Below are 54498 nucleotides of genomic sequence, written 5' to 3'. Positions count from 1 at the left end.
GCGCTCTGAGCGGCGCATCGCCCTGGTCGACGTGAACTCGTTCTACGTCTCCTGCGAGCGGCTGTTCGATCCGAGGCTCGCGGGCCGGCCGGTCGTCGTCCTCTCGAACAACGACGGCTGCGTGGTCGCCCGCTCCGACGAGGTGAAGAGGCTCGGGATCGAGAACGGCACGCCCTGGTTCCAGATCGAGCCGCTCATCCGCTCCGGTCGCCTCCCGGAGGTGATCGCCCGATCGAGCAACTACGAGCTGTACGGCGAGCTGTCCGCGCGCGTGATGGAGCTGCTGGGCCGCTACTCCGCCTGGCAGGAGGTGTACTCGATCGACGAGTCCTTCCTCGGCGTCGACGGCGACGTGGCGGAGCGGGCGAAGATCGGCCGGGCGATGCGGGCGGCCGTCGCGAAGAACGTCGGCCTGCCCGTCTGCGTCGGATTCGGGCCGAGCAAGACTCTCGCGAAGTTCGTCAACAAGGGCGGAGCGAAGAAGCACCCGCGCCTGGGGGGCGTCTGCGACACCGACTGGTACACGCCCGAGCAGCTCGACGCGCTCATGGCCTCGCAGCACGTCACCGAGCTGTGGGGAGTCGCCGGCCGCACAGGGAAGCGCCTCGCGGAGCTGTCCATCCACACCGTCCGCGACCTCCGCGACGCGGACCCCGTGCTTATCCGCAAGAAGTTCTCGGTCGTCCTGCAGCGCTCCGTCTACGAGCTGCGCGGCGTCGACTGCATCCCCCTCGAGGCCGCCCGCACCGTCCGCGACCAGCTGATCTTCTCCCGGTCGTTCGCCACTCCCGTGACGACGATCTCCGACATGGAGCAGGTGCTCTCCGTCTACGCGCAGCGCGCCGCCCACCGCCTCCGCGCTCAGGAGTCGGTCACCAGGACGATGAGCGTGTTCGCGTCGACGTCGCCGTTCGCGGACGCGCCGTACGAGTCCGCCGGCGGCCTGGCCGGCTTCCCCGTCCCCACGGACGACCCGGTGGCGATGGTGAGGGCCGCGATCGGCACCCTGCGCCCGCGGCTGCGGGAGGGCGCGCGCTACGTGCGGGCCGGCGTCATCCTCACGAACCTGTCGCCGCGGCACTCCCACGCGCTGCTCGAGATCTTCCACACCGCCTTCGACACGAAGGGCCTCGGCGCCACCATCGACGCCGTGACGAAGCGCCACGGCCGGTCCGCGGTCGGCCTCGGGCTGGCGGGCATCCGCACGGGGCCGGTGTGGACGATGAAGCGCGACGCCCTCTCGCTCCGGGCGACGACGCACTGGGGCGAGCTGGCGACGGCCCACGCGCGGTGAGCCCGCCGGCGGGGAGATCGGGTCATCCGACGCGTAGGCGCCCGGGGCGCTCTCGGGCAGGCTCGTCGCCATCGACGAGTGTCGGTGCGGGGACGGCGGGAGGACCCATGGCCGAGAGCTGGCAGGACGCATCGGTGCGGGGCGTCGCGATGATCGAGAACGAGCTGGTCGTGCGCGACTTCCTCGAGGTGTGGAGCGCTCGCGACAGCCGCCAGCTCGTCCCGTTCCTGCATCCGGAGGTCGTCTACAGCGCGTCGAGCTCGCAGGAGATCGCGGGGCGGGCGCGGGTCCTCGAGATGTGCGACGAGGTCCACCGGGCGTTCACCGAGATCCGGATCGCCCTCGTCACGATCGCCGTCGCCGGCAGCGTCGTCCTCACCGAGCACGCCCTGCACCTCCGCTCGGACACGGGGGAGGGCCACTGGCTCCGCTGCTTCGGGAGCTACGAGCTCCGCGGAGAGCAGATCGTCACCTGGCGGCAGCTCCATGGGTGAGGGCCGCGCGTGACGGCGGTGACCGGCCCCGCGCGCCTCAGGCTCGCCCTGGTGCTGCTGGCCATCGCCTCGGGCGCGACCGACGCGTTCGCGTTCCTCCTGCTCGGCGGCATCTTCACCGCGAACATGACGGGCAACCTGGTGCTGCTGGGGCTGTACCCCCGCTCCGCCTGGCTGACGACCGCGGCCGGAGCGGTCACAGCGATCGTCTTCTTCGCCGGAGCGGTCTACGCCGGGTTCCGCACGACCCGGGCGCGCACGCCGTCGACCGGCGACGGGAGACGTCCGCTCCGCGCGATCGCGCTCGTGGGGGTCGTCCTGCAGCTCGCCGTCGCGGTCGCCTGGCCGACGGTGCAGGGGGGCACGTCGCTGCTCGTGGAGTGCGCGTTCATCGCGACCAGCGCGGCGGCGCTGGGGCTGCAGACCGTGCTCGCGAAGCGGATCTCCGGCGCCGCAGGCCTGACGACCACGTTCGTCACGGGCACGCTCACGAGCCTGATGCAGGAGCTCGCCGAGCGCTCGTCCGGGTCGAGGACCGTCCAGGCGCTCATCGTCGCGAGCCTCGCGGTCGGGGCCGTCGTCGGAGCGGCGACCGTGACGCTCGCTCCGGCCTGGGCCCCGACGCCGGCCCTGGTGCTCTCGGCGGTCGCCGTCGTGCTTCTCTTCGCGCACCGCGCGCGAGCCGTGCCCGCGGGAGCGGAGCCCGGGGCCCCGCGTCCCGCGTGACCGGGATCAGGCGTCGAGCGCCCACTTCGGCCGGACCCAGTGGCAGGTGTAGCCGCCGGGGTGCTTGCGCAGGTAGTCCTGGTGCTCCTCCTCGGCGTCCCAGAACTCGCCGGCGGGCTCGACCTCGGTGACGACCGGTCCGGGCCAGCGGCCCGACGCGTCGATGTCGGTGATCGTCTGACGCGCGACCCTCTCCTGCTCAGGCGAGAGGAAGAGGATCACGGAGCGGTAGGCCGTGCCGATGTCGTTGCCCTGACGGTTCTTCGTCGTCGGGTCGTGCACCTGGAAGAAGAACTCGAGCAGGTCGCGGTAGGAGAGCTGCTCGGGATCGAACTCGATCTCGACCGCCTCCGCGTGGTCGCCGTGGTGGCGGTAGGTCGCGTTCGGCGTGCTGCCGCCGGCGTACCCGGCGCGGGTGCTGAAGACGCCCGGCATGTCGCGGATGAGCTCCTGGAGCCCCCAGAAGCATCCGCCCGCGAGGATCGCGCGCTCCTCGGCCATCAGACGCCTGCCTTCATGTCGTGCGCGGACTCGCGCGGAGAGATCATCATGCGGGCAAGTCCATCACGGCCGGGGACGTCGCGGCGAGCGTCGGACGACTCTCGGAGCAGACCGTCGGCGGGGGAGCGGGGCGTGTCCCGCCCGAGCGCTCCGTCACTGCGATCGGTACGCCGCCGGAGATGCACCGGTGGGAACGAGTCATCTGACCGGGTCGCTCCGGGTGCCCCCGTTCCTACGCTCGTCGGTACAACCGAGGAGAGAGCGGAGCGGACCATGGAGCAGCCGAACGTCGAGACGCGCAGTGCACGGCGGGTGATCGAGACCCTGACCGCCAACGGCGTGAAGTACGTCTTCGGGATCCCGGGAGCGAAGATCGATGCGGTCTTCGACGTCCTCGCCGACGAGGGGCCGGAGCTGATCGTCTGCCGGCACGAGCAGAACGCCGCCTTCATGGCCGCCGCGGTGGGGCGGCTCACGGGCAGCCCGGGCGTCGTCCTGGTGACCTCCGGCCCCGGCACGACCAACCTCGCCACCGGCCTGCTCACGGCCAACACGGAGCAGGACCCGGTCGTCGCGCTCGCCGGGGCCGTGCAGCTCTCCGACCGCCTCAAGCGCACGCACCAGTCGATGGACGCGGCCGCCTTCCTCACCACCGTGACGAAGTACACGGTCGAGTCGACGGATCCGGACGACGTCTCGGAGGCGGTCAGCAACGCCTTCCGCGCCGCGGTCACCGAGCCCCGCGGCGCCGCGGCGGTCGTCCTGTCGGCCAGCGTGATGGCCGCGCCGACCTCGCAGGTCATCACCCGGGCGGCCACGGGGCCGACGAGCGGTCCGGCGCGCGCCGAGGACCTCGCCCACGCCGCCGACCTGATCAACACGGCGGAGCGGCCCGTCCTCCTCGTGGGACTCCGCGCGTCGGAGCCGGCGACCGTGGCGGCACTGCGGGTCCTGATCAGCGAGACGGAGCTGCCGGTGATCGAGACGTTCCAGGCGGCCGGCCTCGTCTCCCGCGAGCTCGAGGACCACTACCTGGGCCGCGTCGGCCTCTTCAAGAACCAGCCCGCCGACCTCGCCCTCGCCGAGTCCGATCTCGTCGTCGCGATCGGCTACGACGCCGTCGAGTACGACCCGGTGATCTGGAACAGCGACGTCGACCGCCGGATCGTCCACATCGACTCCGTCGACGCCCCGCTGGACAACCACTACCTGCCGGCGCTGGAGCTGAAGGGCGATCTCGCGCAGACGGTCGCGGCCCTCACGCCCCTCGTCTCCGGCCTGCAGCTCGACGAGGACGCGGCCGACCGGGTCGCCCGGCACCGGAGCGAGCTGGAGCGGATCGACGACGCGGCGCGGACGGCCGAGGCGGCTCCCGGGACCGTCGATCCCGCCCGCCTCGTGCTCCTGATGCGCGACCTGCTCTCGGACGACGCCACCGTGGCCTGCGACATCGGCTCGAACTACATCTTCATGGCCCGGCACTTCCGCGTGTACGAGCCCAAGCACCTGCTCTTCTCGAACGGGCAGCAGACCCTCGGCGTCTCCTTCCCGTGGGGCATGGCGGCGAGCCTCCTGCGCCCCGGGACCCCGGTGGTCTCCGTCTCGGGCGACGGAGGTTTCCTGTTCTCCGCGACGGAGATCGAGACGGCGACGCGGCTCGGCCTCTCGTTCACGCACGTGATCATGCGGGACGACACCTACGACATGGTCGGCTTCCAGCAGCTGCTGAAGTACGGCCGCAAATCCGGGGTCCAGCTCGGCGACTACGACATCGAGAAGTTCGCGGCGGCGTTCGGCGCCACGGGCAGGCGGGTGAGCGGCCTCGCCGAGTTCGAGGAGGCGTTCCGCGCCTCTCTCGCCGAGCCGGGCGTCTCGATCATCGACGTCGCGGTGGACTACAGCCGCAACGTCGACATCGCCGCCCACCTGGTCGAGGACGCCTTCGAATGAGCACGCACACGGTCGACTCGACCGACGACTACGCGATCTACCAGAGCTCGACCATGGCCGCGCTGCTGGCCGGGGTCTACGACGGGGACCTGACGATCCGCGAGCTGCTCACCCACGGCGACCTCGGGCTGGGCACCTTCAACCACCTGGACGGCGAGATGGTGATCGTCGACGGCGTCTGCTACCACCTGCGCAGCGACGGCTCCGTCCAGGTCGCGGACGGCGACGACCGGACGCCCTTCGCCGCCGTGCTGCCCTTCCACGCGACCACGACGTTCACGGTGGAGGAGCCGACCGGTCTCGCCGGCCTCACCCGGCTGATCGGCGACGCGGTCGACGGCGGGAACATCCCCGTCGCCCTGCGGATCGACGGCCGGTTCACCGAGGTCCGAACCCGGACCGTGGGCGCGCAGACCGAGCCGTACCCGCCCCTGATCGAGGCGACCGCCCACCAGAGCGTCACCGGCATCGCCGACACCCGCGGCACGATCGCGGGCTTCCGCACTCCGCAGTTCGAGCAGGCCGTGTCGGTCCCCGGGTACCACCTGCACTACGTCGACGACGCCCGCGAGAAGGGCGGGCACGTCCTCGACGTGACCGTGGCCGAGGTGACGGTCTCGCTCACGACCGTCGCCGGACTGCACCTCGCGCTTCCGGAGACGGACCAGTTCCGCCGGGCGGACCTGGCGATGAAGGACATCGCGGCGCAGGAGGCGCGAGCGGAGGGGTGAGGCGGGCGGGACCTCCGGGGAGACGGGCCGGCCGCGACACGTCTCCCCGGAGGCCCGTCAGGGCGCGAGCTCCTCGCGGACGATCGCCGCTCCCGCGCTCAGCGCGCTGAGCTTCCCCCAGGCGAGGTCGCGGGGCAGCGGTGCCATGCCGCAGTTCGTGCTGGGGAGGAGCAGGTCCGCGTCGACGAACCGGAGGGCGCGGCGCAGGGTGTCGGCGACCTCCTCGGGCGTCTCGACGGTCCCGCTCGCCACGTCGATCGCTCCGAGCATGACCTTCTTGCCGCGGACGAGCTCGATCAGCTCCATCGGCACGTGGGAGTGGTGGCTCTCCAGCGAGACGATGTCGAGCGAGGACTGCTGGAGGAGCGGCAACGACTCCTCGTACTGCCGCCACTCCGACCCGAGGGTCGCCTTCCAGTCGGTGTTCGCCTTGATCCCGTAGCCGTAGCAGATGTGCACCGCGGTCTCGATGCGGAGTCCCTCCGCCGCCCTCTCCAGCGCGGCCACACCCCAGTCGTGCACCTCGTCGAAGAAGACGGTGAAGGCGGGCTCGTCGAACTGGACGATGTCGACTCCGGCGTCCTGGAGGGCCCGCGCCTCCTCGTTGAGGATGCTCGCGAACTCCCACGCCAGCTTCTCGCGGCTCCCGTAGTGCCGGTCGGAGAGGGTGTCGATCATCGTCATCGGGCCGGGCAGCGCCCACTTGATCGGCTGATCGGTCTGCTCGCGCAGGAACCGGGCGTCGTCGGCGAACACGGGCATCTCGAGGCCCACGGCGCCGACGACCGTCGGCACGCTCGCGTCGTACCGGTCGCGGATGCGCACCGTCTCGCGCCGCTCGAAGTCGACGCCCGTGAGGTGCTCGATGAACGTCGTGACGAAGTGCTGCCGGGTCTGCTCCCCGTCACTGACGATGTCCAGGCCCCGGTGGTGCTGCTCGTGGACAGCGGCGCGCAGGGCGTCCTGCTTGCCCTCGGCCAGGGCGTCGCCGGTCAGGCGCCACGGGGACCACAGGGTCTCCGGCTGCGCGAGCCACGACGGCTTCGGCAGGCTGCCGGCGATCGAGGTGGGCAGGAGCGGGAGGGACGTCGAGGATCCGCGGGCGCTCATCGGACCGCTCCCGCGTACCCGGCGGCCCACTGCCGCAGCCGCTCCCCGTGCGGCTTCATGAGGTGCTCCTCCGCGAACCGCCCCTGCTCGACCGCGAGCCGGCCGCGCTCCTCGCGGTCGTAGGAGACCGCGGGCCGCACGTAGTCCTGCTGCTCCAGGTCCGGCCGGTAGACGTCGGCGGCGGCCGAGCGCGCGCCGTAGATCTCGGGCCGGTAGATCCTCTGGAACGTCTCCATCGTGCTGATGGTGGCGATGAGCTGGGGGTCCGAGTAGTCCTCCAGCAGGTCGCCGCCGCAGTAGAACGCGAGCGGCGCCGTGCTGCCGGGCGGCATGAAGAAGCGGACCCCGAGGCCCATCTCCGCGAAGTACCGGTCGGTCAGCGAGAGCTCGTCCTGCCGGTACTCGACGCCGAGGACCGGATGGAGGGTCCCGGTGCGCCGGTACGTCCTGCTCGTCGAGACGCTGATGCAGATGACGGGCGGCGCCGACGAGAGCTCCGCGTACTGCGCGGAGTCCCGGAAGTGCTGGAAGAGCGCGCCGTGCAGGACGCCGAAGTCGTCGGGGACGGTGAAGCCGGCCTGCGAGGCGTTGACCGCCGGCAGCCGCACGCTGAAGTCGTGGTCGCGGAGGTAGGAGGAGAAGTTGTTCCCCAGTGTCCCCGGCTGACATCGGCCGGTGCGGCGGTCGAGGATCCGGGTGCGCAGGACCTCCAGCAGGGGGAACTCCCGGTCCTCGCCGTCCGTGGTGAGCCGCAGCCCGACGGAGACGATGTCGAGCCCGACCGTGTAGCGGCCGCGGCTCGGATCGTCGCCCGGCACGAGATCGTTCAACCGGTCGTCGATCATCCGCAGCGCGGTCCGGAGGTTCTCCCGGCGGCGCTCGCCGCGGGCCAGATTCGCGAAGTTGGTGGTGATCCGGGAGCTCTGGGCCGGCGAGTAGTCCTCGTCGAAGGGGGTGAGGGTGATGCTGAAGGCGGGTTCGTTCGTCATGATCGGCCGATCGGTAGGAGGGACTGGGGCGGGGGCACGATCAGTGCGGGTGGTCCTCGGTCAGCTTGAAGCCGAGTCGGCCGTGCGCGAAGGCGGCTCCGGCTCCGATGGCGGCCGCGACCCAGGCTGATTCGGCGAGCTCGGTCTCGGTCGCACCGGCGCGCACGGCGTTCTGGCCGTGGCCGTCGATGCAGTAGACGCACTGCTTGCTGATGCCCACGGCGTAGGCGATGAGCTCGCGGTACTTGAGCGGGATCTCGCGACCCTGCGGAGCGAAGACGGCGGTGTCGAAGGCGGTGAACGCCGCAAGGACGTCGGGGGTCTCCTTCTTGTAGGCGGCGGTGTAGCGGCGGTCGGCTGCGCGGTCGTAGTAGGCGTCGGTCATGGTCTTCCTTCGGAGGTCGGAGAGGGGGCGGAGGGGATGAGGTCACGGCCGGGCGGGGATCTCCAGGCCGAGGTTCTCCCGCAGGGTCGTGCCCTCGTACTCGGTGCGCAGCGAACCGCGCTCCTGCAGCAGCGGCACGACGCGGTCGACGAACTCGTCCAGACCACCCGGGTGCAGGTGCGATCCGAGGACGACCCCGTCGCCGCCTCCGCTCTGCACGAACTCGTCGAGACGGTCGGCGACCTGCTCAGCCGTGCCCACGTACTCCGTGCGGTCGAAGACGGTCTCGGCGAGACCGCGGAGGGTGAGGTCGCGCTCCTGAGCGAGCGCACGCCAGGCGCGCACGGTCCCCGCGCGATCACCGTGGATCAGTGCGCGGCCCTCGATCAGCGGCGGCGCCTCGAGGTCGGGCTCGAGATCGGGTACCGGCCCGTCGACGTCGAAGCCCGACAGGTCCCGGTTCCAGACCTGCTCGAAGAGCACCTGGATCGTGCGCGGTGTGAGTTGCTGATCGCGGATCCACCGCGCTCTCTCCTCCGCCTCCGCAGCGGTGCCGCCGAGGACGACGGCGGCTGACGGGAGGATCCGCACGGAGCCGGCCGGGCGACCCGCCGCCGCGACCCGGGCCGCGATGTCGCGCGCGAACTCGTGCGCCTCAGGTCCCCGGTGGTAGGGGGAGAAGATCACGTCGGCGCTCGACGCCGCGAAGTCGCGACCCTGCGGAGAGACGCCCGCCTGCACGATCACCGGGCGGCCCTGCGGGCTGCGCGGCACGGTGAAACGGCCGGAGACGTCGAACTGGCTGCTCGAGACGGCGAACGACCCCGTCGACGAGTCGGCGAGGAACTCGCCGGAGGGGGCATCGGCTCGCACGGCGTCGGAGGTCCAGGTGTCCCAGAGCGTCGTCACCGCGCGGACGGCCTCCTCGGCACGGGCGTAGCGGTCGGCGCGGTCGAGGAAGCCGCCGCGGCGGAAGTTCGCGCCCGTGAAGGCGTCGAAGGACGTGACCACGTTCCACCCCGCTCGTCCGCCTGAGAGGTGGTCGAGGGTCGCGATCTGACGGGCGAGCTCGAAGGGCTCGTTGAACGTCGCGTTGAGCGTGCCGACCAGGCCGATGTGCTCCGTGACCGCGGCCAGCGCGGCGAGGAGCGGCAGAGTGTCCGGTCGTCCGGCGATGTCATGGTCGAACGGGCGCCCCGCGCGCTCCCGCAGGGCCAGACCCTCGGCGAGGAAGAAGTAGTCGAACCGCCCGCGCTCCGCGGTCTCTGCGACGCGGCGGAACGTCGAGAAGTCGACCTGGCTGCCGGCGTCGGGGTGCTCCCACAGGGTGTGCTCGTTCACCCCGCCCACGTAGGCGGCGAGGACGATCTGCTTCGGTCGCCGCGTCATGACTGCTCCTCGGAGGCGTAGCGGTTCGGGATCGACGTGGGCAGGCCCAGGGCTGAGCGGAGGGTGCGGCCCTCCTCCGTCCCGACGAGCAGACCGCGTCGGCGCAGCTCGGGCACGAGGTCGTCGGCGATCAGCGGCAGATCGGTGGCGAGAACCGCGGGTCGGAGGCGGACGCCGTCGTAGCCGAGCCGTGAGAGCTCGGCGATGCGGTCGGCGACGGACGCGGCCGACCCGGCGGCGACGGCGGCGTCGCCGGTGAGCGGTCGGCCGAGAGCGTCGAGGCGCGAGAGTCTGGCCGCGGCGGACTCCGCCGGGGTGTCGATGACGACGACGAGGTCGGCGAGGACCCGCAGGCGCTCGCCCGTGCGCCCCGCCCCGCGCTCCGCCTCGGCGATCTCCTGGAGGATCCTCTCGGCGTCCGCTGCGTTCTGAGGCGTCGCGAACACGACGTCGGCCGAGCGCGCGGCGAAACGGTACGGGATGTCGGCGTGTGCGAGCGCGGCGACGACGGGCTGCCCCTGCGGCGGCCGGGGAGTGATCGCGGGGCCGCGCACCGAGAACCAGCGTCCTGTGAAGTCGACGCGGTGCACCTTGTCGGCGTCGAGGAAGCGATCGGTGGCGACGTCGCGGATCTCGGCGTCGTCCTCCCAGCTGTCCCAGAGTCTCCGTGCGACCTCGACGGCGTCGGCCGCCTCCTCGAAGAGCTCGTCGACGACGGCGCGGATCGCGGGGTCCTCGAGAAGGGGCGTGCCCGGCTCCGGCGGCACGATCGCCGCGATTCGTCGTCCGACGTGCGAGGCTTCGTCGACGCGTGACGACACCCTGACCTGCCAACCGCCCCGCCCCCGGCTCAGGTGGTCGAGCGTCGCGACGGCCTTCGACACGTGGAAGGGCTCCGTGTGCGTCACGGTGACCGTGGGCACGAGACCGATGCGGCTCGTGAGGGGGGCGACGTAGGAGGCGATCAGCAGCGCGTCGAGCCGGCCGCGGACCTCGTCGGTGCGGTCGTCGGCCAGGAAGGGGTCCGCCGATTGCAGGGCGAAGGAGTCCTCGATCGTCACGAAGTCGATCCCGCCGCGCTCCGCCCGCTGCACGATGTCCGCCCAGTACGCGCCGGTGAAGAGCGCGTCGGGACGGGCGCCAGGCTCGCGCCAGGACGCGGGGTGCCAGCCGGCGCCCTCGAGGGCGACGGCGAGGCTGAGGGGTGGGGCGGCGGTCATCGTGCTCCTCGGATCAGGGTGCCGGCTCGGACGAGCTCCTCGTCGTCGAGTGCGCGGAGGCGGCGCAGCAGCGCGCGCGCGACCTTGTCGTTCTCGCGGAACGACACCGCGTTCGTGCCCGGCCGGGAGAAGGCGCCGACGAACGGCGAGTCGGTGTACGGGCCGATCGCGTACCGGCGGCCGACGCGGCCTCCCGCCGTCGAGCGCAGCAGGGTGTCGTCCTGGTGCACGCGCAGCCTCCCGGTCGACAGGAGAGTGTCGCCGACGTCGACGAGGTCCTCGACCGCCGACCCCGACGCGACGAGCGCTCGCATCAGCGCGTCGTCACTCCTCGCAACGGACGTCCGGGGGAGGCGCGCGTCGACGAGAGCGTCAGCGAGGACGACCTGATCGGTCGCCCCGCCGCTCGCGACGAAGCGGCCCTCCTCTTCGGAGGTCTCCACACGGATGCCCGGGCCGAGGAAGTCGACGACGCCCGCGTCCGAGAGTGCGAGCAGCTCCTCGAGACGGTGCGCGGGCGGCCCGCTCGCGAGGAAGCTGAACCAGCCGAGCCACCATCCGTGCAGATCCTCGATCCGCGAGCGGGGCGTCCACCTCGCGGACGCGGTGAGATCGGCGACGAGGAAGTGGCTGCGCAGAAGCGCGAGGAAGAGCGCCATCGTGGCGCTGTGCTCCTGCCGGCTGCGCAGAGCCAGGTCGTCCCGGATGTAGGCGCGCACCGCCTCCTGCAGCGCCGAGCCGTCGGCGAACCGCACATCGGCGAACGGGCGGTCGAGATCGGGGAGGAGCAGCCTGTCGAGGCTGTCCGGCACAGTGTCCGCGACGAGCGCGGTCAGGGTCCGCGCATCTCCGAGGACCCGCTCGGCGTCGGCCCCGAGTGCGGGGAGAGCGTACCCCTGTCCCGCTTCGGGTCGCGGGCCGCGGGAGCCGGCGAGGACCGAGGCGCGCGGGTCGAGCCGCGAGAACACCTCCGAGAAGTGCGTCCAGTCGGTGCTCACCCGGTCGGGGTGCCCGGTGAAGAGCTCACGGTAGTAGCCCCAGAGCATCTCCTGGGCGATCAGGGGCCAGACGTCCTCGCTGAAGTCGAGCGGGCGGTGTCGCGAGCGCAGCTCCTCCACGACGGACGCCGAGAACCAGCGGGGCTCGGGCGCGGCTCCCTGGAGCGTCGAGCCGATCTTCGAGTGGTAGGGGACCCCGCGGCGGCTGCCGATCAGGATGCGCGGCTCACGTCCCGACGGGTGGTAGCGCAGTCCGCCGGCGTCGTCCCGTTCGAAGCGGCCGCCCCGGCCCTCGGTGAGCAGCACCAGGAGATCGACCGCGACGAGGCCGAAGCCGCGCACGATCACGTCGCGTCCGGCGCGGAGGGATCCGAGGTCGGCGTCGGCCGTGAACGACGGCGGCAGGTAGGCGAGGCCGTGGCGCTCGGCGAACCCGGCCAGCCGGGTCTCGTCGACCGTCGGCAGAGCGCCGCTGTGCCCGAGCGAGAACAGGACCAGGTCCGCCTCGATCACGTCGCCGGAGTCGAGGACGACCCGCTGCGCACCGTCGTCGCGGCCGAGCACCTCGACGACACGCGCCGCGTGCTCGCGGACCTCGACGTCAGGGCGGAGAGCGGCGAGCGCCTCCCGGTGGAACCAGCGCAGATAGAGGCTCTGCAGCCGGCGGGTGGGGAAGCTGTCGGCGCGGAGCCCGTCGAGCTCGCGGCGCACGGCTTCGTCGCCCTCTGCGAGCGCGATCCGGCCGGCCCGCACCGCCTCCGCCCACTCGATCAGCGAGGGTCCGGGGCGCACCGGCCCCTCGATCGTCGCGCTCGCGTCGGTGAACATCGTCACGTCGGCTGCGAGCGAGTTGAGCTTCAGCAGCGGCGACTGCTCGTAGCGCCAGATCCGGCCGGGGCCGACGGGGTACGGGTCGACGACGTGGACGACGAGCGCGGCCGGCCCGAGGGCGTCCTCGGCGGCGTTCGCGGCGAGGCGCTCGAGGACCCCGACCGCGCGGGGACCTCCCCCGACGATCACGAGGGAGCGGGTCCCGTCCGATGGCGCTGACATGCGTCCACGATGACTCTTCCCCCGTGAGGACGCCGCTCTGTGACGACTCGTGACGATGTGAAGAAGTGTGTAGCGGCGGGTTGGAGCCGGGTGGCCGCGGACCCTAGCGTCGGCCCCCACGGCGTGCAGAACGGTGCGCCCCGACAGGCAGGAGCCTCGAGTGCCCATCGAATTCCTCGGCATCGCCGCGCTCAACGACGGCAGCGAGATACGAGCACGCAGCGGCGCGAGCTTCGACCCGGAGTACACGGTGCGTCTGGCCGCGGCTCATGAGGACAGCGGGTGGGACCGCATCCTGTTCGCCTACCACTCCGGAGCCCCCGACCCCGCCGTCGCCGCCGCTTTCATCGCGTCGCGGCTCGAGCGCATCCAGCTGCTGCTGGCGCACCGGCCCAACGTCTCCTACCCCACGGTCGCGGCGAAAGCCTTCGCGACCCTCGATCAGCTGAGTGGAGGCCGCCTGAGCGTCCACGTGATCACGGGCGGGTCGGACGCGGACCAGGCCGCGGAGGGCGACTACCTGAGCAAGGACGAGCGCTACGCGCGCACCGCCGAGTACATCAGGATCGTCAAGCAGGTCTGGACGACCCGTGAGCCGTTCGATCACGTCGGGGAGCACTACCGCTTCTCCCGGTTCGTCAGCGACGTCTGGCCGGTGCAGCAGCCTCGGCCGCAGATCTCGTTCGGAGGCTCCTCTCCCGCCGCTCTGTCCGTCGGTGCCGCCGAGAGCGACGTCTACGCGCTCTGGGGCGAGCCGCTGCGGGACACCGCCGAGCAGATCCGCAGCATCCGGGAGGCGGCGGCGGCGGCCGGCCGCGACGTCGCGCCGCGCATCCAGGTCGCCTTCCGACCCATCCTCGGGGCCACCGAGGAGCAGGCCTGGGAGAAGGCGGAGGGGATCCTCCGCCGCATCGAGGCGCGCACCCGCGAGACCGCCCCCGGAGGCCTCGCCGCGCCGGAGAACACCGGCTCGCAGCGCCTCCTCGCGATCGCCGCCGCAGGCGACCGTTTCGATCGCGCGCTCTGGACCAGGGCGGGAGTCGCCGCGGGAGCGCGCGGCAACTCGAACGCCCTCGTCGGGACGCCGGAGACGGTGGCCGCCGCGCTGCTCGACTACGTCGATCTCGGGGTCGACATCATCTCGGCGCGCGGCTACGACTACGTCGACGACACCCTCGACTTCGGTCGCCACGTGATACCGCTGGTGCGCGAGGAGGTCGCTCGACGCGACGCCGCGGCCGCCCAGGCCGCCGAGGAGGCCGCTCGTGTCCTCGTCTGACACCGTCGCGGCCGACGAGTTCGTCCATGTGCGGGCCGATGACCCGCGGGCCCGGCCCCTGCTCGACGAGCTCGAGCGCGAGTACGACACCCGCTACGGCACCGCCTGGGGCGAGCCGGCATCGGCCGAGCTCGCGCGCTACCCGAGCGAGGTGTTCGCCCCGCCGGAGGGATCCTTCGTCCTGCTTCTGCGCGACGGCACCGCGATCGCCGGAGGCGCGCTGAAGAGATTCGACGACACGACCGCCGAGCTCAAGCGCATCTGGACATCCTCGGCGCACCGTCGGCAGGGACTCGCCCTGCGCGTGGTCGCCGAGCTCGAGGCGGAGGCCCGCCGGCTCGGCTACTCGACCGTCTACCTCACGACCGGGCCGCTCCAGCCGGAGGCGCAGCGGCTCTACCTCACCGCGGGCTACACACCGCTCTACGACGTGACCCAGCCTCCGGAGGTGGTCGTCCTGCACGGCTATGCGCGGACGCTCACCGATCGGCCGCTCGACGTCGCGAGGATCCGGACCGCGCACGACGACTCCTTCGCGCAGCTCACCGCGTCCTTGCCCGACGGCGGAGCACGCCTGCGCGGTCGCGTCACGGGGCGTGCCTCATGAGCGGCACGATCGCGCCGCCTCGACCGCGGGACACGTCCGGCCCCCTTCCCGGAGGCATCGACCTCGCCCGACTCGGCGAGCGGCCGGTGCTGCCGCTGCGCCACCCGGTGCGCTGGGTGGTCGCCGCACTGGTCCTCGTGCTCCTGCTGAACGCCGGACAGACCCTCTTCACGAACCCGTCGTGGGAGTGGCCGAAGGTCGGGACCTGGCTCTTCAGTCCGGCGATCCTGAAGGGGCTGCAGCTGACACTCCTCGCCACCGCCATCAGCGCCGTGATCAGCTTCGTCGGAGGCATCGTCGTCGCCGTAGCCCGGCTCTCGGGCAATCCGGTGCTGTCGACGCTCAGCTGGGTCTACATCTGGCTGTTCCGCTCGGTGCCGCTGATCCTCGTCCTCATCTTCCTGTTCAATCTCGGCAACCTGTATCCGACCGTCGGCATCGGCATCCCCTTCGGTCCGCAGTGGTCGGTGCCGACGGTGTCGCTGCTGCCTCCGCTCGCCCTCGGCGTGATCGGCCTGAGCCTGTCCGAGATCGCCTACAGCGCCGAGGTCGTCCGTTCCGGGGTGCTCGCGGTCGATCAGGGGCAGCACGAAGCGGCGAAGGCGCTCGGGATCCCGCAGCGCCGCCAGTTCACCCGCATCGTCCTCCCGCAGGCGCTCCGCTCGATCGTGCCCGCCTACGTGAACCAGATCATCGGCCTGCTGAAGGCGAGCTCGCTGCTGTTCTACGTCTCGCTGCTCGACCTGTTCGGGGTCGCTCAGAACCTCGGCAGCACGTACCCGACGGACATCATCCCCCTGCTCGTCGTCGCGACGATCTGGTACCTGGTGCTGACCTCGGCGATCTCGGTCGTGCAGTTCTACATCGAGCGCTTCTACGCCCGCGGCGCGCACCGGGAGCTCGCGCCCACGCCCCTCCAGCGGGTGCGGCGCTCGCTCGCCGGCCTGAGGAGTGCGCGATGACCGCCGCCATCGAGATCCACAACGCGACCAAGTCCTACGGCGACCGGACCGTGCTCCGGGGAGTCGACCTGCGCGTCGAGGCGGGCACCGTCACGGTCATCCTCGGTCCGAGCGGCTCGGGCAAGTCGACCCTGCTGCGGGCGATCAACCATCTCGAGAAGCTCGACGAGGGGTTCGTCTCCGTGAACGGCGAGCTGATCGGGGTGCGGCTGCGCGGCGGTCGGCTCAAGGAGCTGCGCGAGAAGGAGATCCTGCGCCAGAGGGCGAGGATCGGCTTCGTCTTCCAGAGCTTCAACCTCTTCCCGCACCTGACGATCCTCGAGAACGTCACCGAGGCGCCGATCTCGCAGGGGCAGCCGCCGGCGGAGGCCCGCGAGCGGGCACGCGCCCTGCTCGAGCACGTCCGTCTCGCCGACAAGGCGGCGGCCTATCCGAGGCAGCTCTCCGGCGGCCAGCAGCAGCGCGTGGCCATCGCGCGTGCGCTCGCGCTCGACCCCGAGGTGATCCTCTTCGACGAGCCGACCTCGGCTCTCGATCCCGAGCTCGTCGGGGAGGTGCTGCAGGTCATCCGGTCGCTGGCCGAGAGCGGCCGCACCCTCATCGTCGTGACCCACGAGATCGGCTTCGCCCGCGAGGTCGCCGACCGGGTGGTGTTCGTCGACGACGGCCTCGTCGTCGAGCAGGGCAGCCCGAGCGAGGTCCTCGACCGCCCGCAGAATCCGCGGACCCGCGACTTCCTCGGCCGAGTCCTCGGCTGAGCCCCCGCACTCCTCCTCCTCTCCATCCGCACGACAGACACAGGAATCGAATCATGACCAGACCGCACATCACTCGTTGGACCAGAGTCGGGGCGCTTCTCGCTGCCGCCGCGCTGACGACGGGCCTCGCGGCCTGCTCCGGTGCCGCCGCCTCCGACCCGGCCTCCCCGGGAGCCGCCTCCGGCACCACCACCGTCACCGTGGGTGCCCTCTCCAACGGAGCGGCGACCGAGACGGACATCGACGTGCCGGTCGTCGACGAGATCCGCGGCACGCTGCCGCAGGAGATCCTCGACCGCGGGACCCTGACGATCGGCGTCGGCGCTCTCCCCGCAGGCTTCCCTCCGCTCGCGTTCACCGGGACCGACACCGAGACCCTCACCGGCTCGGAGCCCGATCTCGGCCGCCTCGTCGCCGCCGTCCTCGGGCTGCAGCCCGAGGTGGAGAACTCCACCTGGGACAACCTCTTCGTGGGCATCGACACCGGAGGCAGCGACGTCGGCTTCTCGAACATCACCGTCACGGAGAAGCGCAAGGAGAAGTACGACTTCGCCTCCTACCGCGCCGACACCCTCGCGTTCCAGGTCCTCGCCTCGAACGACTGGGAGTTCGACGGCGACTACGAGAACCTCGACGGACTCACCGTCGCGGTCAGCAGCGGCACCAACCAGGAGAAGATCCTGCTCGAGTGGCAGGCCCGTCTGCAGTCCGAGGGCAGGTCCCTGGAGATCACGCGACTGCCCGATGCCAACTCCGTCACTCTCGCTCTCGGCTCCGGCCGGATCGACGCCTACTTCGGGCCCAACCCGACGACGGTCTACCAGAACCGGATCTCGGAGGACGGCGCCGACCCGACCCGCAACGCCGGCACGTTCTCCGGAGCGGGCGAATCGCTCGACGGGCTGATCGCGGCGACTGTGAAGAAGGACTCCGGACTCGCCGAGCCGATCGACCAGGCCCTCGGCTACCTCATCGGGAACGGTCAGTACCAGGACTGGCTGTCGGCCTACGGCCTGCAGGACGAGGCCGTGGACGAGGCCCTGGTGAACCCGCCCGGGCTCCCGCTCGACAACAGCTGAGCCGCCCCCGCCTCGGGCGCCCCGTTCGACCAGCGCGGCGCCCTCCGCCCGCTTCCCCGAGGACTCCCATGCACCTGTTCGACTCGCTCACGCGCGAACGACTCGACCGCCCGACGAGCCGCAAGTGGAGCCTCCGCCCCGGCACCATCGGAGCCTGGGTCGCCGAGATGGACTTCGGTACGGCGCCGGCCGTTCGGAGGGCACTGCACGACGCCGTGGCCGGCGACGTGCTGGGCTATCTGTCCCCCTCGACTGCGGGCGAGCTGGGCGAGGCCGCCGCGGAGTACCTCGCTGAGCACTACGCGTGGACGGTCGACCCCGCCCGCGTGCACTCCGTCTCGGATGTCATGGCCGCGCTCGGAGTGGCCGTCACCGAGTTCTCCCGCCCCGGCTCACCGGTGATCGTGCCTACCCCCGCGTACATGCCGTTCCTCACCTACCTGTCGGCCATCGGACGCGAGGTGATCGAGGTCCCGGGAACGATCGTCGACGGCCGCTGGGAGCACGACCTCGACGGGATCGATGCGGCCTTCGCGCAGGGAGCGGGCACCCTGGTGCTCTGCAATCCGCACAACCCGACGGGCTCGGTCCTGCCGCGGTCCGAGCTCGAAGGTCTCGCCGCTGTCGTCGAGCGCCACGGCGGGCGGGTCTTCGCCGACGAGATCCACGCGCCGCTGCGGTTCGACGGCGTCCCCCACATCCCTTACGCCTCGGTCTCGGAGGAGGCCGCCCGGCATTCCGTCACCGGAATGAGCGCCTCGAAGGCATGGAACATCCCCGGCCTGAAGGCCGCGCAGCTGATCACCACGAACGACGCAGACGAGGACGTCTACTCGCGCTTCGGGTTCGCGGTGCAGCACGGCGCTTCGAATCTCGGCGTGATCGCCTCGACGGCCGCCTACCGGGAGGGCGGAGCGTGGCTCGACGAGGTCGTCGACTACCTCGACGGCAACCGGCGCCTCATCGCCGACTTCCTCGCCTCCGAGCTGCCCCGGATCGGGCACCGCACCCCGGAGGCGACGTATCTCGCCTGGTTCGACCTGGGTGCTCTCGGCCTCGCCGATCCCGCGCAGCACCTGCAGCGCGAGGCGGGAGTGACGCTCACCTCCGGACGCCTGTGCGGCGCCGGCTACGCCGACCACGTGCGTCTCGTCTTCGCCATGCCGCGTCCCCTCCTCCTCGAGGCGCTCGAAGCCGTGCGGGCCGCCGTGTGAACGGCGGAGCGCCTTCGCGGGGACTCGACGAGGTGGGACGGCGGAGCACCGAGGCGGGCGGCATCGCACGACAGTGGCGAGGAGCCGTCCTTCAGCGCCTCCGCTCCCTCTGCACCCCCGATGAGGCCGGGCCGCCGGCGGTGGACCGGGCGGCCTCGCGTGTCGAGGCTGTGCAGCTCGCCCACGAGATCGAGCACGGGTTCTTCCGCCCGGTGCCCGGCCGGGCGCAGGATCCGGAGTGAGACGGGGCGGACCCCCCCTTACGTCCCGAAGAGGTTGGCGCGGGTCCCGCCGGGAGCGAGCTCGTCGCGGAGGATCCCGCGGCGGCGCAGGACGGGGACGAGGTCGTCGAGCATCCGGTGCAGGGTGACCGGGTGCAGGTCCCCGGAGAGGAGGAGCCCGTCGCTGCCGCCGTCGTCGCCGAGCTCCTCGACGAAGTCGGCGAACTCCTCCGCGGTGCCGACGAAGCCGGCGCGCTCGGCGACGCGGCCCTTGCGCGCCTTCCTGGTGAGCAGCTCCGGCAGCGGAGCGTCCTCCGTGCCGCCGTACAGGCCGGCGATGGTGCCGTGCGAGACGTGCTCGCCGAACACCGACCGCGGGACGGGGAGGTCCAGGTCCAGCCCGGTGAGGTCGGTCTCCAGGTCGCTCGACCAGCCGAGCGCGATCCGCCGCAGCGCGTCCTCGTCGGGGTGGCGCGACGCCTCGACGACGCGCGCGGCCTCCTCCGGGCTCGACACGATCTCGGGCTTCACGACGAAGAGCACGCGCAGGTCGTCCGCCGTCCGCCCGTGCTGCTCGGCCGCGGCGAGCACGCGCGCCCGGTAGTCGCGCACCGCCCGGGCCTCCAGCGGTGCGAGAGCGAGCTGCACGTCCGACTGCGTGCCGGCGAAAGCCAGCCCGCGGGGCGAGCCGCCGGGGGAGACCACGATCGGGTCGCCGTTCTCGAAGGGGACGGCGTTGAGGGGGCCGTCCACGCGGAAGTGCTCCCCGCGGTGCCGGAACGCGTCGATCCGGGTGCCGTCGGCGTAGCGGCCCGACCCGGGGTCGGCGACCAGCGCGCCCTCGCCCCAGCTGTGCCAGAGCCGGCGGACGACCGCCATCCACTCGTCGGCCCGGTCGTAGGCCGCGTCGTGCGACAGCGGCTCCAGCCCCACGTGGCGGGCGCTGCCGACGTCGGTGACCAGGTTGATCCCGAAGCGGTCGGAGCTGAGGTGCTGAAGGGTCGCCGCCTGCCGGGCGGCGAGGTACGGGGGCGTGATGCCAGCGTTGATCGTCGGTGCCAGCCCGATCCGCTCGGTCGCTGCGAACAGGTACGGCGCCAGGAGGAGCGGATCGTGCTTCGGCCCGCCGTACGCTCCCCGCACCCGCAGGTCGAGCGTCTCCGGGGAGCCGAGCGAGACGGCGTCCTCCATCACGATCAGCTCGAAGCCGGCCTGCTCCAGCTCGCGGGCCGACTGCTGGTAGAGGCCCGGCTTCGTCCAGTCGTGGTTCCACTCCCGGTAGGGGTGCCCCCACCCCTGCGGTCCGAAGCCCCGGGAGAAGAACCAGCCGAAGTGCTGACGGCGCGCCACGCTCACACCTCCGCGAGCGCGGGGAGGGCGCGTGCGCGCACCGCGGCGAGCCCGCGCTCGAGGTCGCGGAGGAGGTCGTCGACGTCCTCGATCCCGATCGACAGCCGGAGGAGCCCGGGGTGGATCCCGGCGGCGGCGCGCTCGGCGGGGGTGCGTCCGGCGTGGGTGGTCGACGCGGGATGCAGCACCAGCGAGCGCACGTCGCCGAGGTGGGTCATGTGGCTGAACAGCTCGACGGCGTCGATGAAGGCGGCCGCGCCCGCCTCGCCTCCGGCCACGGTGAAGGAGAAGACGGAGCCCTGCCCGCGGGGGAGCAGCCGCTGCGCGAGGGCGAACGACGGGCTCGACTCCAGGCCGGAGTAGTCGACCGACACGACCTCGGGCCGCCCCTCGAGGAAGCAGGCGACGGCGAGGGCGTTCGCGGAGTGCCGCTCGACCCGCAGCGACAGCGTCTCGACGCCCTGCCGCAGCAGGAAGGAGTTCAGCGGTGACGGCGTCGGTCCGAGGCGGGAGACCACGATGTCCCGCGTGTACGAGACGAAGGCGCGCCGGCCGTGCTGCTCGGTCCAGCTGCGGCCGCCGAACGACCGCTCCTCCTGGTTGAGGTGCGGGAAGAGCGCGGGGCGCGCCGCCCAGTCGAACGTGCCGGCGTCGACGATCACGCCGCCGAGGGCGGAGCCGTGCCCGGCGAGGAACTTGCTGGTCGAGTGCACGACCACGTCGGCCCCGTGCTCGATCGGGCGGAGGAGGTACGGGGTCGCGAGCGTGTTGTCGACCACGAACGGCAGCCCGTGCCGATGCGCGACCGCGGCCAGCGCCGGGAGGTCCAGCAGATCGTTCTTCGGGTTCGGGATCGGCTCGCCGAAGAGGACCCGGGTGTCGGGCCCGATCCGCCGTTCCCACTCGCCGAGGTCCGACGCGTCGTCGACGAAGTCCACGCCGATCCCGAGCCGCCCGAAGTTCTGCACCAGCAGCCCGCGGTTGCCCTCGTAGAGGCGGCGCGACGAGAGCACCCGGTCGCCGGCCTGCAGGATCCCCAGGAGAGCGGAGGCGGTGGCCGCCTGGCCGCTCGCCACCAGGATCGCCTCGGCGCCGCCCTCGAGATCGGCGAGCCGACGCTCGACCTCCTCGGTGGTCGGGTTCCCGTTGCGGGTGTAGAGGTAGCCCTCGTCCTCGCCGGCGAACCGCTCGCGGGCGTGCTCGAAGCTGTCGAACACGAAGCCCGCGCTGAGGTGCACGGGCGTGACGCGCGCTCCGTGGGCGCCGTCGGGCGCGGCACCGGCGTGCACCTGGCGCGTGGTGAAGCCGGCCGCCGCGGAGGCACGGTCTTCGGGCGCCGGGGTCGAGGTCGCGGCGCTCGCCGCAGTGGTCGCTGTGGTCGCCGCAGCGGTGGTCGCGGTGGTCGCCGGTGCAGTGATCGTCACGGTGTGCTCCTGTCCAGACGCCCTGAAGGCGGATGCCGGGAGCCTGTCAGGCCGAGGGGAGTGCGCGCCGGATCGTGACGGAGTGTGACTGCGAGGGGTGCTGTCGCGGGTCGTGGACGTCGACCGCTCGGAGTCCGCGGGTCGTGCCTCAGCTGTGCGTCGTGTTCGCTCGGATCTCCTCGACGGACAGCTCCGGTGCGCCGCCCGCTGCCGCCGCCGGGTCCATCCAGACGAAGTCCCAGTGGTGGCCGTCGAGGTCGTCGAAGCTCTTGGAGTACATGAATCCGTGGTCCTGCTCGCCGGCCGGGGTCGCCCCCGCGGCGAGGGCCTTCCCGTGGAGGGTGTCGACCTCCTCCCTGCTGTCGGCGCTGAGGGCGAGCTGCACCTCGGTCGAGGTGGTGGCGTCGATGATCGGCTTGCTGGTGAACTCGGCGAAGAACTCCCTCGTGAGCAGCATCGTGGTGATCGTGTCGCTGATCACCACGCTGACGGCGTTCTCGTCGCTGAAGCCCTCGTTGATCGAGTAGCCGAGCGACTCATAGAAGGCCCTCGCCCGGGCGAGATCGGCGACGGCCAGGTTGACGAAGAGCATGGTGGGCATCGGTGCACCGTTCCTGTCGGGACGCCGGTGGCGCGCCGCCGCCGGTCGTGACTGCATGATGATGACCGGCCGGCGGCGGTGTCAAGGAAGCGCTGCCGAGAAGGCGGTTGATGCCCGGCGCGGGGCGTCCGGAGGAGGACTCGGCGCACGGATGCCGCGGATCTGCTGGACTGGCCTCGAGCACCGCAGCACGAGCAGGAGGGAGCGGACGTGATCCGGATCCTCGTCGCCACCGTCCTCGCGGCCGCCCTCCTCGCGGCCGGCTGGACCGCGATCGGACCCTCGCATCCGGTCTTCGCCGCGGTCGCGCAGATGGTCCTCACCAGCTGGGCGGCCCTGACCTTCGGTGCGCGCACGCGTCCGCTCGAGCAGTCCTGGTTCGACGTGGGTCGCCGCGAGCCGGCGCTGCTGCGGGCGCTCGGGGTCGGCGTCTTCGGCCGGCTGCTCGACGTCGTCGGGTGGAACCGCCTCGTCACCCGCGAGCGCGGCTTCGACGGCACGCGCGCGGGACTGACCGCTCTCGATCAGCACACCCGCCGCTCCGAGGCGGTGCACCTCGCGTGCACGGCCGTCGGAGTCGCGCTCGCCCTCGCCGCGACGGTCACGGGTGCGACGGGCGGCGCGGCCTGGCTGCTCGGGTCGACGATCGCCGTCCAGCTCTACCCCGCGCTGCTGCAGCGGCTGGTGCGGGCGCGCATCCAGCGCGCGGGGCGGGCGGCGCGCGGTGCGCTTCACGTCGCGGACTCGGGAGACAGCGCCTCCGGCGGCGGACCGACCACGGCTCTGGAAGGGCGGTGATCACGGGGTCACCGACACGCCGCGATCGTCACCGGGATCGGCCAGGGGATGGCGGCGCGCGAGGACATCGCGAGTCACGTCGGGCGGATCGCGCCGGTCGTCCTCCGCCGCCGTCAGCAGGAGAGCGAGGGCCGTGTCGCCGGGGACCCGCTGCGCTGCGCTGATGAAGCCGACGGCCTGCAGCACGGCGATCGTCCCCGGCGTGAGCGGGGCGCGGGACGCCGCCCAGCGACGGACCTCGGCGTCGTCCGTGTCCTCGGTCAGAGCGTCGGCCAGGAGGCGTGGAGGGAGGGCATGGGCGAGCCGGTCAGTACCCGAAGCCGTGCTCGAGCTCGACGTCGAAGGTGACGTCGTCCTCGCTCGGCTGCACGGGGAACACTCCCGTGAGCGTCCTGGTGCGTTCGCGGATGCGGGCGACCTCGGCCGTGTTGTCCGGCTCCGGGAGATCGGAGGGAGTGGTCTCGGCGACCAGGGCGGCGCCGGCGTTGAGCAGGAACACCGCCTGCACGGTGCCGCCGTCGCCGCCGATGCCGGTGTACTCCACGCGGTCCGCCGTGCTGCTCACGGCGAGGGCGACGCCGTACTCGATCAGAGCGTCCGCCGCGTCGTCTCCGACCAGCATCGTCTTGTTCGCGAAGAGGAGATGCTTCATGCCCCCAGCGTGCGCAGCGCCGAGGCCGATGGGGGAGAGACTTGACAGCTCCGGGGGCGGTCGACAGACGCGACCGCGGCACCCGGTGACGCCCGGTCGCGCCCGGTCGTCCTCGGCGTCGCCGAGACGGCACCCGTGGCGTCGGCCGTCCTCTGAGCAGGTCCGCGTCACAGGGACGTGGATCGACGGACCCGTGCTGATGTCGGCCGCCGAGACACCCGGCCGAGAGCAGGGCGACGTGACAGGCGGTGTCAGCGGACCATTCGCCGACGCCCGCGCCGCTTCTCCCCTCTGAGGATCAGGGCCGCGAGGAACGCGGCGAGGAGTGCGCCGATGGTGTTCATGAACCAGTCGTTCGTGTCGCAAGAGCGGCCGATCGCCGGAACGCACGCCTGGAACACCTCGATCAGGGCGGACAGGCCGGAGACGGCGGCGGCGACGAGCAGGGGCCGGCCGACCGCGACCGCGAGCAGCAGGGCCCCGGGGAGCAGGAGCGCGATGTTCGCGAGGGTGTCGATGCCGTCGAACGGCACCGAGAACTGCACGGTGCAGAAGACCCGCGGCGTCCCGTCGGGCGGATACACGGTCAGCGCGATCCCCACGACGAAGGCGAGCGCGGCGAGGACGAGAAGAGACCTTTCCGTGCCGCGCCGGTGCAGCAGCCAGGCGATCGCCGTGACCACCGCGACCGCGATCCAGAAGGCGATCGGGACGAGCGCGGCGTGGTCGACGAGGAACGTGCTGATCACGGTGCTCCGCTCCAAGGTGTCGGGGTGGCGGGAGAGGAAGAGGCCTTCCGTTGACGGTCGGCCCGCTCACTCCAGGTCGGCTTGTGCCGACGGCCGGCAGGCCTTCGGCGCGAGTCAGCTCCGGAGGGGAGAGCCTGCTGCGTCGAAGCGGTAGCCGCCGAAGGCGCCGCTGAGCAGCGGGCGCGCCGTCGCGACCGCGGCCTGGACCCGGGGGAGGGCGAGGGAGGCCCGATGCGCCTCGGCGCTCTCCCACAGCTCGACGACGAAGACGGTGTCGGGCTGCTCGTCGTCGACCCCGACCTCGTAGAGCAGGCAGCCGGCGTCGACGAGGTCGTCGTTGTGCTCGGTGAGGACGGCGACGAGCTCGTCGCGTCTGCCGGGGACGGCCCCGAGGGTGCCGACGTTCACGAAGGTCATGCCGCGAGGGTACCGCCGAGGACACCGACGGCGGGTGGCCGTCCCGACGGTCGGAGTGCGGTCGGGACGTCACGCTGGACGGAGTCGCCGTGCTCCCGGCTGCGAACCGCAGACCGGTCGCGGTCGGCCCGAGGCCACGCCGGCTCGGGAGGATCGCGTCGCGAGAGAGGATCCCCGGTGGTCCCCGCGATCCCCGTCGGGTCCCACCGGCCAGGCATGGGCGTGCTCGGACCGACGGAGTGCGCCCGATCAGCCGGCGGGCCTGCTGAACAGATTGACGATGTTCCCGTCCGGGTCGCGGACGAGGGTGGAGCGGTTGCCCCACGGCATGGTGCTCGGCGGGAGCACCACGTCCTCGCTCCGGGGTGCGAGCTCGGCGAAGGCGCGGTCGACGTCGGGCACCTCGAACTCGAGCAGCGCGGAGCGGTTCGACGCGGGGACGACGGCGCCGTCGAGCATCCCGACGGTCGTGGTGTGGGCGATCGCGAGGGGCGCGCCCGCTCCGGTGAACTGCGCGAAGACCGGCGCCGGGCGCTCGGCCGGACGGCCGATGACCTGCTCGTAGAAGGCGACGAGGCCGTCGAGGTCGTCGGTGACGAGGCGGAGGGAGGTGAACGGCATGGGGCTCCTTCAGGGGCGGGGACGAGGTGGAGGCACCAGGCTCGCCTGTCGTCGCGACACCGTCCTGTCGGTGTTTCCGCAGATCGTCCTCGTCTCCGCGAGGTCCGCGGCGGCCGTCGACGTCCCGGAGAAGGTCAGTCGTCGACGACGGACCGCAGTCGTCCGTACTGGAGCGCGAGGTCCTCGGCTCGGAGGGTGCGCTGCGGAGGCCGCTCGTCGGTCACCTCGACCGACAGCATCCGGTCGCCGCGGAACGCCCTGACCCCCTCCCGCAGCCGGCACCACGCGATCAGGTACCAGTGCTCCTCCTTCCCGATCGAGCCGAGCGGTTCGACGTCTCGGACCGATTCCGCGCCGCTGCTGTCGCGGTAGCGGAGCCGGACGACACGATCCGCTCGGAGGGCCGTCGCGAACTCCGCCGGGACGACCGCCTCCTCCTCGCTCTCGAGGAAGTGCACCCGGGAGGCGACCGCGCCGGCGCGGGCGGCCACGTCGTCCGGCAGGACCGCGAGCGTCTTCCGGACAGCGGTCCTGGCTGCCTGCCGGAACGGACTGCGCTGCAGCGCGCTGAGGCCGATCAGCACGGCGACGGCCTCCTCCACCGTGAATCCGGCCGGCCCGAGGGTCGCCGACGCGTCGATGACGTAGCCGCCCGTGCGGCCGGGCTCCGCCCAGATCGGCAGACCCGCCTGCTGCAGCGCGGACAGGTCCCGCTCGATGGTCCGCACCGACACCTCGAACCGCTCGGCGAGACGGCGCGCGCTCCGCGGCCGGGGCGAGACCGCCCGCAGCTCCTCGACGAGCCCGTACAGACGATCGGTGCGGTTCACCCGACCATCATCCGCCCGGGCGCGCCAGGTCGCGGTCGTCAGCGGACTCACTGTGCGGCGGTGCTTCCGCTCGACGCGCGATCAGGTCAGCGCCGGCGGTTCGCGGGTGGTCTCGGCCACGGCGGTGAGCCGGGCGGCGAGCCTCTACCGTTGCACCCGTGCCCCTCCTTCTCGCCGACCTGCTGTCGTGAGAGTGTTCGTCGCCTGGCTCGAGCACCGCCAGATCCCGCTCTACCTCGCCGCGATCGCCGCCGGCGCCGCTCTCGGACTGCTGCTGCCCGCCGCGCACCACCTCGAGGTCGCGATCGAACCGGTGCTCGCGCTGCTGCTGTTCGCCACGTTCCTCGGTGTCCCGTTCGCCGCGATCGGACGGTCTCTGCGCGACGGCCGCTTCCTCGCCGCGGTCGGGGTGCTGAACTTCGTCGTCGTGCCGCTCGTCGCCTACGGGCTGTCCCGATTCGTCGCCGACACTCCGGTGCTGCTGTTCGGGGTCCTCCTGGTGCTCCTGACGCCGTGCATCGACTACGTGATCGTGTTCGCCAGGCTCGCCGGAGGGGCGTCCGACCGGCTGCTCGCCGCCGCACCGCTGCTGATGCTCGCGCAGATCCTCCTCCTCCCCGTGTATATGGTGCTCTTCATCGGTCCTGCGGGGGTGGCGGTGGTCGACGCCGGTCCGTTCGCGCGGGCGTTCCTGCTGCTGATCGTGGTGCCGCTGTCCGCGGCCGGGCTGGTGCAGGCCCTGGCGCGCCGACACGTGTCCGGCCGGATCGTCGAGTCCACGATGCTCGGGCTCATGGTGCCGCTCATGACGGCCACGCTCTTCACCGTCGTCGCCTCCCAGTCCGGCGCCGTGGGCGCCTCGGCCGGCCGGCTTCTCGTTCTCGTCCCGCTCTACGCGGGATTCCTCGTGGTCATGACCGCTCTGGGGCTGGGTGCTGGACGCGTCTTCCGACTCGACGTGCCCGCGACGCGCGCCCTCGTGTTCAGCGGCGCGACCCGCAACTCGCTCGTCGTGCTGCCCCTCGCACTCGCGCTCCCGGCACCGCTGTCGCTCGCGCCCGTCGTCGTCGTCACGCAGACCCTCGTGGAACTCGTCGGCATGGTCGTCCTCGTCCGACTGCTCCCTCGGCTCACCCGAGACCGAGCAGCGCGGGCCGGCCCGGTCTGAGGCGGACTCACCAGCGCCCGAGACGACTCGGGCCTGCAGAAGGGTCGCCCGGGGAGTCGCCCGGGAGGTGCTCGCCGGTCAGTCCTTCTCCGGTCTGCCCGCAGTCCCCGCGTCAGCGGGCTCATCGGCCGGGGCGACAGGAGCTGCGGACTCGACCGCGGTGGGCTGGACCGCGGCCGATCTCGCCTCCTTGGCGGCGAGGCGCTTCTTCTGGGACTTGCCGGTGCTGAACGGGCTCACCCACAACCAGGAGAAGCGCCGCAGCGACTGGAAGAGGAACAGCGACGCCCAGAGGGAGAACACCGTCAGGGCGAACGGGAAGACCGTCGCCGGGCCGGTCGGGACATTCGTCTCGCCGAGCAGGGGGACGAACGCGACGACGACAGCGATCACGAAGAGGTGCAGGAGATAGATCTGGAAGCTCTGCTGCCCCATGGTGACGAAGATCTTCAGTGCGCGGACCTTGACGAGGTACTGGGAGCCGGCGATGCCCAGGACGATCGCGACCGAACTGGCGATCAGGATGACGCCCGGAATGCGGTTGGCGTCGAAGGCGACGATCACCGCGATGATGCCGATGTAGGACACTGCGAGCGCGAGCGCCTGCCAGACCTTCACGCGGGCGGCGAAGCGGTAGAACGTGCGGGGGATGAACATCGCCACGAGGAAGAAGATGAAGTTCTGGAGCACCCGGTCCCAGCCGATGTTGTCGGTGTCCAGCAGGCCCGTGGTCGTGGACGCGACGGACAGCAGCCCGGCCACAGAGAGCTGGATCCACCGGGGCACCTTGCGGATCGCCCAGGCGAGGATGCTGAAGATCGCGAGAGCCCAGATGAACCAGTAGCTGCTCGACGGCAGGATGGGGAGCACCAGCACGTTGAGCGGGTCCGTCGGTGAGGTGGCCTCCGACCGTGAGAACGGGACGATGAGGTAGAAGACGACCCGGATGAACGACCACAGCAGATAGAGGTACACCAGCGCGAGGACCCGGCGGCGCCACAGCTCGGCGAACGTCCACGTCAGCATCCGGGCGGCCGTGAGGCCCGCGATGAAGAAGAACACGGGCATGGGGAAGTAGAGCAGCACAGTGCGGAGCTTCGGGACGTACCCCTCGAGGCCGAAGAATCCCAGGAACAACGACGAGTGGTAGAGCACGACGAGACTGATCGCGACGCCCTTGGCGAAGTCGATCCACTCTCGCGACTCGGGGCGCTTCACGACGGCCCCTGCCGTGCTCGATCCCGTCATCCGTCGCTCCTCGCGTTGGCGCACAGGGCGCGATCACTCTTCACCGATTGCTGCGGATCCATTGCGCCCCCAAGATGCTGAATTCGAATCGGATGCGAATGAGCCCCCGGTTCGTTCCCCGTACGGGTTTTGAGAGTACGGGAAAGAATCCGATCGCGGACGAATCGCTGGAGCATCGAGGCGGCCGGGGAGGTCCGGACGCCTCGCAGACACCGGACGACGTCCTGTCCGTGGAGTCGCCCGCTCCACGCCGGAGGGCCTTCGGCGCGATCCGAGCGACGTCGGTCGGTCCGCGACCGCAGACGAATGAACCGTGGAGGGACGCCGTGACGACACTTTCGTCCAGTTCCACGGGTTCGCCACCCGAAGGATGAGACGAAATCGGCCCGCGGCCAGGACACCTCGACCTCTCCGGCATACTCCATGACGTGAACGACGCCACCACCGCCCCCAGTCTCGACGGCCGCGAGTTCGTGATGACCTCCTCGACCAACAGCGCGGTCGACCCGGAGTCGCCGTCGCGGTTCCACTACTCCGAGCGCGACGGAGTGGTCTGGGGCGACTACGTCGGCGACACCGTGACCTTCGGCCGGTTCGTGGGCACGCGCACCGGCGACGCCCTGCAGGTCTCGTTCGTGCACCAGCTGATCGACGGCGGGACCGTGGTCAGCGGCACCGGCGGCAGCCGCGTCGAGCTCGACGGCGAGGGCCTGCTGCGGCTCGTCGAGGAGTTCGAGATCGACGGCGACGACCACGTCAGCATCTGCGTCGAGGTCTGACGCTCAGCGCGCCGCGTCGCGGCCGTTCCCCGCGGTGGTGAACCGCGTCCTGCCGAGCCGGTTCGTCGATCCGGAGCGGTCGGGGATGTCGGAGGGCAGCAGATAGGCCTTGCGCACCACCTCGTCGAGCACGACGACCGAGACCACCGACTTCACCTCTGGCCGGGCCGCGACCACGCCGGTGACGAAGTCGTGCACGCCGCCGATGTCGAGCGAGCGGACCAGGAGCATCGCGTCGTGCTCGCCGGTCGTGATGCAGCAGTACTCGACGTCGGGCATCTGGAGGATGCCCTCGCGGAACCGGTGCCACGACTGCGGGTGCACAGTCACGAACACCAGGGCGCAGACGTCGAGCCCCACCTTCCCCGGATCGACCAGGGCCGAGAACCCGGTGATGATGCCGGATGCGGTCAGCTGCTCGACCCGGTTGTAGACGCTCGCCCGCGAGACGTTCACCCGCTCGGCCAAGGCTGACATCGAGATGCGCCCGTTCTCGCGCAGGACGGCGAGGATGCGCAGATTGAGGTCGTCGAGCCGGCCCGCGCTTTGTCCAGCGACCGCACACGCTGGAGCGGGCGGGCGCGTGAGCGCTGTGGAGGAGGCCCGGGCAGAGGAGTCCGCACTCTGGAGCATGCCGAGGGCCGTGAACCGCAGCCCGCTCCCCGGGGACGGCGCGTTCATGACCGCCGGCTGGGCCGATCCGGAGCCGGTGATCGACCCCGACGAGCCGGTGCTCGCCTACACCGCGGAGCGCCGGTCGCGACTGGCGCAGGCGCTGCCCGCCGAGCTGCTGATCATCCCCTCCGGCCTGCCGCGGGTGCGCTCGAACGACAGCGACCACCGCTTCCGCCCGGGCACCGACCACGTGTGGCTGACGGGCAACGGAGTCGCCGAGAGCGTGCTCGTCGTCGACACGACGGGAGGGGAGGCCGGCTCGATCCTGTACCGGCGTGCTCCCTCCGGCCGCGACGGCGACGAGTTCTGGCAGAACGACGCGCTCGGCGACCTCTGGGTCGGGCCGCGGCCGTCGCTCGCCGAGACGCAGGCAGCACTGGGCATCGAGACCCGGCCGCTGGCCGACTTCACCCGCGACGTGGAGCGGGCTGCGCGGCGGGCCCGGCGCATCCGGGTCCTGCCCACCCTCGACGAGAGCGTCGACGAGCTGGTGCGGAGCATCTGCGGGCCGGAGCTCGGACCGCACCTCGTGCTCAAGTCGACGCTCGACGAGCTGCGCCTGATCAAGAACGACTGGGAGATCGGACGCCTGCAGCTCGCCGTCGACGGCACGGCGCGGGGATTCGACGACTGCCTCGAGGCGTGGCCGGTCGCCCGCGCGATGCCCCGCGGCGAGCGCTACCTCGAGGGCACCTTCGCCCGCCGCGCCCTGGTCGAGGGACAGGGGCCGGCCTACGGATCGGTCGTCGCCTCGGGAGCGCACGCCACGACCCTGCACTACACGCGGAACACCGGGCCCCTCGCCGAGGGCGATCTCGTCCTGATGGACATGGGGGTCGAGCTGCCCTCGCCCTACGCCGCCGACATCACCCGGACCTTCCCGGTCAGCGGGGAGTTCACCCCGCTGCAACGGGACGTGTACTCGATCGTGCTGCGCGCGCAGCAGGCCGGCATCGACTCCCTGCGCGCGGGAGTGCGCTTCCAGGACTACCAGGACGCGTGCGGGCGAGCCCTCACCGAAGGGCTGATCGACCTCGGCCTGATCCGCTGCTCGGTCGACGAGGCCATGGCCCCGTCCGCGTCGTACCACCGCCGGTGGAGCATCTCCCGCGCCGGGCACATGCTCGGGATGGACGTGCACGACTGCAACCACGCTCCGCACGAGACGTACCTCGGCGGAGTGCTCGCGGCCGGCCACACCCTCACCGTGGAGCCGGGCCTCTACTTCCAGCCGGGCGACCTGACGGTCCCCGCCGAGCTGCGGGGCCTGGGCATCCGGATCGAGGACAACCTCGTGGTCACGGAGACGTCGTCGATCCTGCTCTCGGCGGCGATGCCGCGCACGCCCGACGCGGTGGAGGAGTGGATGGCGAGGTTGGCGGGCTGAGAGATCGGGCCCTCGACGCGATCGGCCGACGCGGACTACGGGAGCTGCGGGGGCGCGATCAGTTCGAGGAATCCACCGAGGGCACCTTCGAGGTAGATGATGCGCGTGCCGGCTCGGGCGCCACCGGTCATCCGGTGAGGTGTCCCCACCGGTCTCCAGCCGTGTCCAGCGCAGAGCTCGAGGACACGATCGAGGTCCGAGACCGTGAGCGCGATGTGCACCGTGCCGACCTGTGCGGGCGAGCCGGCGGACTCGAGCTGTCGGGGCGGGTCGTACTGCAGCAGCTCCACCCGGTGGGGGCCGAGGGTCACCGTCGCTGCGCGGATCACGGCTCCACGGACGCCGGTGGTCGCCGCCGTGACGTCGAGGTCGAGCGTGAAGGTGCGCTCGAGCACGAACCCGAGACCGAAGCACCACAGCACCAGCGCGTCGTCGAGGTCGGCCACGGTGAGACCGGAGTGAGCGACGTCGGAGACGAGCGGTGATGCCATGACCTCAGTATCGAGCTCCGACACGCCTGCCTGAGGATGTGCGGCACTCCTCACCCGCCCTGGGTGAGGCCGGTGATGAGGTTGATGGCGACGGCGACGACGAAGGTGCCGAAGAAGTAGGACAGCAGGGCGTGGGCCAGGGCTACGCGGCGTGAGGGGGTGGAGGACTGGGTGATGCTGCTCGCGCTGTAGGCCATCCCGATCGAGAACGCGGTGTAGGCGAAGTCGCTGTAGGACGGGTCCTCGTCCTGGTCGAAGTCGAAGCGGTGGCGGTCGTCGAGGTAGTACATGCGCGCGTACTTGAAGGCGTAGACGGTGTTGACGAGCGCCCAGGCCGCGACGACCCCGACGACCGCGAGGATCGCGGCCGCGGATCCGACGGGGTCCTTCTGCTGGCTGCGGAGGAGTGCGACGACTACGAGGACGAGGCTGAAGAAGGTGGCGGCGATGATGAGCGAGTCGACCAGCTTCCGGGATCGGTCCTCGTGGCGGGCGAGGTCGCGGGTGCGTTCCGGGCCGGCCGGCCACGCCGTCGACCAGGCCCAGACGAGGAACACCGCCGCGGCGATCGCCCAGCGGAGCAGAGGCGACAGATCGGGGACCGCAGTGGACCCTGAGCGCTCGGGCCGGAGATCCTTCAGACGGGCACGATCGGCCCCAGCACATTGAGCGCGACGACGGCCACCAGCTGGACGACGCCCGCGGTGACCAGTCGACCACCGAGGTGCGATGTGTCAGCGGGCCGCTCGGTCACCGAGCCGATCCGTACTGCTCCCGACGTCGTCCGGCACGTGAGTCGGGATGTCGCCCACCTGGCAGCCGAGGACCTCGCAGATGGCGTCGAGTGCTGAGGCACTCACACCATCCTCCTGCGAAGAGGGGGCGGTGTCAGCCGGAGAGGGCAGTGCCCGAGAGCGGGTGGGTCAGTCGTCGTCGCTGTCGGGCGCGGGTGCCTGATCGGTGCTGGTGCTCGAGGTGGAGTCGGACCAGACGGCTTGTGCGCCGGAGTCGCCGATGCGGATGACGTCGATGGTTGCTCCGACGGAGATGGCGATCGCTGCGACGGCGAGCACGATTCCGACGAGGGGGCGGCGGGTGGTGGCGGCTCGGTCCTCGGTTCGTCGCGTGCGGCGGAACCAGAGCAACTGGACCAGGGCGACGAGGAACAGGCCGGCAGCCCAGGGGAGCAGGTGGTCGCCGAGCTCGGTGTGCTTCTCGAGGATCGCGGACGGCTCCGTCTGTCGTTCGAGCGCTTCACCGGCCTGCGTGGTGAGCGGGACGGCGATCAGCGCGGCGAGGGCGATGATCGGGGTGAGGATCCCGAACTTGCGGCGGGCGGCCGGCCAGAGGCTGCCGAGGACGAGCATCAGTGCGGCGAGGGGGAGCAGAACCACGACGGCGTGCACGAGGAGCGGGTGGAGGGGGAGGCCGTTGATCTGCCAGTCGTTCATCGGGGGCGCCTTCGGTCGAGAGGGGGGCTGTCCTCGTGACGCTAACGCGCCCCGCCCTGCGCGCTCTGCCGTTGGACGTGTTCGTGTGAGCCCTCGAACGATCACTCGCCCGTCCTCCGAGCCGACTCCCCGCTTCACCGCCGATATGCGAGGAGCCGACCGAGCGGAGTCAGGACGTGTGCCGGCTCGCCGGTGCGATCAGGCGGCGGAGCCGGTCGGTCACGAGAAGGGCACCGGCGGCGTCGATGGTGAGGACGTCGACGTCGAAGCGGTCGGTGACGGTGTCGAGCGTCCCGACGCCGCCGGCGAGGATCGCGGTCGCGAGGACGTCGGCGGTGACGATGTCCTCGGCGATCACGGACACCTGCACGAAGGGGACGTCACCGGGCTCGGCAGGTCGGCGCCAGACGTGCTCTCCGCGTTCGGCGGTCCCGGAGGTGGCGATCGCGCGGCGACCGTCGCCGAGGGGGACGATGCAGAGCAGCGCCTGCCGGTCGCCGGGATCCACGATCCCGATCGTCCAGCTGTCGGCGGGCGAGGTGAGGACGTCTCCCCCGACATCGAGGAGCCATTCGCCGTCGCCGAGCAGCCGGGCCGCGTGCGCCATGGTGGTCGCTTTGACGGTTCCGGCGAGGTCGATGACCCCGTCGGGCCGGTGCGGGGTGAAGGCGCCGTCCGTCGCCGTTCGCCAGTGCAGCGATTCGGTGTAGGCGGTCCGCATCTGCTCGGACGCGGCCGTCAGCGCGAGCTCGCCGCGGGCGATCCGGGACGCCTCCGACTCCGGCCGGTACAGGCTGAAGCGGGCGTCGGCGTCGGCGAAGACGGCTTCGACGTCGCCGACCGGGGTGTCGTCGGCGGCGAGCAGGCTGACGACGGTGCCCATCGTCGTGAACGTGTGCACGGTCAGAGTCCGGCCTGGTCGATCGCCGATTGCAGGGAGGTGAGGTACCCGTCGCTGGTGTAGGTCGCTCCGCTGACCGCCTGCACGTTCGCGGACTGGGCGGCGAGGACTTCTTGACGCAGGATCGGCGCGGCCCGGTGCGAGATCGACACGGACCGGCCGTCCTTGTCCGTGAGGTGCACGGCCGTGACGTCGGTGATCTGCCCGCCGGCGACGGTGATCGCGACCTGCACAGCGCCGAAGCGAGTCGGAACAGCTGAGCCGGTCCACGTGCCGTCGGCCGAGGCGGACGGGCTCGCAGTGGCCGTCGAGCTCGTACCGGCCGACGGCTCGGTGGGCGCGCCGGCGGAGGGCGTCGTCGAGGCGGGGGCGCCGGCCGGGGTCGGCGTGGTCACCGCGGGAGCCGCTCCTTCCGTGGCTGTGGTGGCGCTCGTCCCGGTGGCGAGCGGGGACCCGGTGGCGCCGGCGGATCCCATCTGCCAGCCGCCGACGAGGACGGCGAGGGAGGCGAGGACGCTGGCGACTGCTGCTCGTGTTCTCACCAGTCGAACCTCTCCACGTGGATCTGCCGGTCGGGCAGGCCTGCCGCTCGCGCGTCGCGGACGACGAGGTCGGCCCAAGCGGTGGGACCGCAGACATAGAGGTCGGAGTCGAGCAGGCCGGGCAGCGCGGAGGTGATCGTCACACCCCGAGCGACGGACTCGGCGGACATCCACGTCGCGAGCCCCGCGGGCCGGCGGCCGATCATCCCGAACAGCGCGCCGCGGCTGCTGCGCACCAGGGTCTGCGTCTCGTCCCAGAGGTAGGTCTGGGAGTCGTCGGTGGCGCGCAGCAGGACGGTGGCCTCGCCGGGTCGGAGGCCGCCGTGCTCGAGGAGCGCCCGGGCGGGGGTGATGCCGATGCCGGCGGCGATGATCGCGAGGCGCGGGGCGGTGCGGGCGACGTCGGTGAAGATCCCGTAGGGGCCCTCGATCGAGACCGCAGTCCCGAGGCGCAGTCGTGCGAGGCGGTCGGTCCCGGCTCCGAGTGCGCGGACGGTGATCCGCGCGCGGGTGTCGGTCGGGACGGCGGAGAAGGAGATCGGGTGCGCGTGCCACCAGGTGCCGCGGCTCCAGAACCGCCAGATCGCGTACTGCCCGCCGATCACGCCGAGGCGTGCGAGGTCGCGGCCGGAGAGGTGGATCGAGAAGACGCCGGGGGCGATCGTCTCGACGGCCTCGACCCGGATCCGGTGCCGCAGGGTCGCGAGCACGGGCACCGCGAACCGGAACCAGGCGATCGCTCCGAACGCCAGGACGTAGAGGGCGATCCAGTAGACGCGCTGCGGGGTGCTCTCGGCGAGGACCTGGCCGGCGGAGAGCTGGTGGGGGACGGCGACGAGGACGGCCGCGTAGCTGAGCAGGTGGATCGCGTGCCACGCCTCGTAGGCGAAGCGGCGGCGCACGGCGACGAGGGAGGTGACGACGACGAGAACCAGCAGGGTGCTGCCGAGCAGCGCCAGGAGCATGTCGGCGCCGGAGTACAGAGCGAGTGTCTCGTTCCACAGCGTCAGCCCGTCGGTGAGGGCGTAGCCGACGGTGAGCAGGGCACCGTGCCCGAGGATCAGAGACAGGGCGGGCTTGCCGAGGCGACGGTGCAGCGCCATCGCGGTGTCCTGGCCGAAGGTGCGATCGATCCAGGGGATCCGGGCGGCGAGGACGAGCGTGACCAGGATCAGGTCGGTGCCGACGAGGCCGGCGACGATCCCTGCGGCCGTGAGAGCTCCGGCGATATCGGTGGCCTCCGCGGGCCCGCCGGCTGCGAGGTAGAGCGCGATGGCGAGGGCGACCGAGACCCAGCTGGCGGTGACGAGCGCGTCCGCGGAACGCAGGCGCCGACGCAGGGATCGCTCGCGGTCGGCCTGCGACCGCCGCAGCGTGGTCGGCGCGTGGGGTGCGGGTGCGTTGGTCGGTCGGATCGTGGTGCTCACGGCGGCGCCCTCCGGTCGGTGTCGCATGCGCCGACCTCGGGTTTCCGGGGGCGCGCTCCTACCGTCGCGGGGGAGTCTTGGTGTCGACTATGAGGGATGCGTGCCGATTCCCCGCCGGAGTCCGATTCGTGTTCGAGGTCTCACATGTCACCGCTCGGGCAGCACGACCGTCACCCTCACTCCGGCGGGTCGACAGTTCTCGATGGTGACCGATCCGTCCGCGGTGTCAACGAGAGCTGCGACGAGGGCGAGCCCGAGCCCGCTGCCGCCGTCGCGGCTGGTGCGCGCCTCGTCGGGTCGAGAGAAGCGCTCGAACGCGTGCGGCACGAACTCCTCCGGGATGCCGTGCCCAGTGTCCCGGACGCTCAGCTCGAGGGTGGAATCGTGCTGCTCGAGGAGGAGGGTGATGCGTCCGGCAGGAGGTGTTGCGGCGATCGCATTCGCGCCGAGATTGTCGAGGATCCGCGAGAACGCGCTCACCGAGAGCGGGTAGGGCGCGTCGGCGCGCTCGATCGCGGTATCGAGCTCGATGTCGGGGCCGGTGCCGCCGGTGATCGTCCTCAGCCGGTCGACGGAGTCCATCAGCTCGGTCTCCAGCTCGCTCGCCGTCGCGCGCGCGGTGACGGGCGGGGCGGCGTCCAGCCGGGAGAGCTCCAGGAGGTTCGTCGCCAGGCGGGACAGGCGGGCGAGGGACCCCTCGGCGGCGCGGATCTCTTCTTCGAGGGCGTCCGCGTCGCCGAAGTGCCGGTGCGCGAGTTCGAGCTGGGTGATGACGACTGCCAGCGGCGTGCGGATCTCGTGGCTTGCCGCGGACACCATCTGCCGCTCCCGATCGGCGGTGTCCCGCGTCCGGGCGATGAACGCGTTCAACGTCTCCGCCAGATCCGACAGCTCATCAGTCGCCGGGCCTACGGGAAGCTCGCCGCCGTGCCGGTCGCCGAGCGACGCGGCGGTGCGGCGCATCCGCTCGACCGGACGCAGGGCGGCGCCGGTGAGCAGCCATGCGGCGAGGGCGGACAGGATCACGAGGGCCGCGGCGCTGACGAGCAGCGTCCGGTCCAGGGCCGCGACGGTCAGGTCGCTGCCCGCGCCGCTGCGAGCCGCCCACAGCTCCCACGTGCCCGCACTCGTGTCCAGGGTCCGGGAGACGATCGTGAACCGGACGTCCTCGTCGGTCATCACCGTCGAGGTGCCGTCGCTGCCGGTGCTGCGCTCCAGAACCTCGTGGACGTCGTGCGGCATCGTATCGACGGGGACCGCCCCGCCGGGAGCGCGCGCGAAGATCAGGATCCCCTCGGCCGGAGGGTCGGGGGTCTCGGTCGGGTCCGATCCCAGATCGGCGAGATACGGGGCGAGGTCGCCCTCGGCGAGGGTCACCTCGGACGCGACGACGATGCTGCGGAACTGCCCGTGCAGCACGAGGGTGATCACGCCGACCCCGATCAGCGCGACGAGGAGGCTGCCGAGGGTGATCCGGGAGCGGATCGACAGGGAGCGCAGCAGCCTCACTCGGCGCGCTCCAGCCGGTATCCGGCGCCGCGGACGGTCGTGATCCGGAGGCCTGTGTCGGCGAGGGCGAGCTTCTTGCGGAGGTAGCTGACGTACTGATCCACGAGGGTCGGCTCGAATGTCTCCGTAGACCCCCACACTTCGGCGAGGATCTCCGTCCGGGTCAGTACCTCATCGAGATGCACGGCGAAGAAGCGCAGCAGCGTGAGCTCCTTGACACTCAGCGCGAAGGGACGCTCTCGGACCGTCGCGCGCACGGACAGGGCATCCAGGCGCAGCGCTCCGATCTGGACCACTGGCTGCGGGCCGCTGGCTCGGCGCCGGATCTGTGCGCGGATCCGGGCGCTCAGCTCGCCGAAGTGGAACGGCTTCGTGACGTAGTCGTCGGCGCCCGAGTCCAGCCCGAAGATCCGGTCCTCGACGGCGTCCCGCGCCGTGATCAGCACGACCGGGACGGTGCTGCCCGACTCCCGCATCCGTCGGCAGACCTCGAACCCGGTCATCCCTGGCAGCATCACGTCGACGACGGCGACATCGACGTCTCCCGCGGTGAAGGCGATCAGCGCGTCGACGCCGTTGTCGACGAGCTGCACGTCGTAGCCGTCCTCCCGCAGTCCCCGCTCGACGAGGGCACCCATCTGCGGGTCGTCCTCGACGACGAGGATCCGGGACATCAGACTGCGCCGGACGTGCCGAGCAGCAGGCCGATCAGGAACGTCGCCGCGAGGGCCAGAGCGCCGCCGACGACGATGCGGATCATCGGGCGCAGAGCCGGGCTGCCGCCGACCCGTGCGCTGATGTATCCGGTCGCGGCGAGGGCGATCAGCACCACGGCGAAGGTCACCGGAACCCTCCAGTCCGGCGGAGGGAGCAGGATCGCCAGCAGCGGCAGCACGGCTCCCAGGAGGAACGCCAGCGCCGAGGCGCCGGCGGCGGCGAGCGGGCTGGCGACCGCTTCCTCGTTCAATCCGAGCTCCGCTTCCAGATGTGCGGTCAGAGCGTCGTTCTCGGTCAGCTCGCGGGCGACCTGATGCGCTGTCTCCGGGGTCAGGCCACGCGCTCGATAGAGCCAGGCGAGTTCTTCCAGCTCCCCGTCGGGATCCTCGGCCAGCTCGACCCGCTCCTTCGCGATCAGTGCGCGCTGGCTGTCGCTCTGGCTGCTCACCGACACGTACTCGCCGAGCGCCATCGAGATCGCACCGCCGACGACCCCTGCGACGCCCGCCGTCAGGATCGGTGCCGTGGCGGTCGTCGCTCCGGCGACACCCACGACGAGAGCGGCGACCGAGACGATGCCGTCGTTCGCGCCGAGCACGCCCGCTCGCAACCAGTTCAGCCGCCCTGAAATCGCGCTGTCGTGCGGTTCCGCGCGGGGCGAGGAGGGCTGAGGCGTGAATGGGGTCGACATGAGGGCCATGCAAGCACCCACCCCTCGGTAGCGCTAGCCAGGCGAGCCTGCCCGATCCCGTCAGTGCTGCACCGGCTGGGAAGAGACGAAGGGGAGAGGCAGAGCCCAGCGCCGGCCGGGAGTTAACCCATGCAGTCAGGGTGACACGGACCCCCGTCATTCGCACTCGGACAGAGTCATCGATGGTGCAGAGCCCCAGTCGAAGCGGCGATCTGCACACCTCGGTGGGCGAGGAGATGCGGACGGTGCCGGCGGGCTGACCGCTGTCAGCCGGTCTGCTGCGGGCCAGCAGGAAGCCCAACGGCTCCTAGGCTGACCCGATGAGTTCCCCGGCACTGACCCGCCCTTTCGTGGGTGTAGCGCGCATCGCCGTCGGTGCAGCCGCGGTCGCGGTGATCCTCCACACCTACGCGCTGAGCATCGCGGCCGGCGACCCGAATCCGTTCGACTACTTCGGCTACTTCACGAACCAGACCAGCCTCCTCGCGAGCGCGGTGCTCATCGTCGCCGGATCGGTCGCGCTCGCCCGCCGTCCGACGCCGGTGTGGCTGAGCTACGTCCGCGGCGCGGCGACGGCCTACTCGATCGTCGTCGCCGTGATCTACAACACCCTCGTACCCGGTACCGGGACGGCTCCGCCCTGGGTCAGCGCCGTCCTGCACGTGGTGCTCCCCGCGCTCGTCCTCCTCGACTGGATCGTCGTCGCCGACCGCGGACCGCTCTCCTGGCGCCGGCTGTGGGTGGTCCTGCCCTACCCGATCGTCTGGGTCGTCGTCGTGCTCGTCCGCGGAGCGACCGACGGGTGGGTGCCGTACGGTTTCCTGCTCCCCGAGAACGGAATGCCGTCGCTCGTCCGGCACGTCGCCGGGCTGACCTGCGCGGTGCTCCTTGCGGGCGCGCTCGTCTGGGCACTGAGCCGACGCCGCAGATCGGCCGGTTGATGTCCTGTCCTCCGTCGCCGTGAATCATGAGGCGTGCTGATTCCCGACGTCGGGCGCGTCACCTCTCGTGCGTCGCGGCTCGGCCGCGGCGGGCTCTGATCACGCGCGACACGAGATCGATGACCAGCAACCCCGACATCAGTTCAGTCTCGCGAACCCGAGCGCCTTGTGCGCGTCCCGTATGGGGATCGTCGAGCGATCACCTAAACGCCGATTCGTGGGCCGACGCACGCCGCATCGCGACGGCGGGACGATAGAACCCCTGGGAGCCGCCGTCTCTCACCATTCGTCGCCCAGCTTGCGGAGCCGGTTGTCCTCCGGCAGGGTCTGGCGCGAGAAGTCGTGCAGAACGTCGGACGACGCCGTTTCCTGTCCGTCGCGTTCAGCTCGTCGGATGGCCGCGAGGACGACGCATGTCACAGCCACGATCAACGCCGCAGCAGTCGTCAACGTCATCCATGTCGGCTGAACGGTCGAACCGTCCGAGCACAGCGGGTTCCAGAGGAACCCCTTTCCGGTCAGGCTGCCTCCGCCGCGGGTCCGGCACGTCTCGCTCGGGTCCCACATGTAGATGGAGGCAACCGCTCCCATGACGGCTGCGAGACCGCCGAAGACCAAGGCGAGAACGACGGGCGTCGCTGCACTCGGTCGCGGGGGCTCTCCAACGGTCATCGGGACATCATGCACTGCACTTCACGGGATCGATCAAGAACCGGAACAACAGAGGCGGCTGCGAGCGCCCCGCAGGGAGGTCATCGCGCAGCGACACTTCACCGACACGCAGAATCTCGTCCGAAGGGAAGCGGAACGGGTTGAGGGAGAGCAGGTCATCCGCCGTCATCCCCGCTCCTCCCTTTCTCGTGAGGTTGGGGCGACCGGATGGAGTGGCCGCAGTTCCCTCAGGGGCCACAGCGCATTGCTCGTGGCCGGGCTCGTGGATGAGCCCAGAGAGCGCGGACGCCCTTTCGTCGTCGCGGGAGCGACGATCGCGGCTGCAGCCGTTCTCTGCGCTCCCGTGTACGACGCCGGTCTAGCCGTCCTCCGGACCGAGGGGGACGTGCCGACAGCTGCTCTCGGTGCGCCCGCCCGACGCGATGATCCCGAACAGCTGTCGAGCCAGCTCGGAACGACGCCGCAAGCGCGCATCAGCTACGGGCAGCGGTAGGTCTTCGCGAAGTCGGTTGCCGTGAACTGCCTTCCCTCGGTCATGGAGTTCAGTGACGGGCAGATGTCGTTGTTGTGCGCCGCCGCTACGAAGGGGGTCGCTGCTTGTGGGACGCAGCCGTAGTCCTGGTCGGGCTGGTCGAGGATGCGCAGCTGACCTGTCTCCCCGGCGGCGAGGTGAAGATCGGACCAGGAGCAGGACCAGGTGAGTGAGGCTCCGGTGTCGTTGGTGATGCTGACGTAGTGGGAAGGGCCATGCGCTCCGAACAGCAGATCACCTACCCACAGAACCGCGGCCGCCACGACGGCTAGAGCGCCCAGCGCGATCGACAGTCTCACCGACCGTCGTTGGCGGGGTGGCGTCTGCCGGTCCGGCGAGAGCCCGCTCGGATCCCAACTGTCCAGACCTTCAACCACGGCGTCTCCCCTCAATGGGCGAGAAACGGCCTCGACCGCTGCCCAGCTCGAGTCCGCCCACGGGAGAAGAGTAGGCGTGATGCGGCTCTCACCACGAGGAGCAACCGGCTCGCGACCGAGAGCGTCCGCAAGGCGATCGTTCACAGACGCATTGCGGGACCGGCGATGTTCGTTCGTGAAGTTTGAGACGAAACCGTGCTCTGAGGGCATTCACTACTGAGGGGGTGATGTCGGATGGTCGGTGCTGCTGAGGTGACGCTGGTAAATCGTCTTCGCGGCGGTGACCCGTCGGCGCTGGATGCTCTCTTCCGGATGCACGGCCGCGCGGTCTACCGGGCCGCGGGAAGCTTCCTCGCGGACGCCGGTCATGCCGAGGACGTCGTGCAGGAGAGCTTCTTCCTGCTCTGGCAGCGCCGCTCGGGCGTGCGCATCGTGGGGGAGTCGGTGCTGCCCTGGCTGCTGGTCACGGTACGCAACCTCAGCTGCTCGACCAACCGCCGCGAGCAGCGCCGACGCCACCTGCCCCTCTCCGACGACACCGCCTCTCGCGGCGTCGACGCGGAGACGAGCGACCGGCTGCTCGACGTGCGGCGTCTGGTCGAGCAGATGAGCGCGACGGACCGGGCGATCTGGACGGCGTGCATCGAGGACGACCTCAGCTACAGCGATGCCGCTCGCTCCCTCGGCCTGTCCCACGGGACTGTCCGCAACCGCCTCTCGCGGGTGCGGACATCACTGGCGAGAACCCTGACGGAACGGACAGAAGACCATGGACGATCCTGACCTGAGCGACGAGCAGCTCGAGCGCATCAGCGCACGCCTCGCGCACCGCATCCGCCGCCGCCGACGTCTCGGCCAGGCCGCGGCGGTGACCCTCGCCGGCATCGCGGGCGCGATTCTCAGCGTCGCTGTCCTCACGGCGGTGACGACGGAGCGCGGCACTCCGGTCGCAGCGCCCGTCACCTGCTGGGAACAGGACGGGCAGGGCGTCGCCCTGTCGGGCGAGATTCAGACGCCCGCGAAGCAGTCCACTGCATCGCTCGCAGCGGCGTGTGCTGCGCTCGCTGGGACCGACGCAGACGGGACGGACGCCGCCTTGTTCTCCCTCGCAGGAACGCAGGTGTGCCAAAAGGGCGGCCGGATCGAGATATTCACGGGACTGACCACCGCGGTCGACTGCACCAACCCGCCCGCGACGCAGACCGGAGTGGACCAGTGACCGTCAGGCGGGCGAGAGTCCTCCCCCTCATAATCCTCTGCCTCTCCGCGGCGCTCCTCGTCAGTGGATGCGCGACGAGCGCCGGCAGCCCCGGTTCCCCACCGACGACGCAGATACCCGGCGAGCTGCTCAGCGCCGAGGACGCGACCAGGTCCGTCTACGAGACCACCGCTGTCATCGGCGATCAAGGATCAGGCGGATGGCTGCTCGATCACCCCGTCAGTCTTCGCATCATCGGCATCGACGGCCGGTCGCAGCTCAGTGTCGACGGGCCGTGCAACACGCTGACCTACGACCTCCAGTCCGCGGGTCTGCAGACCTCCGTATGGGTGGTCACCGGAGGCCCCGCGACGACGTACGTCGGCTGCCTCGACGCCGCCGACGAACGAGAGCAGTGGCTCATGGACGTGCTGGGCGCCGAGGACGTCAGCCTCACCCAGACCTCCACGACGATGCGCATCCGCTCCGGCCCCGTCACCATCGACGCCACCGCCAGCACGACCCCCATCTCCACCGAGACGCCTGCCCAACCAACGGAGACGACGGAGGCCCTGACACCCACCGTCCCGACACAGGGCCCGCCGGGCACCCCCATCGCCGCCGCCGCCTCTGAGGGGCCGATCATCGACGTCCAGCAGCTGACAAATCCGGCGCTCGACCTGGCCAACGGCACCGGAGTCCAGCTCTCGACGCTCAGTGCGGAGGAGAAGAAGCAGTACCCGATCTACGCGGTCGGAACCACGTACGAGGAGCTCGCCGCTTATGACCCCGCTCTCGCGGACCACTACTGGGTCGCACAGGACGAGCCGGTCTGGGCGCTGACCGTGCACGCGCCCGCGGAGAGAACAGACGTGCCCTATGGCTTCGACCTCCATCGGGTGGACGTCTTCACCGCCGTCTACGACGGGATCAGCGGAGAGCTCCTGACGTCACAGGGCGATGTCGACCTCGCGTCTCTCGGTGCGCCCGGCGAGCTGATCACCGCCGGATAGATCCTTAGTTACCGTCCGTATGGGAATCCCCAAACGGGACGCCAGAGGCGATGCGGATGAGGCGAAGCGCGCGATTGCTTGGTGGCGCGCTCGCTACGCTCACGTGATGGTCGGCCTCTCGCAGTGGCGCCGGCGAGCTGACGCTCGCCGTTCGCTCCGCGCCCGGTTCCGGGTTCTGCTCGCTGAGGTTTGTGGTGAGTGCTCGCACCCCTGGGTGGAGCACCTCGCGGACGCCGGCCTGGTCGGCAGCCCCGTGTGCTCGGAGTGCGTCTACGAGCTCGAGCATGGGTTCAGTAGCGGACCGATTTGTCACCGACCGGTTCCGATCGATGTGTTGAGTCGCGCTGATGCCGCTGCGGCGGCGGCAGGGCAGGGCGGCAGTGATCAATCGGTCGGAGGAGGCCAGATTCGGGTCGCAAAAGAAGACCGTGACGCCTCTTCGATCGCGACCCTGCGCGAAGCGACAGCCGCTCTCTTCTTCGGGCTGGTCCAGCCCAGAGATGTCATCGCTCTGGCGGCAGATCTTCTCGCAGCGGGGAGTGACGGCGTGTCCCTCGTCGCACTCGCGTCTCTCTACTCCAGCGCCACTCCCGCCGACGCTTTCGACCTCAGCTTCGCGGCACTCATCGAGGCGGGCGCGCGACCGCTAGATCGGGACGGGGAAGAGATCCCGCTTCTCGCGCTGCGCGTCGCATGCCTCCGGTTGCTCGACGGGGACTGGGATCTCCGCTCCTTCTCCTCCTGGGTGCACGACCGCATTGGCCACGAAGGACCGGCAGCTGCGCAGCCCCTTGTCGAGGTCGATGACGAGCTCGACGCACGAGGCATCGGAGCCGGCGAGCGATACCGCCAGAAGGTCCTTCGACTCGCCGCCACCTTCCTCGCTGACACAGAAGGACCGGCGAGCGAGGGCCACTAGCGAATCCGTCCGGTGCACGATCGTCAACCGGTCAGTTCCGAGGGCTGGTGTCACCCCAGAGGTCTGTGGGTAAGCACGGCGGTCGGGTCGGGAGACCCGTAACCGAACTCTCCACCAGTGGCTTACCTCACCCGGGTAGGTCCGCGGTGCGTGCTGGCACCGGGGACGTCCCAGGAGGACAGGAGGCCGAGCATCGAGCGCTTGTCCTCGAGGTCGGGGTTCCGGGTCAGGAGGAGGTGCAGATTTCGGACGATGAGGTCGAAGTGCTCTCCCTCGGTCCGCCCTCCGGGGCGGGAGAGAGACGACGCCTCGGCTGGCCAGAGCGAGTCGGTGCCGAGCATCATCTTGACTGGGTACACGCTGACGCCAACCTGCACAGTGACGGGGTAGTAGGAGTTCGTGACGTCCTGTCGTCTCGGTGGGGCCGCGAAGCTCACGAGTTCTGCTGCGGGTACGTCGTATGTGAAGCCGCTCGCGGTCCACAGCTCGAACATCCAGTCGGTCCACAGCCCTGAGTCGTCGGGGACGCCCTCGACGTTCGAGTCGCGCTCCATACTGCAGAACAAGGTCCACATGTCGAGTCCCGTGAAGCCGACCATCTTCTCCACGAAAGCTCGCAGGGCGCGGTCAGCCGTCTCGGCGTCGTAGAGCAAGCTGATGTCGTCAGTCACGAGCGCTCCTCTTTCTTTTTGGTCAACGTGGATGGGCGTGGCCAGGCGAGTACGGCTCAAGGGAGTCCCACGGGCTGTTGCTGCTAGTGCGAGTGGTTTGGCCTACTTTGCCCAGCGACGAAGGCGGCGCAGCGTCTTGGGATCTGCGCGCACAATGCCGACGTCCCGATGGAACCGGAATTGAGGGGGAGCATCGACCAGCTCCAGTGCGGCGCGTGCCGAGCGCTGGATCGTGTCGGAGTCGCCTGTTGATCGCCGCCGACGGGCGAGCTCGCGGCCGCACTGCCCCGAGGACGCCGCGCGGCTCGTCGGGTGGAGTCGCGCGACGCTCTACCGCCACCAGGCCAATGCCTCCCGATGGGCGGCTACGGGGCGCCCGGACAATTTGAGCTAGTCCGGCCAGCGACAGGCGCTGCTACGCCTGAATTGACTCTGACTCATAGAAGGGTTTCGGGGGATCCTATTCCGACCGCACCCGCGCCGTGAACCGGCTGCGCGCCATCCTGGTCCACTACTTTCCGTCGCTGGAGGGTGCGTTCAACTACGCGACGACGAGGGGACCGCTGGTGCTGCTCACCCGGTACGCGACGCCCTGAGCGATCCGGCGGATGGGGGAGAGCAGGTTGACGGCATGGTTGAAGGGGCAGGGCTGCTGGAAGTCCACGGCGGTGGCCGAAGTCGCGGTCGATGCCGCGCGCGAGCAGACCTCGGCCGTCGCTGGGGGGGCGGCTGCGGCTCGGCTGGTGAGCCGGTCTGCGCACGACCTGCTGCGCATCCGGGACGAGCTGGCCGAACTCGAGGCGGAAATGGATGCCGTGCTTCAGGGCAGTCCTTCTGCGGAGCTCTTGGTTTCGATTCCTGGATTCGGCCGAAGGCTTGCTGCAGACTTCCTCGCCGCGACCGGCGCCGACCTCGCCGCGTTCGAGACGCCCGACCGACTGGCCAGCTTCGCGGGCCTCGCTCCTGTGCCTCGTGACTCCGGCAAGATCTCCGGCAAGCACCACCGGCCCCGCCGCTACGACCGGCGTCTGCTGAACGCCTGCTTCCAGGCGGCATTCATCGCCTCGAGAAACTGCCCAGTCTCTCGCTCGTTCTACGAACGCAAGCGACAGGAAGGCAAGTCTCACAAGCAGGCACTGATCGCTCTCGCTCGGCGACGAATCAACGTGATCTGGGCGATGTTCCGTGACCAGACCCGTTACAGCCCTCCACCCACAGACCCCGCCGGTTCCGCATCGCTAACGCTGCGGGCCTCGCCTCCTCCCGAGCCCACGGTCGCCACGGCGACTGGTTCTTCATGATGACGCCGGGACGAGATACGGCTCGCGATGGTGTCGATGAGCGGACCCGATGCGAACGTCGGCGAGCTCGGCAAGAAGTTAGGGCGGGGACAGGCCGGGAGCCGTTGTGTGGATGTACAGCGGTTCACGGCGGCGAGCCAGCTTCAATGGCAGCGTCAATTTCTAAGGTAAGCCTCACCAAACTTCCGGTGAAAGGTGATGCTGCGTGCTTTCGAATTATCTGATCGCTCTTCGGGAGGGCCTCGAAGCGGGCATCGTTGCCGGCGTCCTGATCGCCGCGCTGACGAAAACCGGCCGCCGGCACCTGATCCCTGCATTGTGGCTCGGCGTCGCTTTCGCGATCGCCGTCTCGCTCGGAGTTGGCGCGGCGCTGACGTGGGGTCCGTACGGTCTCAGTTTTCAGGCGAAGGAGATCCTCGGTGGGACGCTGTCGGTCCTGTCGGTGGCTCTGGTGACATGGATGATCTTCTGGATGGCGCGCAACGCCCGCACCCTGAAGGGCGATCTCGAGGGACGAGTAGCGATCGCGGGCGGTGCTCTCGGGGTCGCGGTCCTCGGCTTCGTGAGCGTCGCGCGCGAGGGCGTCGAGACGGCACTCTTCCTGTGGGCGGCCGTGTCCTCGAATCAGAACGCTGGAGCCGCGGCGTGGGGCGCGGTCCTCGGTCTGCTCACGGCGGCGGTCCTCGCCGTCGTCCTGTCGCTCGGCTTCGTCCGGATCGATCTGGGCCGCTTCTTCGCGTGGACTGGATGGTTCCTGGTGATCGTCGCGGCGGGCGTGCTCGGCTACGCCGTGCACGATTTCCAGGAGGCCGGCCTCATCCCCGGAGAGGGGAATGCGCTGTTCGACATGTCGTCGCTCATCCCGCCGACGAGCTGGTACGGGGTCGTCCTGGCAGGAATCTTCAACGTCGCGCCCGATCCCAGCGCCGCCCGCTTCGCCGCCTGGCTCGGGTACCTCGTCGTGGTCGGGACGCTCTTCGGTGCGCAGCTACTGCGCCGGAGTGCTCCTCGTCCGGTCGTCGTCGGGGTAACGGGATAGAGCCGGCCTCGACACTTCGGTGTCCGAGGCGGAAGGGCGTCGACCGGCTGGACGCAGAACGCCCCCGGCGTCCCAGCGTCCCAGGGAGGGAGCGGGGCACCGGGGGCGGTTCGCGGAAGAGGAGGTCTCTCGCTCCGACCTCTCTACTTCCCGGTCAGGGTGGTCAGCAGGTCCTGGATGCTCGTCGTCTCGGCGGCAGGGTCGGGGCTGCTGGAGCGGACGGAGGAGAGAACGGGGTCGATCTGCTGGTCGACGTAGGTCCACGTCTGGCAGTTCGCGGCGCTCAGTGCGGGCTCCGCGTCGTCCCAGGCGGTCTCAAGGTCGGTGGCGCGGGCTTTCGCGCCGGCCTGATCGCCGCTGGTGACGAGGGCGAGGGTGTCGGCGGTGATCGTCTGGAAGTTCTGCACGTCGGCGGAGGGGAAGTCGGTCTGAACGGATGCCTTCGCGTCAGCTGCGGACAGCGTTCCCGACGCATCGCAGGCCGGGGCTGCGCCTTCCGGTGCCGGACTGGTGTGCGGCTGGCTGTTGGTGAAGGCGAGCAGCCCGACGACGGCGACGGCGAGGACCGCGAAGGCGACGAGTGAACGGCGTTCGCGGGCGACTGGCGTGGTGTAGTGCTCGGATGCGCCCTTGTCGACATCGGCCTTGCTGAGGGAGAGGTAGACGACGGTGGCGAGGATCGCGAGCAGGAAGATGATGCTGGTGACGAAGGTGCCGAGCCCGAGGCCCTGCTCGTCGGGGGACAGGCCGAGCCAGTCGCCGATATTGGCGCCGAGGGGGCGGGTGAGGATGTAGGCGATCCAGAACGCGAGGACCGGGTTCGCGCCGTAGCGCCAGAGGCCGGTGACGATCGCGAGCAGCGTGAGGGGCAGGAGGATCGAGACGCCAGGGCCCCAGCCGGTGAGCTCGAGAGTCCAGTCGCCGAGGGCGGTGCCGAGCGCGAAGGTGACCAGGACGGTGACCCAATAGAACGCCTCCCGCGGGGTGGTGTCGATGCTGTGGATCGAGAGGGTGCGCTCCTTCGAATACCAGACGCCGAACACGATCACGAGCAGCAGCGAGAAGACGAGGGAGCTGGCCCAGAGAGGCACTCCGAGCTGGTCGGTGAGGATGTCGGTGAGCAGGGTGCCGGTGACGCTCATCACCACGACAGTCAGCCAGTACGCGGCGGGCACGTAGCGTCGCAGCCGCATCTGCACGGCGAGCACGACCGCGGTGACGATGATGAAGATCACAGCCGTCGCGATGAGGCCGACGCCGAGGACCATGTTGATCCAGTCGGCGAAGCTCTCACCGACCGTGGTGCAGAGGATCTTGATTATCCAGAACCAGATCGTGACCTCGGGGACCTTGCTGAGCAGCCGCCGGCCGCGGGACGGTGCTGCCGTCGTTGAGATGTCCATGCCCGCAGAGTCCCAGCCGGGACGTGGGCGGCGGCTCGGGATGCGCCGTGCTGCGTTGTGTTTGCTCACAACGACCCGAAGCTCCGCGGTTCGACCAGGTCGGTACCGAGCCGATGGGCTCAGGTTCTGTGCTTTCACAACGGATGCGGGGGAATCCTCCGCACCCGGAGCCCGCGCATTCGTAGCGTGGACTCCTCCGGCGTGCTGCGCGCCGAGCGAGGAGGACGGAACTGATGCCGAACAGCGGACCCCTGGCCGATGGTGCGATCGCCTATCGGGCGGCGCGACGCTGGCCGCTGATCTCGGCGGGCCTCGCGGTGCTGCTCACGGGACTTCTGGCCGCGCTGATCTTCTACCGGGAGCACGACAAGCCGTTCGGGTTCGACACCGCCTGGATGAACGAGATCATCGAGCACCGGTCGACGTTCTGGTTGGTGCCGTCGCTGGTGATGAACAGCCTCGGCGGCGGGATCGTCGGCACGATCGTGATTCCGCTCGTCGTGTTCGTGGGGCTGCTGGTCTGGCGGGGTCGGTGGGCGGCGACGTACTTCGCGATCGCCGCGCCGCTGAGCGGGCTGCTGGTGCAGATCCTCAAGAACGCTGTCGGTCGTCCGCGGCCGCTGGAGATCCTCGTGAACGCCGACTTCGGCTCGTTCCCCTCCGGCCACAGCGCGAACGCCGCCACGACCGCGATGGTCCTCGCGATCGTCTTCCCGCTGTGGTGGGTCCGCATCGCCGGAGCCCTTTACACGGTGGCGATGATGCTCAGCCGCACCTACCTCGGTGCGCACTGGATCTCCGACACCGTCGGCGGGCTGCTCCTGGGCGCCGGGGTGGCGTTGATCGTCTGGGCGCCGCTCGCGGTCAGGCTGCACACCGAACGTGCTGCATCACCGTCGTTCCGTTGGCGGCGCTTCTCCGGGCACCGTCCGACCAGATGACGGCGGAAGGCAGCGGGCAGCGCTGCCGGTGAGCGGGTCGCTGTGCGCTTGTTCAACGGACCCGGCGAAGCCCCCAGCCCCGGGTACCGCAGGCTGCCCGAGCATGGCGGCATGACGCATCTCACCGATCAGCGCCGCCCTCCGCTCCCTCGGATCCGCTCACATCTCGTCGCCGGCCGGTACGCCGCCTCGACGGTGCCCGAGGCGACGGCGCTGTTCTGGATCCTCAAGGTGCTGACGACGGGGATGGGCGAGACGGCGTCGGACTTCCTCGCGACCGCGTTCGACCCGGTGATCGTGGTCGGCGCGACCGGGCTCGCGTTCCTCGCGGCCCTCGGGCTGCAGTTCGCGGTCCGCCGGTACATCCCGTGGGTGTACTGGTTGGCCGTGCTGATGGTGAGTGTCTTCGGCACGATGGCCGCCGACGTGCTGCACGTGGTCGCCGGGGTCCCGTATCTCGTCTCCACTCTCGGGTTCGCGCTGGCTCTCGCGGCGGTCTTCGTCGTGTGGTGGCGGGTGGAGCGGACGCTGTCGATCCACTCGATCACGACGCCGCGCCGGGCCGCGTTCTACTGGCTCGCCGTCTCCGGGACCTTCGCGCTCGGCACGGCCGCGGGCGATCTGACCGCGTCGACGCTCGGGTTCGGCTACCTGCCGTCCGCGGTCCTGTTCGCGGCGGTCATCGCGGTGCCGGCGCTCGCGCACCGGTTCACGGGGCGGAACGCGGTCCTCGCGTTCTGGGCCGCCTACGTCGTCACGCGACCGCTCGGCGCCTCGGTCTGCGACTGGCTCGCGGATCCGGTCGACCGGAAGGGCCTGGGCCTGGGCACCGGCCCGGTCACGCTCGCGGCCCTCGCGGTGTTCCTGCTGCTGGTCGCGGTGATCGCGCTCCGCCGACCGCGCGCGGCCGTCACGGCGACCCCCTGAGCGCTGGGCTCAGGCGTCGCGTCCGGCGCGGTTCTGCTGCCGCCAGTAGGTGAGGGCGATGCCGGCGAGGCTGATCACGACGATGCCGACGAGGACGATGTCGATGTACTTCCCCACGAAGTCCGCGACGCCGGGGATCTGCCCGAGGAAGAAGCCGAGGAGGATCACGCCGGTGGACCAGACGGCGGCGCCGAGGGCGTTGAAGCCGACGAAGTGGCCGTAGTGCATCTTCCCGACGCCCGCGGCGACGGGGGCGAAGGTGCGCACGACCGGGACGAAGCGGGCGATGGTGACCGCCCAGCCGCCGAACCGGTCGAAGAACGACTGGGTGCGGGCGACGCTCGAGCGGCTGAAGAGGCCGCTGTCCTTGCGCTCGAAGATCCGCGGCCCGCTCGCGCGGCCGATGACGAACCCGAGCTGGTCGCCGAGGAACGCGGCGGCGGCGACCATCAGGATCACCAGCGGCACCGGCAGGGAGATCACGCCGGTCGCGACGAAGACACCGGTGAAGAAGAGCAGGGTGTCACCGGGGAGGAAGAACCCGATCAGCAGGCCCGTCTCGACGAAGGCGATCAGGCAGACCAGGGCGATCGCCCAGGGGCCGGCGCCGTCGAGGAGGGATTGGGGGTCGATCATCGGTTCTCCTTGCGAGAGGTCGGGTGGGGCTGCGTCGCGGGGATGCGGACGTCGACACCGAGGCCGTGGGGGGCGAGGTTGCGGAGTCGGAGCTCGCCGCCGGCGGCGCGGCTGAGACCGGCGACGATCGCGAGCCCGAGGCCGGCGCCGCCGTCGCGGGAGCGGGCGGCGTCGGGGCGGGTGAAACGGTCGGTCGCGACCGCGAGGAACGCGTCAGGAACGCCCGGGCCGTCGTCGTCGACGGAGAGGACGATCTCTTCGGCGCGCTCGACGAGGGTCGCGCTGACGCTGCCGCCGTCGGGCGTCGCAGTGACGGCGTTCGCGAGCAGGTTGTCCAGGATCCGGCCGAAATCGGTCGGGGAGATCGGGTACCGGGCGGCGACGATCGAGGCGGGGGCGACGAAGTCGATCGCGAGGTCCCGCTCGCGGGCGAGCATCCGGGCGCGGTCGACGCTGTCGGCTACCTCCTCCCGCAGAGCCGCCGAGGAGGCGTCGCCGGTAGCGATGCCCGCGTCGATCCTCGACAGGATCAGCAGCCCGTCCGTCAGGGACTGCAGGCGGTCGATCGAGCGGCGCGCGTCGACGACATCGGCGTAGAGAGCCGCCGGATCGTCGCGGACCCGCTCAGCGAGCTCGAGCCGGGTGCGCAGCGCGGCGAGCGGGGTGCGCAGCTCGTGGCTCGCGTCGGCGACGAGCCGCCGCTCCCGGTCCGCCGACTCCCGCAGGTCCGCGATCAGCGCGTTCAGGGTCGAGGCGAGGTCGGAGAGCTCGTCGCGGGCGGGCCCGACCGGGAGCAGCTCGGTGGAGCGTCCCTGGCGCAGCCGGTCGGCGATCGCGCGCATCCTGCCGACGGGGCGCAGCGCGAGGCCGACCAGGACCCAGGACGTCACAGCGAACGCGACGAACAGGATCGCGAGGGCGATCAGGAGCGTCGTGCTGACGCCGCCGACGACGGCCTCGGCGGTGTCGCGGCTCTCCTCGATCAGCGCCTGCGACGCTCCCGAGCGGACCAGCTCGATCGTGGAGGCATCGAGGATGTGATCGAGCTGCTCGCGCACGACGACCGCGACGATCCCGAAGAACAGCATCGCGACCAGCAGGCTCGACACCGTGATCCGCACCCGGATCGACAGGGACCGCCAGCTCACGGCGTCACCCCGAGGCGATAGCCCGCACCCCGTCGGGTGAGGATCTCGACCGACGCCCCGCCCGCGGCCAGCTTGCGGCGGAGGTAGCTGATGTACTGCTCCGCGATGTTGTGGTCCACGAACTCCGCCGACCCCCACACCTCGAGCAGGATCTCCTCCCGCGGCACGAAGTCCCCGGCGCGCGCCGCGAGCGCGCGGAGGACGCCGAACTCCTTGGGGCTCAGAGGCAGGACGGCGCCGTCGACCGTCGCGGCGTGCGCGTAGGGGTCGACGCGCAGATTTCCCAGCACGACCGGTGCCCGGTTCGTGAGGTGCTCTCTGCGGATCATCGCTCGGAGGCGGGCGGAGAGCTCCTCGAAGTGGAACGGTTTCGCGAGGTAGTCGTCGGCGCCCGCGTCGAGGCCGAACACGCGGTCCTGCAGGGCGTCGCGGGCGGTGAGCATGATCACCGGGAGCGTGGCACCGCTCGCGCGCAGGTGCCGGCAGATCTCGAAGCCACTCATCCCCGGGAGCATCACGTCGAGGATCGCCGCGGAGTAGTCCGCTTCGCGCGCCGAATTGAGCGCGTCGACCCCGTTCGAGAACAGGTCGACGTCGTAGCCGTCGCCGGTGAGGCCCCGCTTGATGAGCTCGCCCATCTCGACGTCGTCTTCGACGACCATCACCGCGTCACGCATCCAGGCCTCCTACGGTCATGCTCGCACCCGTGGCGCGGCGGAACCGGCCTACTCCGCGGAGATATGCGGCTTCTCAGCGGTACGCACTGCATACAAAGGCAGCACGTGCGGCCCGATGGAGCAGCACGCCCCTGGTGCGCAGACGATCTCGGACGCGGGCACCGACATGGACGCCGACCTGCAGTCGGCGCGGTGTTGTGCGCTGCGCGCAGTTTTTGCCTGGAAGCCTTCGGCAACGTACGGGCCTCCGGCGTCCACGCAAGCCGCTGCGCGGCCGGCTCCTCCGACGTTCTCGGCACGCGGTCGCTGCGCTCCCTCACATCGCGCCGACAACCTCTCCTCCTCCGCCCTCCGGGTTGCGCTCCCACCTCCGACCCTGCTCGGCACTACGTGCCTTCCAGGCAAAAAAACGCTGGGAGAGAAGGAAGAACAACCGAGCCAGACCACCCCCGCTGGCTTGACAAACCTGATTGAGAATCCTTACCCAGACCGGACACACCGACGCCGCCGAGAAGTGGGCCGAGCTGCACGCCTGGTCCCCGGTCAACGACGAGCACGACCCGCACCGCGGCGACCGGTGGGACGACTGATGCTCACCGTCTAATCGAAACCGTCATGCGTGCAGTGCACCATGACCTACCGGGTGCTCGAGAAGAAGGGCATCGAGTACACCACCGTCGACATCACCACCAACCCCGCAGCGCTCGCGTACGTC

Annotated in this window: 62 protein-coding genes and 1 pseudogene (2 of these 63 cut by a window edge); 26 read left to right on the top strand and 37 right to left on the bottom strand. The window is 70.8% G+C overall.

Annotated elements, in window-relative coordinates:
- Positions 1 to 9: the final stretch of a LexA family transcriptional regulator gene (locus C5C53_RS12750; protein WP_104233991.1), read on the top strand. The gene continues 441 nt to the left of window position 1, outside the view; 9 of the gene's 450 nt are visible here — the last part of the coding sequence; its start codon lies beyond the left edge, outside the window; its stop codon occupies positions 7 to 9.
- Positions 1 to 1294, top strand: the 3' portion of a protein-coding gene (locus C5C53_RS12745; protein ID WP_104267708.1) for a Y-family DNA polymerase. The gene continues 2 nt to the left of window position 1, outside the view; only the last 1294 of its 1296 coding nucleotides appear in the window; the start codon is cut by the window's left edge — 1 of its three bases falls inside, at position 1; its stop codon occupies positions 1292 to 1294. The genes C5C53_RS12750 and C5C53_RS12745 overlap by 11 nt, the downstream gene beginning before the upstream one ends.
- Positions 1295 to 1401: 107 nt before the next feature.
- Positions 1402 to 1788, top strand: a complete 387-nt coding sequence (locus C5C53_RS12740; RefSeq protein ID WP_104262240.1) for a nuclear transport factor 2 family protein — start codon at positions 1402 to 1404, stop codon at positions 1786 to 1788.
- Between the two features lie 9 nt (positions 1789 to 1797).
- Entirely contained in the window at positions 1798 to 2514 is a 717-nt protein-coding gene (locus C5C53_RS12735; protein WP_104267707.1) for a YoaK family protein, read from the top strand.
- A gap of 6 nt (positions 2515 to 2520) precedes the next feature.
- Here C5C53_RS12735 and msrA read toward each other — a convergent pair whose 3' ends face one another.
- The gene (gene msrA, locus C5C53_RS12730; protein ID WP_104267706.1) at positions 2521 to 3015 is read right to left on the bottom strand and encodes a peptide-methionine (S)-S-oxide reductase MsrA; all 495 of its coding nucleotides are present in this window, start codon (positions 3013 to 3015) and stop codon (positions 2521 to 2523) included.
- Positions 3016 to 3288: 273 nt separating this feature from the next.
- Between msrA and alsS the strand changes: the two genes are divergently transcribed.
- Entirely contained in the window at positions 3289 to 4965 is a 1677-nt protein-coding gene (alsS, locus tag C5C53_RS12725; protein WP_104267705.1) for an acetolactate synthase AlsS, read from the top strand.
- Positions 4962 to 5696 carry an acetolactate decarboxylase gene (gene budA / locus C5C53_RS12720; protein ID WP_104267704.1) on the top strand — a complete coding sequence of 245 codons (735 nt, stop codon included), beginning with the start codon at positions 4962 to 4964 and terminating at the stop codon, positions 5694 to 5696. Before alsS ends, budA begins: the two co-directional genes overlap by 4 nt.
- Positions 5697 to 5753: 57 nt before the next feature.
- On the opposite strand, the gene C5C53_RS12715 is transcribed toward budA, so the two are convergent.
- Genes C5C53_RS12715 through C5C53_RS12690 form a run of 6 tightly spaced genes read right to left on the bottom strand, consistent with a single transcriptional unit; the run spans position 5754 to position 12840 of the window.
- Positions 5754 to 6806, bottom strand: coding sequence for a methionine synthase (locus tag C5C53_RS12715; protein ID WP_104267703.1), 1053 nt, complete (start codon positions 6804 to 6806; stop codon positions 5754 to 5756).
- Positions 6803 to 7795 carry a putative oxygenase MesX gene (locus C5C53_RS12710; protein WP_104267702.1) on the bottom strand — a complete coding sequence of 331 codons (993 nt, stop codon included), beginning with the start codon at positions 7793 to 7795 and terminating at the stop codon, positions 6803 to 6805. Before C5C53_RS12710 ends, C5C53_RS12715 begins: the two co-directional genes overlap by 4 nt.
- Before the next feature lie 40 nt (positions 7796 to 7835).
- Positions 7836 to 8180 carry a carboxymuconolactone decarboxylase family protein gene (locus tag C5C53_RS12705; protein ID WP_104223293.1) on the bottom strand — a complete coding sequence of 115 codons (345 nt, stop codon included), beginning with the start codon at positions 8178 to 8180 and terminating at the stop codon, positions 7836 to 7838.
- Between the two features lie 42 nt (positions 8181 to 8222).
- Positions 8223 to 9569, bottom strand: a complete 1347-nt coding sequence (locus tag C5C53_RS12700) for an NtaA/DmoA family FMN-dependent monooxygenase (protein WP_104223292.1) — start codon at positions 9567 to 9569, stop codon at positions 8223 to 8225.
- Positions 9566 to 10789, bottom strand: a complete 1224-nt coding sequence (locus C5C53_RS12695; RefSeq protein ID WP_104267701.1) for an LLM class flavin-dependent oxidoreductase — start codon at positions 10787 to 10789, stop codon at positions 9566 to 9568. The genes C5C53_RS12700 and C5C53_RS12695 overlap by 4 nt, the downstream gene beginning before the upstream one ends.
- A complete protein-coding gene (locus tag C5C53_RS12690; protein ID WP_104257615.1) occupies positions 10786 to 12840 on the bottom strand; it encodes an FAD/NAD(P)-binding domain-containing protein in 2055 nt (684 codons plus the stop codon). The genes C5C53_RS12695 and C5C53_RS12690 overlap by 4 nt, the downstream gene beginning before the upstream one ends.
- Positions 12841 to 13000: 160 nt before the next feature.
- Between C5C53_RS12690 and C5C53_RS12685 the strand changes: the two genes are divergently transcribed.
- The 6 genes from C5C53_RS12685 (at position 13001) to C5C53_RS12660 (ending at position 18739) form a co-directional block, all read left to right on the top strand.
- Positions 13001 to 14119, top strand: coding sequence for an LLM class flavin-dependent oxidoreductase (locus C5C53_RS12685; protein ID WP_104267700.1), 1119 nt, complete (start codon positions 13001 to 13003; stop codon positions 14117 to 14119).
- On the top strand, positions 14106 to 14726 hold the full coding sequence (locus C5C53_RS12680) for a GNAT family N-acetyltransferase (RefSeq protein WP_219812350.1): 621 nt from the start codon (positions 14106 to 14108) through the stop codon (positions 14724 to 14726). The genes C5C53_RS12685 and C5C53_RS12680 overlap by 14 nt, the downstream gene beginning before the upstream one ends.
- Entirely contained in the window at positions 14723 to 15688 is a 966-nt protein-coding gene (locus C5C53_RS12675; RefSeq protein WP_104233982.1) for an amino acid ABC transporter permease, read from the top strand. Before C5C53_RS12680 ends, C5C53_RS12675 begins: the two co-directional genes overlap by 4 nt.
- Positions 15685 to 16446 carry an amino acid ABC transporter ATP-binding protein gene (locus C5C53_RS12670; protein ID WP_104223287.1) on the top strand — a complete coding sequence of 254 codons (762 nt, stop codon included), beginning with the start codon at positions 15685 to 15687 and terminating at the stop codon, positions 16444 to 16446. The genes C5C53_RS12675 and C5C53_RS12670 overlap by 4 nt, the downstream gene beginning before the upstream one ends.
- Positions 16447 to 16499: 53 nt before the next feature.
- A complete protein-coding gene (locus tag C5C53_RS12665; RefSeq protein ID WP_104267699.1) occupies positions 16500 to 17525 on the top strand; it encodes a transporter substrate-binding domain-containing protein in 1026 nt (341 codons plus the stop codon).
- A gap of 68 nt (positions 17526 to 17593) precedes the next feature.
- A complete protein-coding gene (locus tag C5C53_RS12660; RefSeq protein WP_104267698.1) occupies positions 17594 to 18739 on the top strand; it encodes a MalY/PatB family protein in 1146 nt (381 codons plus the stop codon).
- Positions 18740 to 18999: 260 nt separating this feature from the next.
- Here C5C53_RS12660 and C5C53_RS12655 read toward each other — a convergent pair whose 3' ends face one another.
- From C5C53_RS12655 to C5C53_RS12645, 3 genes are all read right to left on the bottom strand, one after another.
- Positions 19000 to 20310 (bottom strand): LLM class flavin-dependent oxidoreductase, encoded by a 1311-nt coding sequence (locus tag C5C53_RS12655; RefSeq protein ID WP_104267697.1) that lies wholly within the window; start codon positions 20308 to 20310, stop codon positions 19000 to 19002.
- Positions 20311 to 20312: 2 nt separating this feature from the next.
- A complete protein-coding gene (locus tag C5C53_RS12650) occupies positions 20313 to 21599 on the bottom strand; it encodes an O-acetylhomoserine aminocarboxypropyltransferase/cysteine synthase family protein (protein WP_104267726.1) in 1287 nt (428 codons plus the stop codon).
- A 283-nt stretch (positions 21600 to 21882) separates the two neighbouring features.
- Entirely contained in the window at positions 21883 to 22335 is a 453-nt protein-coding gene (locus C5C53_RS12645) for a VOC family protein (RefSeq protein ID WP_104267696.1), read from the bottom strand.
- A 210-nt stretch (positions 22336 to 22545) separates the two neighbouring features.
- Between C5C53_RS12645 and C5C53_RS12640 the strand changes: the two genes are divergently transcribed.
- Positions 22546 to 23133, top strand: a complete 588-nt coding sequence (locus C5C53_RS12640; RefSeq protein ID WP_104267695.1) for a hypothetical protein — start codon at positions 22546 to 22548, stop codon at positions 23131 to 23133.
- Here the strand turns inward: C5C53_RS12640 and C5C53_RS12635 are convergent, their stop codons facing one another.
- The 6 genes from C5C53_RS12635 to C5C53_RS12610 form a co-directional block, all read right to left on the bottom strand.
- On the bottom strand, positions 23134 to 23319 hold the full coding sequence (locus C5C53_RS12635; protein ID WP_104267694.1) for a hypothetical protein: 186 nt from the start codon (positions 23317 to 23319) through the stop codon (positions 23134 to 23136). It abuts the gene before it with no gap.
- A 121-nt stretch (positions 23320 to 23440) separates the two neighbouring features.
- On the bottom strand, positions 23441 to 23785 hold the full coding sequence (locus tag C5C53_RS12630; RefSeq protein WP_104255912.1) for a hypothetical protein: 345 nt from the start codon (positions 23783 to 23785) through the stop codon (positions 23441 to 23443).
- Between the two features lie 251 nt (positions 23786 to 24036).
- Entirely contained in the window at positions 24037 to 24534 is a 498-nt protein-coding gene (locus C5C53_RS12625) for a VanZ family protein (protein ID WP_181127766.1), read from the bottom strand.
- Positions 24535 to 24648: 114 nt separating this feature from the next.
- A complete protein-coding gene (locus C5C53_RS12620) occupies positions 24649 to 24951 on the bottom strand; it encodes a putative quinol monooxygenase (RefSeq protein WP_104267692.1) in 303 nt (100 codons plus the stop codon).
- A 249-nt stretch (positions 24952 to 25200) separates the two neighbouring features.
- The gene (locus C5C53_RS12615) at positions 25201 to 25572 is read right to left on the bottom strand and encodes a VOC family protein (protein ID WP_104267691.1); all 372 of its coding nucleotides are present in this window, start codon (positions 25570 to 25572) and stop codon (positions 25201 to 25203) included.
- A 134-nt stretch (positions 25573 to 25706) separates the two neighbouring features.
- Positions 25707 to 26402: a YafY family protein gene (locus C5C53_RS12610; protein ID WP_104267690.1), complete on the bottom strand. Its 696-nt coding sequence runs from the start codon at positions 26400 to 26402 to the stop codon at positions 25707 to 25709.
- A 187-nt stretch (positions 26403 to 26589) separates the two neighbouring features.
- On the opposite strand from C5C53_RS12610, the gene C5C53_RS12605 reads away from it, so the two are divergent.
- Positions 26590 to 27570, top strand: a complete 981-nt coding sequence (locus tag C5C53_RS12605) for an arsenic resistance protein (RefSeq protein WP_258075426.1) — start codon at positions 26590 to 26592, stop codon at positions 27568 to 27570.
- A 78-nt stretch (positions 27571 to 27648) separates the two neighbouring features.
- Here C5C53_RS12605 and C5C53_RS12600 read toward each other — a convergent pair whose 3' ends face one another.
- Positions 27649 to 28818, bottom strand: a complete 1170-nt coding sequence (locus C5C53_RS12600; protein WP_104267688.1) for an acyltransferase family protein — start codon at positions 28816 to 28818, stop codon at positions 27649 to 27651.
- 428 nt (positions 28819 to 29246) lie between these two features.
- On the opposite strand from C5C53_RS12600, the gene C5C53_RS12595 reads away from it, so the two are divergent.
- Positions 29247 to 29597 carry a hypothetical protein gene (locus tag C5C53_RS12595; RefSeq protein WP_258060307.1) on the top strand — a complete coding sequence of 117 codons (351 nt, stop codon included), beginning with the start codon at positions 29247 to 29249 and terminating at the stop codon, positions 29595 to 29597.
- Between the two features lie 3 nt (positions 29598 to 29600).
- On the opposite strand, the gene C5C53_RS12590 is transcribed toward C5C53_RS12595, so the two are convergent.
- A complete protein-coding gene (locus C5C53_RS12590; RefSeq protein ID WP_104267725.1) occupies positions 29601 to 30230 on the bottom strand; it encodes an Lrp/AsnC family transcriptional regulator in 630 nt (209 codons plus the stop codon).
- Positions 30231 to 30240: 10 nt separating this feature from the next.
- Between C5C53_RS12590 and C5C53_RS12585 the strand changes: the two genes are divergently transcribed.
- Complete coding sequence (locus tag C5C53_RS12585) at positions 30241 to 31659, top strand: aminopeptidase P family protein (RefSeq protein ID WP_219813980.1); 1419 nt, start codon at positions 30241 to 30243, stop codon at positions 31657 to 31659.
- A gap of 35 nt (positions 31660 to 31694) precedes the next feature.
- Here C5C53_RS12585 and C5C53_RS12580 read toward each other — a convergent pair whose 3' ends face one another.
- From C5C53_RS12580 to C5C53_RS12535, 10 genes are all read right to left on the bottom strand, one after another.
- Positions 31695 to 32150 carry a VOC family protein gene (locus C5C53_RS12580; RefSeq protein WP_104267687.1) on the bottom strand — a complete coding sequence of 152 codons (456 nt, stop codon included), beginning with the start codon at positions 32148 to 32150 and terminating at the stop codon, positions 31695 to 31697.
- Between the two features lie 50 nt (positions 32151 to 32200).
- Positions 32201 to 32734 carry a DUF1345 domain-containing protein gene (locus C5C53_RS12575; protein ID WP_258069161.1) on the bottom strand — a complete coding sequence of 178 codons (534 nt, stop codon included), beginning with the start codon at positions 32732 to 32734 and terminating at the stop codon, positions 32201 to 32203.
- 150 nt (positions 32735 to 32884) lie between these two features.
- On the bottom strand, positions 32885 to 33010 hold the full coding sequence (locus C5C53_RS17620; protein ID WP_181127764.1) for a helix-turn-helix transcriptional regulator: 126 nt from the start codon (positions 33008 to 33010) through the stop codon (positions 32885 to 32887).
- A gap of 63 nt (positions 33011 to 33073) precedes the next feature.
- Entirely contained in the window at positions 33074 to 33601 is a 528-nt protein-coding gene (locus tag C5C53_RS12565) for a DUF2231 domain-containing protein (protein WP_104267684.1), read from the bottom strand.
- Between the two features lie 169 nt (positions 33602 to 33770).
- Entirely contained in the window at positions 33771 to 34502 is a 732-nt protein-coding gene (locus tag C5C53_RS12560; protein WP_258075425.1) for an FAD:protein FMN transferase, read from the bottom strand.
- A gap of 2 nt (positions 34503 to 34504) precedes the next feature.
- On the bottom strand, positions 34505 to 35044 hold the full coding sequence (locus C5C53_RS12555) for an FMN-binding protein (RefSeq protein WP_258075424.1): 540 nt from the start codon (positions 35042 to 35044) through the stop codon (positions 34505 to 34507).
- On the bottom strand, positions 35041 to 36471 hold the full coding sequence (locus C5C53_RS12550; protein WP_258075423.1) for a ferredoxin reductase family protein: 1431 nt from the start codon (positions 36469 to 36471) through the stop codon (positions 35041 to 35043). Before C5C53_RS12550 ends, C5C53_RS12555 begins: the two co-directional genes overlap by 4 nt.
- 147 nt (positions 36472 to 36618) lie before the next feature.
- Positions 36619 to 37980, bottom strand: coding sequence for a cell wall metabolism sensor histidine kinase WalK (locus tag C5C53_RS12545; RefSeq protein ID WP_104226517.1), 1362 nt, complete (start codon positions 37978 to 37980; stop codon positions 36619 to 36621).
- Positions 37977 to 38654: a response regulator transcription factor gene (locus tag C5C53_RS12540; protein ID WP_104226516.1), complete on the bottom strand. Its 678-nt coding sequence runs from the start codon at positions 38652 to 38654 to the stop codon at positions 37977 to 37979. Before C5C53_RS12540 ends, C5C53_RS12545 begins: the two co-directional genes overlap by 4 nt.
- On the bottom strand, positions 38654 to 39388 hold the full coding sequence (locus C5C53_RS12535; RefSeq protein ID WP_258063407.1) for a VIT1/CCC1 transporter family protein: 735 nt from the start codon (positions 39386 to 39388) through the stop codon (positions 38654 to 38656). Before C5C53_RS12535 ends, C5C53_RS12540 begins: the two co-directional genes overlap by 1 nt.
- Before the next feature lie 320 nt (positions 39389 to 39708).
- On the opposite strand from C5C53_RS12535, the gene C5C53_RS12530 reads away from it, so the two are divergent.
- Entirely contained in the window at positions 39709 to 40329 is a 621-nt protein-coding gene (locus C5C53_RS12530; protein ID WP_104267682.1) for a Pr6Pr family membrane protein, read from the top strand.
- Between the two features lie 279 nt (positions 40330 to 40608).
- Here the strand turns inward: C5C53_RS12530 and C5C53_RS12525 are convergent, their stop codons facing one another.
- From C5C53_RS12525 to C5C53_RS12520, 3 genes are all read right to left on the bottom strand, one after another.
- On the bottom strand, positions 40609 to 41001 hold the full coding sequence (locus C5C53_RS12525; RefSeq protein ID WP_104267681.1) for a hypothetical protein: 393 nt from the start codon (positions 40999 to 41001) through the stop codon (positions 40609 to 40611).
- A gap of 7 nt (positions 41002 to 41008) precedes the next feature.
- Positions 41009 to 41170 (bottom strand): hypothetical protein, encoded by a 162-nt coding sequence (locus C5C53_RS17165; RefSeq protein ID WP_181068051.1) that lies wholly within the window; start codon positions 41168 to 41170, stop codon positions 41009 to 41011.
- A gap of 308 nt (positions 41171 to 41478) precedes the next feature.
- Positions 41479 to 41832: a hypothetical protein gene (locus C5C53_RS12520; protein ID WP_104267680.1), complete on the bottom strand. Its 354-nt coding sequence runs from the start codon at positions 41830 to 41832 to the stop codon at positions 41479 to 41481.
- Positions 41833 to 42144: 312 nt separating this feature from the next.
- On the opposite strand from C5C53_RS12520, the gene C5C53_RS12515 reads away from it, so the two are divergent.
- The 4 genes from C5C53_RS12515 (at position 42145) to C5C53_RS12500 (ending at position 45040) form a co-directional block, all read left to right on the top strand.
- A complete protein-coding gene (locus C5C53_RS12515; RefSeq protein ID WP_104267679.1) occupies positions 42145 to 42693 on the top strand; it encodes an RNA polymerase sigma factor in 549 nt (182 codons plus the stop codon).
- Positions 42680 to 43129 carry a hypothetical protein gene (locus C5C53_RS12510; protein ID WP_104260259.1) on the top strand — a complete coding sequence of 150 codons (450 nt, stop codon included), beginning with the start codon at positions 42680 to 42682 and terminating at the stop codon, positions 43127 to 43129. The genes C5C53_RS12515 and C5C53_RS12510 overlap by 14 nt, the downstream gene beginning before the upstream one ends.
- Positions 43126 to 44121 carry a hypothetical protein gene (locus tag C5C53_RS12505; protein WP_104267678.1) on the top strand — a complete coding sequence of 332 codons (996 nt, stop codon included), beginning with the start codon at positions 43126 to 43128 and terminating at the stop codon, positions 44119 to 44121. Before C5C53_RS12510 ends, C5C53_RS12505 begins: the two co-directional genes overlap by 4 nt.
- A 214-nt stretch (positions 44122 to 44335) precedes the next feature.
- Positions 44336 to 45040, top strand: a complete 705-nt coding sequence (locus tag C5C53_RS12500) for a hypothetical protein (protein WP_104267677.1) — start codon at positions 44336 to 44338, stop codon at positions 45038 to 45040.
- Positions 45041 to 45162: 122 nt separating this feature from the next.
- On the opposite strand, the gene C5C53_RS12495 is transcribed toward C5C53_RS12500, so the two are convergent.
- Together C5C53_RS12495 and C5C53_RS17495 are read right to left on the bottom strand one after the other, a co-directional pair.
- A complete protein-coding gene (locus tag C5C53_RS12495) occupies positions 45163 to 45711 on the bottom strand; it encodes a hypothetical protein (protein WP_104267676.1) in 549 nt (182 codons plus the stop codon).
- Positions 45712 to 46252: 541 nt separating this feature from the next.
- Positions 46253 to 46375: a hypothetical protein gene (locus C5C53_RS17495; protein WP_258075422.1), complete on the bottom strand. Its 123-nt coding sequence runs from the start codon at positions 46373 to 46375 to the stop codon at positions 46253 to 46255.
- Between the two features lie 4 nt (positions 46376 to 46379).
- Here C5C53_RS17495 and C5C53_RS12490 point away from each other — a divergent pair, with 4 nt between their 5' ends.
- Positions 46380 to 47012, top strand: a complete 633-nt coding sequence (locus tag C5C53_RS12490) for a transposase (protein ID WP_181127763.1) — start codon at positions 46380 to 46382, stop codon at positions 47010 to 47012.
- A gap of 205 nt (positions 47013 to 47217) precedes the next feature.
- Complete coding sequence (gene efeU, locus C5C53_RS12485) at positions 47218 to 48051, top strand: iron uptake transporter permease EfeU (protein ID WP_104267674.1); 834 nt, start codon at positions 47218 to 47220, stop codon at positions 48049 to 48051.
- A gap of 143 nt (positions 48052 to 48194) precedes the next feature.
- Here the strand turns inward: efeU and C5C53_RS12480 are convergent, their stop codons facing one another.
- Positions 48195 to 49454: a hypothetical protein gene (locus C5C53_RS12480; protein WP_104267673.1), complete on the bottom strand. Its 1260-nt coding sequence runs from the start codon at positions 49452 to 49454 to the stop codon at positions 48195 to 48197.
- 233 nt (positions 49455 to 49687) lie between these two features.
- Here C5C53_RS12480 and C5C53_RS12475 point away from each other — a divergent pair, with 233 nt between their 5' ends.
- Together C5C53_RS12475 and C5C53_RS12470 are read left to right on the top strand one after the other, a co-directional pair.
- Positions 49688 to 50395, top strand: coding sequence for a phosphatase PAP2 family protein (locus C5C53_RS12475; protein WP_181127762.1), 708 nt, complete (start codon positions 49688 to 49690; stop codon positions 50393 to 50395).
- A 111-nt stretch (positions 50396 to 50506) separates the two neighbouring features.
- The gene (locus C5C53_RS12470) at positions 50507 to 51322 is read left to right on the top strand and encodes a hypothetical protein (RefSeq protein WP_104267672.1); all 816 of its coding nucleotides are present in this window, start codon (positions 50507 to 50509) and stop codon (positions 51320 to 51322) included.
- 9 nt (positions 51323 to 51331) lie between these two features.
- On the opposite strand, the gene C5C53_RS12465 is transcribed toward C5C53_RS12470, so the two are convergent.
- Genes C5C53_RS12465 through C5C53_RS12455 form a run of 3 tightly spaced genes read right to left on the bottom strand, consistent with a single transcriptional unit; the run spans position 51332 to position 53783 of the window.
- Positions 51332 to 51958 (bottom strand): DedA family protein, encoded by a 627-nt coding sequence (locus tag C5C53_RS12465; protein ID WP_104267671.1) that lies wholly within the window; start codon positions 51956 to 51958, stop codon positions 51332 to 51334.
- Positions 51955 to 53106: a HAMP domain-containing sensor histidine kinase gene (locus C5C53_RS12460; RefSeq protein ID WP_258059421.1), complete on the bottom strand. Its 1152-nt coding sequence runs from the start codon at positions 53104 to 53106 to the stop codon at positions 51955 to 51957. Before C5C53_RS12460 ends, C5C53_RS12465 begins: the two co-directional genes overlap by 4 nt.
- Positions 53103 to 53783, bottom strand: coding sequence for a response regulator transcription factor (locus tag C5C53_RS12455; protein ID WP_104223238.1), 681 nt, complete (start codon positions 53781 to 53783; stop codon positions 53103 to 53105). The genes C5C53_RS12460 and C5C53_RS12455 overlap by 4 nt, the downstream gene beginning before the upstream one ends.
- A gap of 616 nt (positions 53784 to 54399) precedes the next feature.
- Here C5C53_RS12455 and C5C53_RS12450 point away from each other — a divergent pair.
- A pseudogene (locus C5C53_RS12450) lies at positions 54400 to 54498 on the top strand (glutaredoxin domain-containing protein); the annotation flags it as partial.

It is taken from the genome of Rathayibacter sp. AY1E3, from assembly GCF_002932235.1.
Lineage (GTDB): Bacteria > Actinomycetota > Actinomycetes > Actinomycetales > Microbacteriaceae > Rathayibacter.
Note: the sequence above shows the minus strand (reverse complement) of the source record. Positions and strands in the feature narration are given on the sequence as shown.

Excerpts from the sequence above, each read along its gene's own strand:
- C5C53_RS12540 (WP_104226516.1), bottom strand. The coding sequence starts at position 38,654 with ATGTCCCGGATCCTCGTCGTCGAGGACGACCCGCAGATGGGTGCCCTC.
- C5C53_RS12530 (WP_104267682.1), top strand. The coding sequence starts at position 39,709 with ATGAGTTCCCCGGCACTGACCCGCCCTTTCGTGGGTGTAGCGCGCATC.
- C5C53_RS12465 (WP_104267671.1), bottom strand. The coding sequence starts at position 51,958 with ATGATCGACCCCCAATCCCTCCTCGACGGCGCCGGCCCCTGGGCGATC.
- C5C53_RS12475 (WP_181127762.1), top strand. The coding sequence starts at position 49,688 with ATGCCGAACAGCGGACCCCTGGCCGATGGTGCGATCGCCTATCGGGCG.
- C5C53_RS12710 (WP_104267702.1), bottom strand. The coding sequence starts at position 7,795 with ATGACGAACGAACCCGCCTTCAGCATCACCCTCACCCCCTTCGACGAG.
- C5C53_RS12665 (WP_104267699.1), top strand. The coding sequence starts at position 16,500 with ATGACCAGACCGCACATCACTCGTTGGACCAGAGTCGGGGCGCTTCTC.
- msrA (WP_104267706.1), bottom strand. The coding sequence starts at position 3,015 with ATGGCCGAGGAGCGCGCGATCCTCGCGGGCGGATGCTTCTGGGGGCTC.
- C5C53_RS12645 (WP_104267696.1), bottom strand. The coding sequence starts at position 22,335 with ATGCCCACCATGCTCTTCGTCAACCTGGCCGTCGCCGATCTCGCCCGG.
- C5C53_RS17165 (WP_181068051.1), bottom strand. The coding sequence starts at position 41,170 with ATGACGGCGGATGACCTGCTCTCCCTCAACCCGTTCCGCTTCCCTTCG.
- C5C53_RS12700 (WP_104223292.1), bottom strand. The coding sequence starts at position 9,569 with ATGACGCGGCGACCGAAGCAGATCGTCCTCGCCGCCTACGTGGGCGGG.
- C5C53_RS12565 (WP_104267684.1), bottom strand. The coding sequence starts at position 33,601 with ATGAACGACTGGCAGATCAACGGCCTCCCCCTCCACCCGCTCCTCGTG.
- C5C53_RS12705 (WP_104223293.1), bottom strand. The coding sequence starts at position 8,180 with ATGACCGACGCCTACTACGACCGCGCAGCCGACCGCCGCTACACCGCC.
- C5C53_RS12695 (WP_104267701.1), bottom strand. The coding sequence starts at position 10,789 with ATGACCGCCGCCCCACCCCTCAGCCTCGCCGTCGCCCTCGAGGGCGCC.
- C5C53_RS12535 (WP_258063407.1), bottom strand. The coding sequence starts at position 39,388 with ATGTCGACCCCATTCACGCCTCAGCCCTCCTCGCCCCGCGCGGAACCG.
- C5C53_RS12470 (WP_104267672.1), top strand. The coding sequence starts at position 50,507 with ATGACGCATCTCACCGATCAGCGCCGCCCTCCGCTCCCTCGGATCCGC.
- C5C53_RS12480 (WP_104267673.1), bottom strand. The coding sequence starts at position 49,454 with ATGGACATCTCAACGACGGCAGCACCGTCCCGCGGCCGGCGGCTGCTC.
- C5C53_RS12510 (WP_104260259.1), top strand. The coding sequence starts at position 42,680 with ATGGACGATCCTGACCTGAGCGACGAGCAGCTCGAGCGCATCAGCGCA.
- C5C53_RS12740 (WP_104262240.1), top strand. The coding sequence starts at position 1,402 with ATGGCCGAGAGCTGGCAGGACGCATCGGTGCGGGGCGTCGCGATGATC.
- C5C53_RS12600 (WP_104267688.1), bottom strand. The coding sequence starts at position 28,818 with ATGACGGGATCGAGCACGGCAGGGGCCGTCGTGAAGCGCCCCGAGTCG.
- C5C53_RS12580 (WP_104267687.1), bottom strand. The coding sequence starts at position 32,150 with ATGGCATCACCGCTCGTCTCCGACGTCGCTCACTCCGGTCTCACCGTG.
- C5C53_RS12590 (WP_104267725.1), bottom strand. The coding sequence starts at position 30,230 with ATGCTCCAGAGTGCGGACTCCTCTGCCCGGGCCTCCTCCACAGCGCTC.
- C5C53_RS12515 (WP_104267679.1), top strand. The coding sequence starts at position 42,145 with ATGGTCGGTGCTGCTGAGGTGACGCTGGTAAATCGTCTTCGCGGCGGT.
- C5C53_RS12675 (WP_104233982.1), top strand. The coding sequence starts at position 14,723 with ATGAGCGGCACGATCGCGCCGCCTCGACCGCGGGACACGTCCGGCCCC.
- C5C53_RS12455 (WP_104223238.1), bottom strand. The coding sequence starts at position 53,783 with ATGCGTGACGCGGTGATGGTCGTCGAAGACGACGTCGAGATGGGCGAG.
- C5C53_RS12620 (WP_104267692.1), bottom strand. The coding sequence starts at position 24,951 with ATGACCTTCGTGAACGTCGGCACCCTCGGGGCCGTCCCCGGCAGACGC.
- C5C53_RS12690 (WP_104257615.1), bottom strand. The coding sequence starts at position 12,840 with ATGTCAGCGCCATCGGACGGGACCCGCTCCCTCGTGATCGTCGGGGGA.
- C5C53_RS12630 (WP_104255912.1), bottom strand. The coding sequence starts at position 23,785 with ATGAAGCATCTCCTCTTCGCGAACAAGACGATGCTGGTCGGAGACGAC.
- budA (WP_104267704.1), top strand. The coding sequence starts at position 4,962 with ATGAGCACGCACACGGTCGACTCGACCGACGACTACGCGATCTACCAG.
- C5C53_RS12715 (WP_104267703.1), bottom strand. The coding sequence starts at position 6,806 with ATGAGCGCCCGCGGATCCTCGACGTCCCTCCCGCTCCTGCCCACCTCG.
- C5C53_RS12525 (WP_104267681.1), bottom strand. The coding sequence starts at position 41,001 with ATGACCGTTGGAGAGCCCCCGCGACCGAGTGCAGCGACGCCCGTCGTT.
- alsS (WP_104267705.1), top strand. The coding sequence starts at position 3,289 with ATGGAGCAGCCGAACGTCGAGACGCGCAGTGCACGGCGGGTGATCGAG.
- C5C53_RS12660 (WP_104267698.1), top strand. The coding sequence starts at position 17,594 with ATGCACCTGTTCGACTCGCTCACGCGCGAACGACTCGACCGCCCGACG.
- C5C53_RS12615 (WP_104267691.1), bottom strand. The coding sequence starts at position 25,572 with ATGCCGTTCACCTCCCTCCGCCTCGTCACCGACGACCTCGACGGCCTC.
- C5C53_RS12670 (WP_104223287.1), top strand. The coding sequence starts at position 15,685 with ATGACCGCCGCCATCGAGATCCACAACGCGACCAAGTCCTACGGCGAC.